The 57671-nt window shown below is 71.0% G+C and carries 52 protein-coding genes and 1 riboswitch (1 of these 53 running past the window's edge); of the genes, 38 read left to right on the forward strand and 14 right to left on the reverse strand.

Features of this window, described 5'->3' with window-relative positions:
- The 16 genes from QN141_07805 to QN141_07880 all read left to right on the forward strand — a co-directional run.
- Positions 1-314 (forward strand): metallopeptidase family protein (locus QN141_07805; GenBank protein ID MDR7558378.1); only part of this gene is annotated, 314 nt, incomplete at its 5' end.
- A 9-nt stretch (positions 315-323) separates the two neighbouring features.
- Positions 324-2027 (forward strand): signal peptide peptidase SppA, encoded by a 1704-nt coding sequence (gene sppA / locus QN141_07810; protein MDR7558379.1) that lies wholly within the window; start codon positions 324-326, stop codon positions 2025-2027.
- 79 nt (positions 2028-2106) lie between these two features.
- Entirely contained in the window at positions 2107-2874 is a 768-nt protein-coding gene (locus tag QN141_07815; protein ID MDR7558380.1) for an MBL fold metallo-hydrolase, read from the forward strand.
- Positions 2862-4238, forward strand: a complete 1377-nt coding sequence (locus QN141_07820) for a glycerate kinase (GenBank protein MDR7558381.1) — start codon at positions 2862-2864, stop codon at positions 4236-4238. The genes QN141_07815 and QN141_07820 overlap by 13 nt, the downstream gene beginning before the upstream one ends.
- Positions 4235-5680: a glycogen synthase GlgA gene (gene glgA, locus QN141_07825; GenBank protein MDR7558382.1), complete on the forward strand. Its 1446-nt coding sequence runs from the start codon at positions 4235-4237 to the stop codon at positions 5678-5680. The genes QN141_07820 and glgA overlap by 4 nt, the downstream gene beginning before the upstream one ends.
- A gap of 66 nt (positions 5681-5746) precedes the next feature.
- Positions 5747-6772, forward strand: coding sequence for a galactose-1-phosphate uridylyltransferase (gene galT / locus QN141_07830; protein ID MDR7558383.1), 1026 nt, complete (start codon positions 5747-5749; stop codon positions 6770-6772).
- Positions 6773-6781: 9 nt separating this feature from the next.
- The gene (locus QN141_07835; protein ID MDR7558384.1) at positions 6782-7501 is read left to right on the forward strand and encodes a (Fe-S)-binding protein; all 720 of its coding nucleotides are present in this window, start codon (positions 6782-6784) and stop codon (positions 7499-7501) included.
- Positions 7498-8907, forward strand: a complete 1410-nt coding sequence (locus QN141_07840) for a LutB/LldF family L-lactate oxidation iron-sulfur protein (protein MDR7558385.1) — start codon at positions 7498-7500, stop codon at positions 8905-8907. Before QN141_07835 ends, QN141_07840 begins: the two co-directional genes overlap by 4 nt.
- Positions 8904-9506 carry an LUD domain-containing protein gene (locus QN141_07845; protein ID MDR7558386.1) on the forward strand — a complete coding sequence of 201 codons (603 nt, stop codon included), beginning with the start codon at positions 8904-8906 and terminating at the stop codon, positions 9504-9506. Before QN141_07840 ends, QN141_07845 begins: the two co-directional genes overlap by 4 nt.
- Positions 9507-9513: 7 nt before the next feature.
- A complete protein-coding gene (locus QN141_07850) occupies positions 9514-10977 on the forward strand; it encodes an FAD-linked oxidase C-terminal domain-containing protein (GenBank protein ID MDR7558387.1) in 1464 nt (487 codons plus the stop codon).
- 4 nt (positions 10978-10981) lie between these two features.
- Complete coding sequence (locus QN141_07855) at positions 10982-12421, forward strand: FAD-linked oxidase C-terminal domain-containing protein (protein ID MDR7558388.1); 1440 nt, start codon at positions 10982-10984, stop codon at positions 12419-12421.
- Positions 12422-12424: 3 nt separating this feature from the next.
- Positions 12425-13780, forward strand: coding sequence for a heterodisulfide reductase-related iron-sulfur binding cluster (locus tag QN141_07860; GenBank protein MDR7558389.1), 1356 nt, complete (start codon positions 12425-12427; stop codon positions 13778-13780).
- Positions 13777-15087: an FAD-binding oxidoreductase gene (locus QN141_07865; GenBank protein ID MDR7558390.1), complete on the forward strand. Its 1311-nt coding sequence runs from the start codon at positions 13777-13779 to the stop codon at positions 15085-15087. The genes QN141_07860 and QN141_07865 overlap by 4 nt, the downstream gene beginning before the upstream one ends.
- Before the next feature lie 31 nt (positions 15088-15118).
- The gene (locus QN141_07870; GenBank protein MDR7558391.1) at positions 15119-17224 is read left to right on the forward strand and encodes a DUF1926 domain-containing protein; all 2106 of its coding nucleotides are present in this window, start codon (positions 15119-15121) and stop codon (positions 17222-17224) included.
- Between the two features lie 41 nt (positions 17225-17265).
- Positions 17266-19944: a GNAT family N-acetyltransferase gene (locus QN141_07875; protein MDR7558392.1), complete on the forward strand. Its 2679-nt coding sequence runs from the start codon at positions 17266-17268 to the stop codon at positions 19942-19944.
- A gap of 45 nt (positions 19945-19989) precedes the next feature.
- Positions 19990-20367 (forward strand): CBS domain-containing protein, encoded by a 378-nt coding sequence (locus QN141_07880; GenBank protein MDR7558393.1) that lies wholly within the window; start codon positions 19990-19992, stop codon positions 20365-20367.
- Between the two features lie 123 nt (positions 20368-20490).
- Here QN141_07880 and QN141_07885 read toward each other — a convergent pair whose 3' ends face one another.
- A complete protein-coding gene (locus tag QN141_07885; GenBank protein MDR7558394.1) occupies positions 20491-21009 on the reverse strand; it encodes a B-box zinc finger protein in 519 nt (172 codons plus the stop codon).
- Between the two features lie 144 nt (positions 21010-21153).
- Positions 21154-21293: riboswitch (cyclic di-AMP (ydaO/yuaA leader) on the forward strand.
- Between the two features lie 95 nt (positions 21294-21388).
- Between QN141_07885 and QN141_07890 the strand changes: the two genes are divergently transcribed.
- Positions 21389-22207: a YihY/virulence factor BrkB family protein gene (locus QN141_07890; GenBank protein ID MDR7558395.1), complete on the forward strand. Its 819-nt coding sequence runs from the start codon at positions 21389-21391 to the stop codon at positions 22205-22207.
- Entirely contained in the window at positions 22200-24506 is a 2307-nt protein-coding gene (locus QN141_07895) for a bifunctional alpha,alpha-trehalose-phosphate synthase (UDP-forming)/trehalose-phosphatase (protein MDR7558396.1), read from the forward strand. Before QN141_07890 ends, QN141_07895 begins: the two co-directional genes overlap by 8 nt.
- Here the strand turns inward: QN141_07895 and QN141_07900 are convergent.
- Genes QN141_07900 through QN141_07935 form a run of 8 tightly spaced genes read right to left on the reverse strand, consistent with a single transcriptional unit; the run spans position 24495 to position 33804 of the window.
- A complete protein-coding gene (locus tag QN141_07900; GenBank protein MDR7558397.1) occupies positions 24495-25715 on the reverse strand; it encodes a glycosyltransferase in 1221 nt (406 codons plus the stop codon). The two genes, QN141_07895 and QN141_07900, sit on opposite strands and share 12 nt — an antisense overlap.
- The gene (locus tag QN141_07905) at positions 25708-26373 is read right to left on the reverse strand and encodes a DUF5752 family protein (protein MDR7558398.1); all 666 of its coding nucleotides are present in this window, start codon (positions 26371-26373) and stop codon (positions 25708-25710) included. The genes QN141_07900 and QN141_07905 overlap by 8 nt, the downstream gene beginning before the upstream one ends.
- Before the next feature lie 26 nt (positions 26374-26399).
- Positions 26400-28754 carry a DUF3536 domain-containing protein gene (locus QN141_07910; protein MDR7558399.1) on the reverse strand — a complete coding sequence of 785 codons (2355 nt, stop codon included), beginning with the start codon at positions 28752-28754 and terminating at the stop codon, positions 26400-26402.
- A 5-nt stretch (positions 28755-28759) separates the two neighbouring features.
- Positions 28760-29968 carry a glucose-1-phosphate adenylyltransferase gene (gene glgC / locus QN141_07915; protein ID MDR7558400.1) on the reverse strand — a complete coding sequence of 403 codons (1209 nt, stop codon included), beginning with the start codon at positions 29966-29968 and terminating at the stop codon, positions 28760-28762.
- A gap of 7 nt (positions 29969-29975) precedes the next feature.
- On the reverse strand, positions 29976-31691 hold the full coding sequence (locus tag QN141_07920; GenBank protein ID MDR7558401.1) for a DUF1957 domain-containing protein: 1716 nt from the start codon (positions 31689-31691) through the stop codon (positions 29976-29978).
- A 57-nt stretch (positions 31692-31748) separates the two neighbouring features.
- Positions 31749-32660: an NAD-dependent epimerase/dehydratase family protein gene (locus QN141_07925; GenBank protein ID MDR7558402.1), complete on the reverse strand. Its 912-nt coding sequence runs from the start codon at positions 32658-32660 to the stop codon at positions 31749-31751.
- Complete coding sequence (locus QN141_07930) at positions 32657-33505, reverse strand: mechanosensitive ion channel family protein (GenBank protein ID MDR7558403.1); 849 nt, start codon at positions 33503-33505, stop codon at positions 32657-32659. The genes QN141_07925 and QN141_07930 overlap by 4 nt, the downstream gene beginning before the upstream one ends.
- A complete protein-coding gene (locus tag QN141_07935) occupies positions 33502-33804 on the reverse strand; it encodes a hypothetical protein (GenBank protein MDR7558404.1) in 303 nt (100 codons plus the stop codon). The genes QN141_07930 and QN141_07935 overlap by 4 nt, the downstream gene beginning before the upstream one ends.
- A gap of 93 nt (positions 33805-33897) precedes the next feature.
- On the opposite strand from QN141_07935, the gene QN141_07940 reads away from it, so the two are divergent.
- Positions 33898-34965 (forward strand): bifunctional phosphoglucose/phosphomannose isomerase, encoded by a 1068-nt coding sequence (locus tag QN141_07940; protein ID MDR7558405.1) that lies wholly within the window; start codon positions 33898-33900, stop codon positions 34963-34965.
- 62 nt (positions 34966-35027) lie between these two features.
- On the forward strand, positions 35028-36128 hold the full coding sequence (ugpC, locus tag QN141_07945; GenBank protein ID MDR7558406.1) for a sn-glycerol-3-phosphate ABC transporter ATP-binding protein UgpC: 1101 nt from the start codon (positions 35028-35030) through the stop codon (positions 36126-36128).
- A 10-nt stretch (positions 36129-36138) separates the two neighbouring features.
- Here the strand turns inward: ugpC and QN141_07950 are convergent, their stop codons facing one another.
- From QN141_07950 to accD, 5 genes are all read right to left on the reverse strand, one after another.
- Positions 36139-37014, reverse strand: coding sequence for an SPFH domain-containing protein (locus QN141_07950; protein MDR7558407.1), 876 nt, complete (start codon positions 37012-37014; stop codon positions 36139-36141).
- Positions 37015-37134: 120 nt separating this feature from the next.
- Positions 37135-38487 carry an acetyl-CoA carboxylase biotin carboxylase subunit gene (accC, locus tag QN141_07955; protein ID MDR7558408.1) on the reverse strand — a complete coding sequence of 451 codons (1353 nt, stop codon included), beginning with the start codon at positions 38485-38487 and terminating at the stop codon, positions 37135-37137.
- Positions 38488-38497: 10 nt separating this feature from the next.
- Positions 38498-38995 (reverse strand): acetyl-CoA carboxylase biotin carboxyl carrier protein, encoded by a 498-nt coding sequence (gene accB / locus QN141_07960; GenBank protein ID MDR7558409.1) that lies wholly within the window; start codon positions 38993-38995, stop codon positions 38498-38500.
- Positions 38992-39975, reverse strand: a complete 984-nt coding sequence (locus QN141_07965) for an acetyl-CoA carboxylase carboxyltransferase subunit alpha (protein MDR7558410.1) — start codon at positions 39973-39975, stop codon at positions 38992-38994. The genes accB and QN141_07965 overlap by 4 nt, the downstream gene beginning before the upstream one ends.
- Positions 39972-40853 (reverse strand): acetyl-CoA carboxylase, carboxyltransferase subunit beta, encoded by an 882-nt coding sequence (gene accD, locus QN141_07970; GenBank protein ID MDR7558411.1) that lies wholly within the window; start codon positions 40851-40853, stop codon positions 39972-39974. The genes QN141_07965 and accD overlap by 4 nt, the downstream gene beginning before the upstream one ends.
- 141 nt (positions 40854-40994) lie before the next feature.
- On the opposite strand from accD, the gene QN141_07975 reads away from it, so the two are divergent.
- The 18 genes from QN141_07975 to QN141_08060 form a co-directional block, all read left to right on the forward strand.
- A complete protein-coding gene (locus QN141_07975) occupies positions 40995-42173 on the forward strand; it encodes a trypsin-like peptidase domain-containing protein (GenBank protein ID MDR7558412.1) in 1179 nt (392 codons plus the stop codon).
- 1 nt (position 42174) lies between these two features.
- Positions 42175-43887: an arginine--tRNA ligase gene (gene argS / locus QN141_07980; protein MDR7558413.1), complete on the forward strand. Its 1713-nt coding sequence runs from the start codon at positions 42175-42177 to the stop codon at positions 43885-43887.
- Positions 43888-44060: 173 nt separating this feature from the next.
- Positions 44061-45335 (forward strand): S-layer homology domain-containing protein, encoded by a 1275-nt coding sequence (locus QN141_07985; protein ID MDR7558414.1) that lies wholly within the window; start codon positions 44061-44063, stop codon positions 45333-45335.
- A gap of 2 nt (positions 45336-45337) precedes the next feature.
- Positions 45338-46009, forward strand: a complete 672-nt coding sequence (gene fsa / locus QN141_07990; GenBank protein ID MDR7558415.1) for a fructose-6-phosphate aldolase — start codon at positions 45338-45340, stop codon at positions 46007-46009.
- A gap of 16 nt (positions 46010-46025) precedes the next feature.
- Entirely contained in the window at positions 46026-47288 is a 1263-nt protein-coding gene (gene rho, locus QN141_07995) for a transcription termination factor Rho (protein ID MDR7558416.1), read from the forward strand.
- A gap of 330 nt (positions 47289-47618) precedes the next feature.
- Positions 47619-48617: a M23 family metallopeptidase gene (locus QN141_08000; GenBank protein MDR7558417.1), complete on the forward strand. Its 999-nt coding sequence runs from the start codon at positions 47619-47621 to the stop codon at positions 48615-48617.
- A gap of 117 nt (positions 48618-48734) precedes the next feature.
- Positions 48735-48941 carry a 50S ribosomal protein L31 gene (gene rpmE, locus QN141_08005; protein ID MDR7558418.1) on the forward strand — a complete coding sequence of 69 codons (207 nt, stop codon included), beginning with the start codon at positions 48735-48737 and terminating at the stop codon, positions 48939-48941.
- Positions 48942-48953: 12 nt separating this feature from the next.
- Positions 48954-50072: a hypothetical protein gene (locus QN141_08010; protein MDR7558419.1), complete on the forward strand. Its 1119-nt coding sequence runs from the start codon at positions 48954-48956 to the stop codon at positions 50070-50072.
- 5 nt (positions 50073-50077) lie between these two features.
- Complete coding sequence (locus QN141_08015) at positions 50078-50695, forward strand: thymidine kinase (GenBank protein ID MDR7558420.1); 618 nt, start codon at positions 50078-50080, stop codon at positions 50693-50695.
- A 6-nt stretch (positions 50696-50701) separates the two neighbouring features.
- A complete protein-coding gene (locus tag QN141_08020) occupies positions 50702-51589 on the forward strand; it encodes a DUF1385 domain-containing protein (GenBank protein MDR7558421.1) in 888 nt (295 codons plus the stop codon).
- 42 nt (positions 51590-51631) lie between these two features.
- The gene (gene prfA / locus QN141_08025; GenBank protein MDR7558422.1) at positions 51632-52702 is read left to right on the forward strand and encodes a peptide chain release factor 1; all 1071 of its coding nucleotides are present in this window, start codon (positions 51632-51634) and stop codon (positions 52700-52702) included.
- 8 nt (positions 52703-52710) lie between these two features.
- Entirely contained in the window at positions 52711-53607 is an 897-nt protein-coding gene (prmC, locus tag QN141_08030; GenBank protein ID MDR7558423.1) for a peptide chain release factor N(5)-glutamine methyltransferase, read from the forward strand.
- Positions 53608-53617: 10 nt separating this feature from the next.
- Complete coding sequence (locus QN141_08035) at positions 53618-54286, forward strand: L-threonylcarbamoyladenylate synthase (GenBank protein MDR7558424.1); 669 nt, start codon at positions 53618-53620, stop codon at positions 54284-54286.
- Positions 54287-54289: 3 nt separating this feature from the next.
- Entirely contained in the window at positions 54290-54766 is a 477-nt protein-coding gene (gene rpiB / locus QN141_08040) for a ribose 5-phosphate isomerase B (GenBank protein MDR7558425.1), read from the forward strand.
- A gap of 32 nt (positions 54767-54798) precedes the next feature.
- Positions 54799-55434 (forward strand): uracil phosphoribosyltransferase, encoded by a 636-nt coding sequence (gene upp / locus QN141_08045; GenBank protein MDR7558426.1) that lies wholly within the window; start codon positions 54799-54801, stop codon positions 55432-55434.
- Positions 55431-55901: a cytidine/deoxycytidylate deaminase family protein gene (locus QN141_08050; protein MDR7558427.1), complete on the forward strand. Its 471-nt coding sequence runs from the start codon at positions 55431-55433 to the stop codon at positions 55899-55901. Before upp ends, QN141_08050 begins: the two co-directional genes overlap by 4 nt.
- 26 nt (positions 55902-55927) lie before the next feature.
- Positions 55928-57169, forward strand: coding sequence for an alkaline phosphatase D family protein (locus tag QN141_08055; GenBank protein MDR7558428.1), 1242 nt, complete (start codon positions 55928-55930; stop codon positions 57167-57169).
- Positions 57170-57267: 98 nt separating this feature from the next.
- Positions 57268-57671, forward strand: the 5' portion of a protein-coding gene (locus QN141_08060) for a 50S ribosomal protein L25 (GenBank protein MDR7558429.1). Its footprint extends 310 nt past the window's final position; only the first 404 of its 714 coding nucleotides appear in the window; it begins with the start codon at positions 57268-57270; the stop codon falls past the right edge of the window.

Consider the following 57671-nt stretch of genomic DNA (forward strand, 5'->3'; position numbering starts at 1 on the left):
AGGAGATCGCGGCGCAGATGCGCAACGTGGACGTCGTGGTGGAGGACTGGCCGAGCGAAGAGCACTACGAGCGGTTGGGGCTGGCCCCCGACGAGTGGCTGTTCGGCCTCTACGAGGGGACGCCGCTTCTGGAACGGGGGATCATCGCCGACCCCCTGCTGCCGGACAAGATCACCATCTTCAAGGGGCCGCTGGAGGCAGCCTGTGAAACCGAGGAAGAGATCGAAGAGGAGATCCGGCGGACCGTCGTCCATGAGGTCGCCCACCACTTCGGGATCGACGAGGACCGTCTGCGGGAACTGGGCTACGACTGAGGCGAGGCCATGAATGTCATCCTGCTGGCCGTCGATCTGCTGGTCAACGCCCTGCGCGCGGCGCGCAACCTGATTGTCCTGCTCCTGCCTCCGGCGGAGTTCGTCGCGTTGACGGCGGCCGGAGTTCTGCCGGAGCGGCGTCCGCCCCCCGCCGGTTTCCTGCGGCGGTTCCTGCCGGATCCCTTTGCCGGCCCGGCGCAGGAAAGTCTGGAGGAGTGGCGGGACCGGCTGCGCCTGCTGGCCGGCGACCCGCGGGTGCGGGGGGTCGTGCTGAAGATCGGCGACCTGCGCGCCGGCGCGGCGGCGGTGGAGAGCCTGCGCGCGGCGCTGGAGCAGTTCCGCGCCTCCGGCAAGCGCCTGGTCGCCTACGCGGCGACGGCCGACCTGCGGGGGTACTGGCTGGCCAGCGTCGCCGAGCGCATCGTCGCCCCGGCCGGCGCCGAGCTCGCCCTGCACGGCCCGCGCACGGAGGCCACCTTCCTGCGGCCGGCCCTGGACCGGGCGGGGATTCTGCCCCAGTTCCACCACATCGCGGAGTACAAGACCGCCGCGCACCGGTTCCTCTATCCGCGCATGACGGAGCCGCAGCGGGAGATGACCCAGGCCCTGGTCGACGGGCTCTACGAGGAAGTCGTCGCGGCGGTGGCCAGGTCGCGGAACCTGCCCCCCGACCAGGTCCGCGCCGCGGTGGACGAGGGCCTGCTGACGGGAGATGCGGCGCTGGCCCGGGGACTCGTCGACGATCTGGCCTTCGAAGACGAACTCCCGCCGCGGCTGGGGGGCCCCGCCCGGCCGGCGCGGATCCTCCCCTGGGCGCAGGCCCGCGCCCGCCTGCGCCTGCCCTACCGCTGGCGGGGGAGGCAGCAACAGGCGATCGGCGTGGTGCAGCTGGAAGGCGGCATCGTCCCCGGCGAGAGTCGGGACCTCCCCCTGCCCATCCCGCTGCTGGGCCGCCGTCTCGCGGGGCACGAAACGGTGGCCCGGGCCTTCCGTGCCGCGGAACGCCATCCGCGGATCAAGGCCGTCGTCTTCCATGTGGACTCCGGCGGGGGGTCGGCCATCGCCTCCGAGATGATCTGGCGCGAGGCGGCCCGGGTGCACGCCCGCAAGCCCGTCGTGGTGTACATGGGAAACGTGGCCGGCTCCGGAGGCTACTACGTGGCCTGCGGCGCGGGCGCCATCGTGGCCAACGCCACGACGATCACGGGCTCGATCGGCGTGGTCAGCGGCAAGTTCAATGTGGCGGACCTGTTTGCCCGCCTGGGTCTGGTGCGGGAGATCGTCGGCCGCGGCGCGACCGCGGCGATGTTTTCTTCCTTCACCGACTTCAGCGAGCGGGAGTGGGCGGCGCTGCGGGGGTGGATGGAGGAGGTCTACGCCCGGTTCATCGCCCGTGTCGCCTCCGCGCGCCGACGGGAGGCGCAGGCCGTCGAGCCCCTCGCCCGCGGGCGTGTCTACACCGGGCGCCAGGCACACGCCCTCGGATTGGTCGATACGCTGGGAGATTTCGAGACCGCGGTGGCGAAAGCCAAAGCGCTGGCCGGCATCCCGGCGGAGGCCGAGGTCCCGGTGATCACCATCCGGCCGCCGAAGGCCCTCCCCGTCCCGACAGGATCGGCGGCGCAGGCCCTGGAGGCGCTCCAGCGTGCCCTGGAGGTGCTCCGGGAGCCGGCGCTGCTGCTCACACCGGTGGATGCCGTCGCTGCGGGATGAACTTCGGTAGGAGGGGGGAAGGGGTGGGATTGAACCCTCCTTGCCGGAGGAGCGCGCCGACCGGCGCCATTGCGCCCCGATGAAGATTCGTGTCCTTCGCAGCGGCAGCAGCGGCAACGCCGTCTGGATCGCCTCCGGAGGGAGCGCCGTCCTCATCGACGCCGGGCTGGCGGCGGAGGCGCTGCTCCGGGTCCTGTCCGAGACGGCGGACGAGACTCCCTTGCAGGCCATCCTGCTCACGCACGAGCACGACGACCACGCGCGCGGCGCCGCCTCCCTGGCCCGCACCCTGGAGATCCCGGTCCTCGCCAACGAGGGGACGATCCGGGCGGCGGGAGCGCTGCTGGCGGGAGCGCAGGTCGAGCGGTTTTCCACGGGCCGGCCGTTCCCGGTGGGCGACCTGACCGTGGAGGCGTTTCCTGTGCCGCACGATGCGGCGGAGCCCGTCGGGTTTGTGATCTCCGGGAATGCCGCGCAGGCCTGCGTGGTGACCGACCTGGGGGAGGCCACGGACGAGGTGCGGGAGCGGGCCGCGGAGGCCGATGCGCTTCTGGTCGAGGCCAACTACGATCTGGCGCTGCTCGGCGTCAGCCCCTACCCGTGGTTCCTGAAGAACCGCATCCTCAGCCCCGTCGGCCACCTCAGCAACGACGCCGCGGCCCGGGTGGCGCTGGCCGCCGCCGCCGGGCGCGCGCGGACCGTCGCGCTGCTGCATCTCAGCGACATCAACAACCTCACCCCCCTGGCCCGCGACACCGTGCAGTGGACCCTGGCCCAGCACGGTCTGACCCACGTGCGCGTCGAAGCCGTCCGGGCCAACGGCACCGGCCCGCTGTGGGTGGTCTGACCCCGCCGGCCAGACTGCGGAGAGATCTCCAGGCGATTCTGTCTGCGGCGGTGGACGCCGTCGACCCCGGAGCCGCGGTGCGGGCGGCGGTCCGCATCAGGCGGGGGCGTCTGTCCATCGGCGACCGCGTCTACGACCTCCGCCGCATCCGGCGGGTGTACGTCGTCGGCGGCGGCAAGGCCGACGCGCCGATGGCCGCGGCACTGGAGGAGATCCTCGGGGACCGCATCACGGCGGGACTGATCAGCGTGAAGTACGGCCATGCCCTGCCCCTGCGGCGCGTCGAGGTCGTCGAAGCCGGGCACCCGCTGCCGGACGAGGCGGGACTGCGGGCGGCGGAGCGCATCCTGGAGCTGGTCCGGGGCGCGGCGCGCGATGACCTGGTGATCTGCCTGATCTCGGGGGGAGGCTCGGCGCTTCTGCCGCTGCCCGAGGCCGGGCTGGATCTGGCGCAGAAAGTCCGGCTCACCGACCTGCTGCTGCGGTCGGGGGCGACGATCGAGGAGATCAACGCCGTGCGCAAGCACCTCTCGCGGATCAAAGGCGGCAGGCTGGCGGAAGTCGCCGCGCCCGCGCAGGTCGCCGTCCTCATCCTCTCCGACGTGTTGGGCAACCCTCCGGATGCGATCGCCAGCGGCCCCGCCGCTCCCGACCCTACGACCTACGCCCAGGCTCTGGAGGTCCTGCGGAAGTATGGGCTGGAGGAGAAGGTTCCCCCAGAGGCGCTGGAGGTGCTGCGGCGCGGGGCGCGGGGCGAACGGCCCGAAACCCCCAAACCCGGCCATCCCGTGTTCCGTCGGGTACACACGGTGATCGTCGGCAGCAACGAGCACGCCGCCCGGGCCGCGGCGGCGGCGGCCCGCCGGAGGGGGTATCGCCCGCTGCTGCTGACCACATTTCTGGAAGGCGAGGCGCGCGAAGCGGCGCGCGTCTTCGCTGCGGTCGCCCGCAGCGTCCAGGAGCAGGGCGTGCCCCTCCGTCCGCCGGCCTGTCTGCTCGCGGGCGGGGAAACGACGGTCACCGTCCGCGGCCCCGGACGCGGAGGCCGCTGCCAGGAGTTCGCCCTGGCCGCGGCGCACGCCATTCGGGGCCGGCCCCGCCTCCTCATCGGCGCCTTTGGCACAGACGGCACCGACGGGCCGACCGACGCCGCCGGCGCCATGGCCGACGGAACGACGGTGGAGCGGGCCCGCCGGGTCGGACTGGATCCGGCTGCGGCCCTGGCCGCCAACGATGCCTACCCGTTCTTCTCCGCCCTCGGAGACCTGATCGTTACGGGCCCGACGCGGACCAATGTCAACGATCTCTATGTCGCGCTGGTCGACGGCCCTGCGGGACGTCGCCGGCGCAGGAGGATCCGATGAGGGTGCTGTTCTGTTCCTCCGAGATCGCGCCGCTGGCCAAGACCGGAGGGCTGGCTGACGTGGCGGGGGCGTTGCCCAAGGCCCTGGCCCGCCGCGGCGTGGAGGTGCGCCTGGCGATGCCGGCTTATCGGGGCGTGCGCCTGCCCGAGGCGCATCCGGCGGGCCGGGTGAGCGTCTCGTTGGGCGGCGAGCGCGTGGAAGGAACGATCGTCGAGGGGCGCATGCCCGACTCCGGCCTGCCCGTCTGGCTCGTCGAGCAGCCCGGCTTCTTCGACCGGGCGGGGCTGTACGGGGAAGGCGGGGCGGACTACCCCGACAACCTGGCGCGCTTCACCTTTTTCTGCCGCGCCGTGCAGCAGTGGGTGGACCGCGGCGGATGGGTACCGGAGGTCGTCCACTGCAACGACTGGCAGACCGCCCTGCTGCCGGTGCTGCTGAAGACGGAAGGCCCCGGCGGAGTAGCCACCGTGCTCACCATTCACAACCTTGCCTACCAGGGGGTGTTTCCCGCCGACCAGTTCCGCCTCACCGGGCTTCCGGCATCGGTGTTCACGATCCGCGGACTCGAGTTCTGGGGGAAGGTGAATCTGCTCAAGGGCGGGCTCTACGCCGCCGACATCCTGAGCACCGTGAGCGAGACCTACGCGCGGGAGATCCAGACCGAGGAGTTTGGGGCCGGGCTGGACGGCGTGCTGCGCGACCGGGCCGGCGACCTGGTGGGCATCCTCAACGGGGTGGACTACGGGGTGTGGGATCCGTCCATAGACCCCTTCCTTCCGGCCCGGTATTCGGCCGACGACCTGAGCGGCAAGGCGGTCTGCAAGCGGGCGCTGCAGGAGGAGCTGGGGCTGCCCGGGGATCCGGACCGTCCGCTGATCGGCATGGTCACCCGACTGGCGGACCAGAAAGGGCTGGACCTGGTGGCCGAGATCATGGAGGAGCTGCTCGACGCCGGGATCCAGTTCGTCCTGCTCGGGACCGGAGAGCCGCGCTACCACCGGTTCTTCGAGGAGCTGCAGGCGCGCCGGCGCCGGCAGGTCGCCGCGGCGCTGAGATTCGACGAGCGGCTGGCCCACCTGATCGAGGCCGGCGCCGATATCTTCCTGATGCCCTCGCGCTACGAGCCCTCGGGGCTGAACCAGCTGTACAGCCTGCGCTATGGGACCGTCCCCGTCGTGCGCAGGACCGGCGGCCTCGCCGACTCCATCGTGGACACGACGCTGCAGACGCTGCTGGCGGGCACGGCCAACGGCTTCGTCTTCGAACCGTACGACGCCGGCGCGCTGGAGCAGGCCGTGCGCCGGGCCCTCGCCGCGTTCCAGGACCGCCCCACCTGGCGGAGGCTCCAGCAGCACGGCATGCGGGCAGATTTCAGTTGGGACCGCTCCGCCGCCCGCTACCTGGAGCTGTATGCCCGCGCCCGGCGGGGCCCGGCCGGGTAGGTGAGAGGAGAGGCGGGGCGGAATAGATGAACTCGCGTTGCACGCTGGTCCTGACGAGGTGATCTGGTGCCGGAACTCCGAAAAGACCCGATCAGCCGGCGCTGGGTGATCATCGCCACCGAGCGGGCGGCCCGGCCCACCGATTTTCCCCACGAGGAGGTGGAGCCCAACGACGCCAGCCGCTGCCCCTTCTGCGAGGGACGCGAAACCCAGACGCCGCCGGAGATCTTTGCCATCCGTCGAGCCGGCACGGCACGGGATGCGCCCGGCTGGCGCGTGCGGGTCGTCCCCAACAAGTTTCCCGCGCTGCGGATCGAGGGCCGGACCGATCGGTCGCCGGTGGGCATCTACACCCGCATGGACGGCGTGGGCGCCCACGAGGTGATCATCGAGACCACGGAGCACCACACGCACCTGGGTCTGCTGCCGGTGGACCAGGTGGCCGATGTGATCCGAGCCTACCTCCACCGCTACCGCGACCTGAAGAACGATCCCCGTTTCGAGTACGCGCTGCTCTTCCGCAACCACGGCCGCACGGCGGGAGCGTCGCTGTCCCATCCCCACTCCCAGCTCATCGCGCTGCCCATCGTCCCGAACCGGGCGGCGCAGGAGGTGGAGGCGGCGGAGCGGTACTTCGGCCGTCACGGCCGGTGCATCTACTGCGCGATGCTGGAGCAGGAGCTGGCCGCGCGCGAGCGCGTGGTGTGGGAGAACGAGCACTTCGCGGCCATCGCGCCCTATGCCTCGCGTTTTCCCTTCGAGACCTGGCTCGTCCCCAAGGCGCACGAGGCGGACTTCGGCGCTTTGCGCCCGGAGCTCGAGGTGCCCCTGGCCGGGGCGCTGCAGGAAGCGCTGCTGCGGCTTCACCGCTGCCTGCAGAATCCGCCCTACAATTTCATCATTCACACCCTGCCCTACCGGGAGGAGACCCGCCACGCCTACCACTGGCATCTGGAGATCACCCCGCGGTTGACCCAGGTGGCCGGCTTCGAGTGGGGCTCAGGCTTCTACATCAATACGGTGGTCCCCGAGGATGCGGCGCGCTACCTGCGGGAGGTCGGCACCAACGTCGCGGTGGTGCGCGCCGGCTGAGGACGCCCGATGAGGGCGGCGCTGTTCGTCACCTGTCTCGTCGACCAGCTCTTCCCCCGGACCGGCCGGGCCGCCGAGGATCTCCTCCGGCATCTGGGAGTGACCGTGGAGTTTCCTCCCGGGCAGACCTGCTGCGGGCAGGTGGCCTTCAACGACGGCTTCTGGAGCGAGGCCCGGCCGCTGGCCCGCAGGCTGCTCGGGGTCTTCGACCACGCCGACGCGGTCGTCGCCCCCAGCGCTTCCTGTGTGGCGATGATCCGGGAGTTCTACCCCATTCTGCTGCGGGACGATCCGGCCCGGGCGGCGCAGGCCCGCGAGGTGGGGCGACGCACCTACGAGCTGACCGAGTTCCTGGTGGACGTGCTGGGTGTCGTTGCGGTGGGGGCGCATTTCCCCCACCGGGTGGCCTACCACCCGGCCTGCCACGGCCTGCGCCTGCTGGGGCTGCGGGAGCAGCCGCTGCGGCTGCTGCGCCACGTCCGGGAACTGGATCTCCGACCCCTTGTCGGGGCCGAGGAGTGCTGCGGATTCGGCGGGATGTTCGCCCTAAAGTTCGCCGAACTCTCCGCGGCGATGCTGGAGACGAAGCTCCGGGCCATCGAGGCCAGCGGCGCGGAGTTCGTCACCGCGACCGACGTCAGCTGTCTCATGCACATCGACGGCGGGCTGCGCCGCCGGCGGAGCGCCGTCGGGACTATCCCCATCGCAGAGATCCTGGCCGCCCGGTGAAGACGCCCCGGGGCGCCGCCCCCGAGCCCGGCCGCCCCATCGATTTTGTCCGCAACGCCCGCCTGGCGCTGGGGGATCCGTTCCTCCGGGCCGCCCTGCGCGCGACGATGGTGCGCTTCCGCGACCGGCAGGCCGCCGTGATCGCCGAGGTGCCGGAGTGGCAGGCCCTGCGCGACTACGCCTGCGCGGTGAAGCGGCACACCCTCGGCCGGCTCGACCAGTATCTGGAGCAGCTCGAAGCCCAGGTCGCCCTGCGGGGCGGGCACGTCCACTGGGCGCGGGACGGGGCCGAGGCGGCCGGGATCATCGCCCGCCTGGCGCGGGGCCGCCGGGTCGTGAAGAGCAAGTCCATGACCTCCGAGGAGATCGGCCTCAACGAGGCGCTGGCCTCCGCGGGCTGCGAGGTGACGGAAACCGACCTGGGGGAGTACCTGCTCCAGCTGGCCGGCGAAGCGCCCTCCCACCTCATCGCGCCCATTGTGCACCGGTCGAAGGAGTTCATCGCCGCGCTGCTCTCCGCGGCCGCCGGGAGGCCGCTGCCCGCGGAGCCCGAACGGCTGACGGCGGTGGCCCGCGAGCTGCTGCGCCGCCGCTTCCTCGAAGCCGAAGTCGGGATCACCGGCGCCAACTTCCTCGTGGCCGAGACCGGCACCGTCGTGCTCGTCGAGAACGAAGGGAACATCCGCCTGACCACGACGATCCCGCGGGTGCACATTGCGCTGGCCGGCGTGGAGAAGGTCATCCCGCGCCTGGCCGATCTGGCGGTCTTCCTCACCCTCCTGCCCCGCGCCGCCACCGGGCAGCGCATGAGCAGCTACGTCTCGCTGCTCACCGGGCCGCGGCGTTCCGGGGAAAGGGACGGTCCGGAGGAGTTCCACCTCGTCCTGGTGGACAACGGGCGGACGGCCGTTCACGGCGACGAGACTATGCGGGAGGTCCTGGCCTGCATCCGCTGCGGGGCCTGCCTGGATGTCTGCCCGGTCTTCGAGCGGGTCGGCGGGCACGCCTACGGCTCGGTGTACTCCGGACCGATCGGCGCGGTCCTCACCCCGCTGCTGCAGGGTCTGACGGTGGCCGGGGACCTCCCCTTCGCCTCGTCGCTGTGCGGGGCCTGCGGGGAGGTCTGCCCGGTGAAGATCGACCTGCCCCGGCTGCTGCTGGAGCTCAGGGCGCGCGTGGTCCGCTCCCGCGGGGCGCCCCTGGGCGAGCGGCTGTTCCTCCGGGCGTGGACGTGGGTGATGGGCTCGGCGGTCCGGCTCACCTTGGCCGGAAGCCTGGTCCGCCTGGCGCGGGGTCTCGTCGGCCCCAGGCCGCGGTGGTTGCCCGCTCCTCTGTCCCGGTGGATCGCCTTCCGCGACCTCCCGCCGGCCGCGCCCGCCGCCTTTCGCCGGGGGCGACGGCGATGAACGCGCGCGACGAGATCCTGGGACGGCTGAGGCGCGCCGGATTCGACGCTCCCCTGCCGGCCGTGCCGGCCCGCCGGGTCGGACCCGGCGGCGCCGACGCCGCCGAGCGCTTTATGGAGCGGGCCCGCGCCGCGGACATCGACGTTGTGCGCGTCCCCGACCTCGGGTCGCTGCCGGAGCAAGTGGGGAGGGTGCTGGCGAGGGCGGGAGCGCGCACGGTGACGATGTGGGACGATCCCCTCCTCCGGCCGGTCGCGGATGCGCTACGGCGGGAGGGTCTGGTGATCACCGACGACCCCGCCCAGGCCGACGCGGGGATCACCACGGTCGATGCGGCGGTGGCCGAGACCGCCACCCTGGCCCTCGGCGCCGGTCCCGGACGCCCCGGGAGCGTTTCGCTCCTTCCGCCGCTGCACCTGGCGGTGCTGCCGGAAGGGCGCATCGTCGCCACCGTGTCCGAGTTGTGGCCGTCTGTGAACGGGCCGCCCTCCGCGCTGTGGCTCATCACCGGTCCCAGCCGTACCGCCGACATCGAGCACACCCCGGTGCGCGGCGCCCATGGTCCGGTGGCGGTGACCGTCTTTCTGGTGGGGATATAATCCGGGTATGACGACGAAGATTGACCGTGGGACGCTCGTTTCGCGCCTGCGGGAAATCGTCGGCCCCGCGCAGGTGCTTGCCCGTCCCGAGGACCTCGTCGTCTACGAGCAGGACGCCTGCCTGGTCGCCCGGGCCGCTCCCGACCTCGCCGTGCTGCCCGACTCCGCCGATCAGGTCGCCGGGATCGTCGCGCTGGCCCGCCGGGCGGGGATACCGCTGGTCCCGCGGGGGGCGGGGACCGGTCTCAACGGCGGGTCCATCCCCGTCGCCGGGGGGGTGATGCTGGTCCTGACACGGATGAACCGCATCCTCGAGCTCAGTCCCCGCGACCGGCTGGCCGTGGTCGAGCCCGGTGTCGTGAACGGAGATCTGACCGTTGCCGCCTCCCGCCACGGGCTCTTCTACGCGCCCGACCCGGGGAGCCAGGGTGCCAGCACCATCGGCGGCAACGTGGGCAACAACGCCGGCGGGCCGCACTGTCTGGCCTACGGAGTGACGGGCAACCATGTCCTCGAGCTGGAGGTGGTGTTGCCGTCGGGGGAGATCGTCGTTGTCGGCAGTCCGGCCGTCGATGCCCCGGGTTACGATCTCGCCGGACTGCTCGTCGGATCCGAGGGCACCCTCGGCATCATCACGCGGATCACGGTGCGGTTGCTGCGATCTGCCGAGGCCGCGGGCACCCTGCTGGCGGCCTTCGACACCATCGAGGACGCCTCCCAGACGGTCTCCGAGATCATCGCCGCCGGCATCGTGCCCACGGCGATGGAGATGATCGACGGGACGGTGATCCGGGCCGTGGAAGCGGCGATCCGCGCCGGCTATCCCGAAGATGCCGGCGCGGTGCTGCTCATCGATGTGGAGGGTCACGTCGAGGTCGTACCCCGAACCCTGGCCCGCATCCGGGAGATCGCCGCACGCCACGCCCCCCGCCAGCTCAGGGCGGCAGAGACGCCTGACGACCGCGAGCGGCTCTGGAAAGGGCGCAAGGAAGGCGTCGGAGCTCTGGGACGATTGGCGCCGGCCTACTATCTCCAGGACGGGGTGGTGCCGCGGACGCGGCTGCCCGAGGTGATGCGGCGCGTCGCGGAGATCGCCCGCGCCTTTGACCTGGTGATCGGCAACATCTTCCACGCCGGAGACGGCAACCTGCATCCCACGATCCTCTTCGACCCGACACGCCCCGGCATGCTGGAGCAGGTCATCGCCGCCGGGGAGGAGATCCTCAAGGCCTGCGTGGCCTGTGGCGGATCCATCACGGGGGAACACGGGGTCGGCATCGAGAAGCGGGACTACATGCGGTGGCTCTTCACCGACGCGGACCTGGAGGCGATGGGCAGGGTCAAGGCCGCGTTTGATCCGGAGGGCCTGCTGAATCCCGAGAAGCTCCTGCCCCCGCCGGCGGCCGCCTCGTCCCCCGGCCGTGCGGCTTCCGAGGCCTCCGGGCGCCCGCAGGCCGCAGGATGGAGCTAGGTCCGTGGACAGGCAGGCGCTGATCGCCGAACTGAGAGGGATCGTCGGCGACGGACACGTCCTCACCGACGACGTCGATCTCATCGTGTACGAGCAGGACGGCTCCGTCCTCCAGGCCGTGCCGGAGATCGTCGTGCTGCCCGCCGACACCCCGCAGGTCGCCGCGGTGATCCGGGCCGCCGCGCGCGCCGGCGTCCCGGTCGTCCCCCGGGGCTCGGGGACGGGGCTGGCAGGCGGCGCAGTGCCCGCCGGGGGAGGCGTCGTGGTCTCCCTCGCCCGCCTGAACCGGGTCCGCGACGTCTCCTACCGCGACCGCACGGTGGAGGTCGAACCCGGCGTCATCAACCTGGACGTGACGAAGGCCGTGGCCAAGGCGGGGTTCTTCTACGCTCCCGACCCCAGCAGCCAGGCGGCCTGCTCCATCGGGGGCAACCTGGCCAACAACTCCGGCGGACCGCACACCCTGGCCTACGGGGTGACCACCAACCACACCCTGGGGATGGAGGTGGTGCGGGGCGACGGCTCGGTGGTGTGGCTGGGCGGCGTTGTGCCCGATACGCCGGGCTACGACCTCTGCGGCCTCTTCGTCGGGTCGGAAGGCACCCTGGGCATCGTCACCCGCGCCGTGGTCCGGTTGATGCGCGTCCGGGAACAGGTGGGGACGCTGCTCGCCGTCTTCGACCGCATGGATGACGCCACGCAGGCGGTCGTGGAGATCACCGCCGCCGGCATCGTTCCCGCGGCGTTGGAGATGATGGACCGCACGACCATCGAGGCGGTGGAGCGGGGAAGTCCCGTCGGTCTGCCGCGCGATGCCGACGCCGTGCTGCTGGTCGAGGTGGAAGGGGTACAGGAGCACACCGAGCGGGTGATGCGCCTGGCGCGGGAGATCTGCCATCGGGCCGGCGCCCGGGCGGTGCGGACGGCGAAGGACGAGCCAGAGCGCGCCGCGCTGTGGAGAGGCCGCAAGGGCGCCTTCGGCGCCCTGGGCACCCTGGCCCCGAACTACTACGTGATGGACGGAGTCGTTCCGCGCAGCCGGCTGCCGGACGCGATGCGGGCCGTGGCCGAAATCAGCCGGCGCTTCGGCGTCCGCGTGGCCAACGTCTTCCACGCCGGGGACGGCAATCTCCATCCCAACATCCTCTTCGACCTCAGGGTGCCGGGCGAGCTGGAGCGCGTCCTCGCCGCCGGGGCAGAGATCCTCAAGGCCTGTGTGGCCATGGGCGGCAGTCTCACCGGCGAGCACGGCATCGGTCTGGAGAAACGGGAGTACATGGGGTGGGTGTTCACGCCGGCAGACCTGGAGGCGATGGCCCGGGTGCGGGCGGCGTTCGATCCGGATCGCAGGTTCAACCCGGGAAAGATCTTCCCCACCCCCGCGGCGTGCGGGGAGGCGACCCGGCGGATGCCGGCCAGGATCCCGGAGGGGGTGTGGGTGTAGACCATGGAAACCGCGGTCGGCGCCACCCACCTCCCCCTGCCCCGTCCGGCGGCGCGGGGACGTTCCCTTCCCGCGCTGCTCATCCCCGAACTGGACCAGTGCGTGCACTGCGGGCTCTGTCTCCCCCAGTGCCCGACCTACCGTGTCACCGCCCTGGAGACGGAATCTCCTCGGGGGCGCATCCACCTGGTGCGCGCCGCCGGCGAGGGGCGGATCGCGCCGGGCGCACGCTTCGCCGAGCACATCTACCTGTGCCTGATGTGCCGGGCCTGCGAAACGGCCTGTCCCTCCGGGGTGAAGTATGGGCGGATCGCCGAGGCGGCGCGGGCCGTGCTGGGTCCGCCCGGTTCGCCCCTCGGTCGGGCGACGGTCTCACTGGTCCTCCGGCAGGTCTTCCCCTTCCCACGGCGCCTGCGGTTGCTGGCCCGCCTGCTGCGCTTCTACCAGCGCTCGGGGCTGCGGGCGCTGGCGCGGCTGTTACCGGGGCGGCTGCGTCAGGCCGAGGCGTTGCTGCCGCCGATTCCCGCGGAGTTCTTCACCCCCGAGGCCGAGGTGCTGCCGGCGTTGGGCCCGCGGCGGGCCCGGATCGGCCTGCTCCAGGGGTGTGTCATGCCCCTGCTGTTCGGCGCGGTGAACGCCGCCACCGTCCGCGTCCTGCGGCGCAACGGCTGCGAGGTCGTCATCCCCGGGGCGCAGGGCTGCTGCGGCGCGCTCAACCTCCACAACGGCGAGACCGTGGCGATGAAGGCGATGGCCCGGCGGAACATCGACGTCTTCCTGAATGCCCGCGTGGACGCGGTCGTCGTCAACGCCGCAGGCTGCGGCGCGGCGATGAAAGAGTACGGTCATCTCCTTCGGGACGATCCCGCGTACGCGGAGAAGGCGGCGCAGTTCTCCCGGCTTGTTCAGGACGCCTCGGAGTTCCTGGCGGACCTGGGCCTGGTCGGGCCGCTCGGGCCGGTGCCCCTGACCGTCACCTATCAGGATCCCTGTCATCTGGCCCACGGCCAGAAGGTCCGGGCGCAGCCGCGGCGGTTGTTGACCGCGATCCCGGGCCTGCGCCTGGTGGAGATGGAGGCCTCCGACCGGTGCTGCGGCAGCGCTGGCATCTACAACGTCACCCACGCCGCGATGTCCGGCGCGCTGCTGGAGGAGAAACTGGTCTCCATCGAGCGCACCGGGGCGGAGGCGGTCGTCGCTCCCAATCCCGGCTGCATGGTGCAGCTGCTCTCCGGTGTGCGGCGCCGAGGCCTGAAGATGCCCGTCTACCACCTCCTGGATCTTCTGGACCGCGCCTATGAAACCGCCGGCGCCGCCGCTGCGGACGGGGCCGGGGGGACGACCGGGAGCGCGCCGTGAGCGCGGCCGCCGGCCGTCTGGTGGAAGCCCTGGAATCCGCCCTCGGCCCGGCGGCGATTGCCACGGACGCCGCCACCTTGCAGGCGCATGCGGTGGACGGGGTGGTGCCGAACGTCGTCTGCCGCCCGGCCGACGCGGAGCAGATTGCGGCGGTGCTGCGGCTCTGCGCGGAAGCCGACGCGGCGGTCGTGCCCTGGGGCGGCGGCACCACGATCGCCCTGGGGAACCTTCCGCGCCGTCTCGACGTCGTGCTGACCACCGGGCGCCTGGCGGCGCTCGGCGAACATGACGATGCCAACCTCACCGCCACGGTGCAGGCCGGGATGACCCTGGGTGCGCTGCAGGCGGCGCTCAGGCCACGCGGGCAGTTCCTGGCTCTGGATCCTCCGTGTCCGGAGCGGGCCACGGTGGGCGGGGTGGTCGCCGCCAACGTCAACGGACCGCGGCGGATGGCCTACGGCGGCGTGCGCGACCTGGTCATCGGGATGAAGATGGTCCTGGCCGACGGAGCACAGATCAAAGCCGGGGGCAAGGTGGTGAAGAACGTCGCCGGCTACGACATGTGCAAGCTGTTCGTCGGCTCGCTGGGCACACTGGGGATCATCACCGAGGTCACCTTCAAGATGACGCCGCTCCCGGAGGAGGCGGCGACGGTGGTGGCCGGCGGCGCGTCGGAGGCGGCCTTCGCCCTGGTGGACGACCTCTTTGCCTCCACGCTGCAGCCCTGTGCGATCGCGGTGATGAACCGGCCGCCGGCGCCGATCCCCCTGCCCGGGGCGGCCGCCGTCGTGGCCGTGGGGGTGGAGGGCTTCACCGAAGCGGTGGCCCGCCACCTGCGGGAGATCACGGCCATGGCCGCCCGGGCCGGTCTGGAAGCGGAGGTCGTCACCGGGAGCGCGCACGCGGCCTGCTGGGCCGCCGTGCGCGACTTCCCACTCCCCGAGGTGTCGCCGCCGGCATACCAGGAGGCGCTGCTGCGGCTCACCGTGCCCCTGGGGTCCGTGGCCGCCGCGGTGGCGGCCCTCTCCGCCCTTGACGGGGGACTCTCCTACGTCGCCCACGCCGGCGTGGGGACGATCTGGATCCGTGCCGAACTCCACCGTGCCGCCGAGGTGTTTTCCGCGGTCGGGACTGTCGCGGCCTCGCACCGCGGGCACGCCGTCCTCGCCGCCGCCCCGGCCGCGGTGAAGCGGGACCTGGATATCTGGGGCCCTCCGCCGCCGGCGCTGGCAATCATGAGGGAGATCAAACAGCGCTTCGATCCCCGGGGTCTGCTCAACCCCGGGCGGTTCGTGGCTTTTCTCTGAGCGGCGCCGACCACTCCGGGAGGAGCGTGACGTGAATTCCCAGGTCGTCTTCGCCCTGGCCATCCACAACCACCAGCCGGTGGGAAACTTTCCCCACGTCTTCGAGGAGGCGTACGCCAGGAGCTACCTGCCCCTCCTGCGGCTGCTGGACCGCCACCCCCGCATCCGCCTGGCCCTCCACTACTCCGGACCGCTCCTGGACTGGCTGCAGGGGGCGCACCCGGAGTTCTTCCCGCTGCTGCGCGGACTCGTCCGGCGCGGCCAGGTGGAGGTGATGACCGGCGGATACTACGAGCCCATTCTGGTCAGCATCCCCGAGCGGGACCAGGTCGGACAGATCCGCAAGATGACGACGGAGTTGGAGCGGCGCTTCGGAGCGCGCCCCCGCGGGTTGTGGCTGGCGGAGCGGGTGTGGGAGCCGCACTTGGCCGGGACGCTGGCCGCCGCCGGTGTCGAGTACACGGTGGTGGACGACACCCACTTCCTCGCCGCCGGCCTCTCCGCCGACGACCTGACCGGCTATTTCGTCACGGAGGAGGGCGGGGCCACGCTCAAGGTCTTCCCCAGCCTCCGCGCGCTGCGCTACCTGATCCCCTGGAAGCCGGTGGCGGAGGTCGTGGCCTTCCTCCGCAGCAAGGCTTCGCCGTCCGGCCCGCTGCTGTTGATGGGCGACGACGGCGAGAAGTTCGGGCTGTGGCCCGGGACCTACGCCCACTGCTGGGAGGCGGGCTGGATGGAGGAGTTCTTCACGGCGCTTGAGGAGGAGGCCGAATGGCTGGCGGTGCTTCCCCCGGGCGAAGCGGCCGACGGCCCCCCCGCCGGCCGGGTGTACCTGCCCACCGCCGCCTATGACGAGATGGAAGAGTGGGCGCTGCCGGCCGAGACCGGGATCGCCTATCGCCAGGCCCGCCGCCGGCTGGAGGAAGAGCGTCATCCCGCCCTGCGGTTCGTGCGCGGGGGATTCTGGCGGCAGTTCCTGGTGAAGTATCCGGAGGTCAACACCCTGCACAAGAAGATGCTCCGCGTCAGCGAGAAGGTGTGGCGGATTCCCCCCGGGAGGAGACGGCGGCGCGCGCTGGAGGAGCTGTGGCAGGCGCAGTGCAACTGCCCCTACTGGCACGGCGTCTTCGGCGGCGTCTATCTGCCCCACATCCGCCGGGCCAACTTCGCCCACCTGATCGCCGCCGAAGCGCTGGCCGACGAGCACCTGGGCGCCGGGCCCAGAGTGCAGGTTGGGGATCTGGACGCGGACGGCGGACCGGAGGTCGAGATCTCCACGCCGTCGATGGTCCTGTGGGTGGATCCGGCCGAGGGAGCGGGGGTGGTGACCTGGGACTGGCGCGCCGCCCGCGTCAACCTGGTCGATGTGCTGGGCCGGCGGCGGGAAGCCTATCACGCGCAGCTGCTCGCCGCCCCGGGAGAGACGGCGGCGCCCGCGGCGGTCGAAACCATCCACACCGAACGGGTCCGCGTCAAGGAGCCCCACCTGGAGCGGCTGCTCGTCTACGACCGCTACCGCCGGGCCGCCTTTCTGGACCACCTGCTACCCGCCGGCGCGACACTGGAGGCCTGGGCCGCGGAGGAGTTTCCCGTTCCCTTCGCCGGACAGCCGTACCTGGCCGACCCTCCGGCCGGACCGTCGGCGGCCGTCTCCTGCCGCCGCGAGGCGACGGTGCGGACGGATGGGGGAACGGCGGCGGCGCGGATCGAGAAGCGGTTCCGGGCCGACGGCGCCGCGGCGCGCCTGCAGGTCCGCTATCGTGTCACAAACGTCGGGACGGCCGCTCTCCGCGCGCTGTTTGGGGTGGAGACCAACTGGGCGGTCTCCGAGGGGTCGACGATCGGCATCGGCGGATCGGCCGCCGGGGTCGCCCAGCGCAGGACGATCCAGGACGCCGATGTCATCGAGGTAACGGATCCGGGTTGGCCCGGACCCGTCCGATGCTCTTTTCCCCCCGCCACGGTCTGGCAGTGGCCCATCGAGACCGTTTCGAACTCGGAAGGAGGCTTCGAGCGCACGTTCCAGGGGCTGACGTGCGTCACCCTGTGGCCTCTTTCCCTCGCCCCCGGCGAGACGCGGGAGATCGCGATCGACGCCACCCTGGGCGACCTCGCCGGTCGGGAGGTTCCGCGCTGACCGGCGCCCCCTATCCCGCCCACCGGGAGGCCGACGTCGTCCTGCGCGACGGTTCGACCGTCCGCGTTCGGCCCATCCGCCCCGAGGACCGGGCGGCCCTGCTGGCGTTGTTCCGGTCCCTGTCGGAGACGTCGCGCGCGCGCCGCTTTTTCGCCGGTGTCTCCGACCGGTTTCTCGACGAGGCGGCGGAGCGGCTGGTCGCTGTGGACTACGTCTCGCGCTTCGGACTGGTGGCCACGGCCGGGCCCGAGCAGCGCCTCATCGGCCACGCCTGCTACATCCAGACCGGTCCCCAGCGCGCCGAAGTGGCCTTCACGGTGGCCGACGACTTTCAGGGCCGGGGCCTGGGGACGATCCTGCTGGGACAACTGGCCGAGATCGGCGCCGCACACGGCATCCGGGAGTTTGAAGCGGACGTCCTCCCGGAGAACCACCCGATGATCGACGTCTTCCGCCAGTCCGGTTTTCCCGTCGAGGTGACGGCCAGCCGGGACGGCATCCACGCCGTCTTCCCGACCGAGCTGGGGGAAGAGGCGCGCCTCCGATTCGAGCAGCGGGAGCGGATCGCCGCGGTCAACGCCCTCCGCCCGTTCTTCGCGCCGCGCGCCGTGGCCGTCATCGGGGCCTCCCGCCGGCGCGGCACCATCGGTGGGGAGGTCTTCCACAACCTCCTGGCCTACGGCTTCTCGGGAGAGATCTACGCCGTGAACCCAGCGGCGGCGGAGGTCCAGGGGCGGCGGGCCTACGCCAGCGTCCTCGACATCCCCGGGCCGGTGGATCTGGCGGTCATCGTCGTCCCCGCCGCGGCGGTGGCGGAGGTCGCCGAGCAGTGCGCGGGCAAGGGCGTCCGCGCCCTGGTCGTCATCTCCTCGGGGTTCGCCGAAGTCGGGCCGGCCGGCCGGGCCCTCCAGGACCGGCTGCTGGAGATCTGCCGGCGGTCGGGCATGCGGCTCATCGGGCCCAACTGCATGGGCATCGTCAGCACCGACCCTGCGGTGCGGCTCAACGCCACCTTCGTCCCCGTCCCGCCCCGCGAAGGCCGCGTGGCGTTCATGTCCCAGAGCGGCGCGCTGGGGCTGGCCATCATGGACTACGCGGCGCAGCTGGGCCTGGGCATCTCCTCCTTCGCCTCGGTGGGGAACAAGGCCGACATCTCCGGCAACGACCTGATCCAGTACTGGGAGGAGGACCCGCGGACGGACCTCATCCTCCTGTACCTGGAGTCCTTCGGGAATCCGCGGAAGTTCTCGCGCATCGCGCGCCGCGTCGCCAGGAGGAAGCCCATCGTCGTGGTAAAGAGCGGGCGCTCGCCCGCCGGCGCCCGGGCCACGACCTCGCACACCGGTGCGCTGCTGGCCGCGTCCGACGTCACGGTGGCCGCCCTGTTCCGACAGGCCGGCGTCATCCGCACCGATACGCTGAAGGAACTCTTCGATGTGGCGGCGCTGCTGGCCCACCAGCCCGCCCCCTCGGGCCGTCGGGTGGCGATCGTCACCAACTCCGGCGGTCCCGGCATCCTCTGCGCCGACACCGCCGAAAGCGAAGGGCTGGAGGTACCGATCCTGTCCGAGACCACACAGGCCGCGTTGCGGCGGTTTCTGCCGCCGGAGGCCAGCGTCGCCAATCCCGTGGATATGATCGCCTCGGCTACCGCGGACCACTACCGCCAGGCGGTCCGGGTGGTGGCCGCGGATCCGGGGGTGGACGCGGTGATCGCCATCTTCATCCCGCCCATGGTGACCCGCGCCGACGAGGTCGCCGCCGCGCTGGTTGCGGCGGCCGCGGAGATCCCCGCCGGGAAACCTCTGCTCACTGTGTTCATGTCGGCGCGGGGCGTCCCCGAAGTGTTGCGCGCCGCCGACGTCCGCATCCCGTCCTTCGCCTTTCCCGAAGACGCCGCGATCGCCCTGGCCCGGGCCGTCTCGTACGGGGAGTGGCGGGCGCGGCCCCCCGCCCCCCCGCCGGTGCTGACCGGGCTGCAGAGGGATCGCGCCGCGGCAGTCGTCGCCTCGGCGCTGCGCCGGGGTGCCGGCTGGCTCGAGCCGGAGGAGGTGGCCGCGCTGCTGACATGCTACGGCGTCCCCGTCCTCGAGCACCAGGTGGTGAGGACACCGCAGGACGCCGCTGCGGCCGCCTCCGCCATCGGCGCACCGGTCGCGCTGAAGGCCGTGGCGCCCGGCGTGGTCCACAAGACCGAGGCCGGCGGTGTGCGGCTGAATTTGACCGCCCCGGAGGTGCACGGGGCCGCCGAGGAGATGGCCCGGGCGTTCGAGCGCGCCGGACACCCCCTGACAGGGTACGTCGTGCAGCGCATGGCCCCGGGCGGCGTCGAGATGATCGTCGGCGTGGTGCACGACCCGCAGTGTGGACCGGTGCTGGCCTGCGGGGCGGGAGGAGTGACCGTGGAGCTCCTCAACGATGTGGCGGTGCGCCTGACCCCCCTGACCGAGCAGGACGCCGCCGAGATGATCCGGGAGCTGCGGACCTATCCGCTGCTCACCGGCTATCGCGGCGCGCCTCCCCTCGACGTCCGCGCCCTGGAGGAGGTTGTGCTCCGCGTCGGCACGATGGTCGAGGATCTCCCCCAGATCGCCGAACTGGACTGCAACCCGGTCCTGGTGCACCGCCGCGGCGCCTCGGTCGTCGACGCCCGGGTCCGCGTGGCGCCGGCGGAGGCCCCGCCGCCGCTGGGGGCCCGGCCCCCGGCACGGCGAAGATGAATCAGTGTCCGGAGGCCGGGTCGGCGCCGGACGAGGAGGAGCGCCATGAAGGCCAGGGAGATCATGACGACGGACGTCGTCACCCTGAAACCGACGCAGTCCGTCGAAGAAGCCACGATGGTCCTGCTGCGGCGCCACATCCACGGCGCGCCGGTGGTGGGCGACGACGGGCGGCTGGCGGGGATGGTCAACTTCATGGACCTGAAGCGCCACGCCGGAGAGGAACGCACGATCGGCGACGTGATGTGGCCGGCCGTCGCGGTGGACGAGGAGGCCTCCGTGCAGGAGGTGGCGGCGAAGATGCTGGAGGAGAAGGTCCGGCGCGTCGTCGTGCTCCGCCAGGGCCGCGTGGCCGGGATCATCAGCGCCACCGACATCGTGCGCCTCTTCCTGGACCTGCACGAGGAGCCGCGGCGGGGCTGATCCTTTCGTGAAGGTGCCGCGGCGGTCCGATCCGGTGTCGGGCCTGGCCGTTTCGAGCCGGGTTCCCGGCGCGCCCGCCGAGGTCCTCACTCCTCGAGAGACATGGCGGGGGTGGAGGCGCCGTCAGCGTGTGCGCCAGAAGGCGGCGGTAACCGCCAGGGCGGCGAACAGAAGGAAGAAGGGGCGGTAGGCCAGGAGGGCCAGGACCGATCCGGGGGAGACCGTACCTCCCGCGGCGAGCGTCACCGCCACCTGGGGACCAAGCAGCACGATCCCCGCGCCGCAGGCGATGGCGGCCGCCGTAGCCATCGTCCGCCCCCGCTTCCACCCCGCCGCCCGGCTGGCCGCTTCGCCGATCAGGCCGCCGACGAACGGGCCGAGGAAGATCGCCAGGACGCCGAGCCGCCAGACGAAGAGAATCCCCCCGGCCAGCATGCCGAGGGCGCCGGCCACCACCACGGCGGCGGCCAGCGCGCCGGGGCCGACCTGATAGATCCTGGGCAGTGGGGCGGTGCCGCAGGTCGGACACTTCATACCCACCGGCGTCTGCACCATGCAGTCGGGACAGATGGGCGTCCCGCAGCTCACGCAGGTAAGGCCCGTCTCGACGTCGGGATGGCGCGCGCACCGCATCAGAATCACCTTTCACCGCTTCGACCGGAATCCTGCGGAGAACCGCTTGGTGCAGAGCGACGAGGACGGCCAGCGGCGGGTCCGGTCACCACGGCGAGCCCCGGTCATGACAGGGGCTCGCTCGCCGCCCGGCGTGGAAGATGGTATAATCCCCGTTGAACTATGCCGAATCCCCTTTCGTGGGGGAGCGGGGGAACCGACGCAGTTGCGGGGCGGATCTCGCGGCGGACGCGAGTAAGGGACTCTCGACCCGAGCCCGACAGCTAACCTCGTAGGCGGACGAGAGAGCCAATCCGGAAGAACTCGACGGCCCGGAGCGCTCTCCGGGTCGTCGTTGTTTCCGGGACGAATGAGGGCCGCGACCGCCGGCAGGGGAAAGGACGCATCCGTGACGCTGCAGCAGGCCAAGCAGACGACCGCCACGGTCTGGCACAGGATGGGTCGCGACAATGTTCTGGTCCTGGCCTCCTCGACGGCGTACGCCGCCGTGCTGTCGGTGTTTCCGCTGCTGGTCGCGGTGATCGCGCTGCTCAGCCTGTTCGTGGAGGGCTCCACGGCGCAGGAAGCGGTGGTCGCGGCGATCCGTCCCTATCTTCCCGAGCAGGCCCTGCTCGTCGTCCGCGACACGCTGCGCAGTGTGGTCCAGACCCGCCAGGCCGCCGGCGCCCTCGGAGCCGCGGGGTTGTTCTGGGGTGCCACGGCCGTGGCCGGCTCGCTGCGCAACTCCTTGGGCCGCGTGCTGGGCGGCCCTCCCCGCGCCTTCTGGCACCGGGCGGCCATCGATCTGGGAATGGCGATCCTGAGCGGGCTGTTCCTGAGCCTGTCGGTGCTGGGATCGGCGGTGCTGGCCGCACCCCCCGTCCGTCCGGCGGCCGCCCTCCTCGACCGGGTGACAGGGGCGCTGGGCGACGTGCTCCCGACGCTGGCGCCCACCGTGCTCTCCGTCGCCGCCTTCTCCGTCGTCTATCGCCTCCTGCCCCGCGTGCGGTTGCGCACCGCCACCGTGATGTGGGGGACGGCCCTGGCCGTGGGGCTCTTCGAACTGCTGAAACTGGGATTTTTCTGGTACCTGCGCACGCTGGCCCGGTATCCCCTGGTCTACGGGCCGCTGGCCGGCATGATCGTCTTCATGGTCTGGGTGTACCTGGTCTCGGTGGTCGTGCTGCTCGGCGCCGAGGTGATGGCCGTGCTGGAGGGCCATGGATAGATCCGCCGTTGTCGCCTCGCTCCGGGACCTGCTCGGCGGACGCCGGCTGGTCATCGTGAGCAATCGGGAGCCCTACGTCCACAGGCGGACGCCGGAGGGCATCGCCGTCGAGCGTCCCACCGGCGGGCTGGTCGCCGCCCTGGATCCCGTGCTGCAGGCCGCCGGCGGCACGTGGGTGGCCTGGGGCAGCGGGGAGGCGGACTTCGAGGTGACCGACGGCGCCGGCCGCGTCCGCGTCCCCCCCGGCGGCGGGTCGTACACCCTGAGGCGGGTGGCGCTGCCAAAGACCGAGGTCGAAGGCTACTACTACGGCTACGCCAACCGGGCCCTGTGGCCGCTCTGCCACATGGCGCTGGCACACGCCCGCTTCCGTCGGCGGGCCTGGAAACTGTACCAGTCGGCGAACCGGCGATTTGCCGAGGCCGTCCTGGCCGAGGCGGAGGTTGACAGCGTCGTCTGGATCCACGACTACCACCTGGCCCTCCTGCCCAGACTGATCCGCCTCCGCCGGCCGGACCAGCTGCTCATCCACTTCTGGCACATCCCCTGGCCGGCCTGGGACATCTTCCGGGCCTGCCCCCAGCGCACGGAGCTGCTGGAAGGGTTGCTGGCCAACGACCTCGTGGCGTTCCAGCACCCGCGTCACGTCGAGCACTTCCTGGAGTGCGTGGAGCGGGAACTCGGCGCCGGCGTGGACCGCGACGAGGGCGTGGTCGAGCACGGCGGAAGCGTGACCCGGGTGGAGGCCTTCCCCATCAGCGTGGACTTTGCCGCCCTCGACGGGCTGGCCCGGTCGCGCCGGGCCGAGCGCTGGATGGCCAGATTGCGCAGGCAACACCGCCTTGAGGGGAAGATCGTGGCCATCGGCGTGGACCGCCTGGACTACACGAAGGGGATTCCCGAACGGCTGCACGCCCTGGAGCGGCTGTTCCAGCGTTTTCCGCAGTATCGCGGGCGGCTGGTCTTCATCCAGAAGTGCGCCCCCAGCCGCACCCGGATCAAGGCCTACCGCGACCTGCAGCGCCGGGTGGAGTCGGAAGTGGCCCGTCTGAACGCGACCTACGGCACCCCGGAGTGGCAGCCCGTGATCTATCTGCCCCGTCCGCTGCCTCCGGCCGGGATGGCGGCGCTGTACCGGCTCGCCGATCTCTGCGTGGTCAGCTCGCTCCAGGACGGGATGAACCTGGTCGCCAAGGAGTTCGTCGCCTGCCAGGTCGACGGGCGCGGGGTCCTCCTGTTGAGCGAGCTGGCCGGCGCCCGCGAGGAACTCTCCTGGGCGCTGCCCATCAACCCCTACGACGCCGGCGGCACGGCGGAGATGATGGCCCGCGCCGCGACGATGCCGGTCGAAGAACGCGCGGAGCGCATGGGCCACCTCCGGACCTTCGTCGCCGAGCACGACATCTACCGCTGGATGCACGACCACCTTCGGGCCGCCGCGCACCTGGCGGCGCGCGCCTCGACACGGTCGCTCCATGAGCGGGGCTACGAGGTGCGCGACCTCCTCCGCGGTCGCCCCGGGGTGGCGCTGCTGATCGATTTCGACGGCACGCTGGCCCCGATCGCTCCCGCCCCCGACCAGGTCGTGCTTCCGGAGGCGTCCCGCTCCGCCCTGGCGCATCTGGCGCGCCTTCCCGGCGTCCTCGTGGCCGTGGTCAGCGGGCGGTCGCTGGTGGACATCCGCCGGCGGGTGGGGGTGACGGGAATCGTCTATGCCGGGAACCACGGGCTGGAGATGGCCGGCGACGACTGGATCTGGACGCATCCGGAGGCGCGGTCGGCGCGCCAGCGGATCGGTGCGGTGTGCGCGCGCCTGCAGGAGCGGTTGCGGGCGGTCCCCGGCGTCATCGTCGAAGACAAGGGTCTCTCCGCCGCCGTCCACTACCGCCTGACCCCCCATCCCTACCTGGAGTCGGTCCGCCGGGCGGTGTACGAGGAGACGGTGCGCACGGACGGCGTCGCGGTCCGGGACGGCAAGAGGGTCTTCGAGCTGCGGCCCCGGATCGACTGGGACAAGGGCACGGCGGTGCGGTGGATCCTGCGCCGCGTCTTCGGCGAGCGCTGGCCCGAGGCGGTCGGCGTGATCTACATCGGCGACGACCGGACGGACGAGGACGCCTTCCTGGCCCTGCCTGCACCGGCGGTCACGGTGCGCGTCGGGCTGGCCCCCACGGCCACGGCGGCCCGCTACGCCCTGCGGGATGCCGGGGATGTGGCGCAGTTTCTGGAGCGGCTCATCGGCTGGCTGGACCCGGTGCCGGTGGGCCCGCCGGACGGCGTCGGCCGCTCAGGGGCCTAAGCCCTCGAGGTGCACGACCATCAGCGCCAGGTGCTCGGCCAGGTCGCGCGTGATGAGGAAGTTCTCCCGCACGTATTCCCGGGCGTTCTCGCCCATCTGTTTGGCCAGGCCCGGGTTGTTGAGCAGGTGCCGGATGCGGAAGGCGCAGCCCTCCACGGAGTTCACCGTATAGCCGGTCACGCCGTAGATGATCTGCACGGTGATCCCCCCGGCGAAGCCGCCGATCACCGGTTTGCCCTTCCACATCCCTTCCGCCACGGTCAGACCGAAGCCCTCCCGCGTAGATTTCTGGATGATGATGTCCGCGGCGCGCTGCAGGGCGTTGATCTCGTGGTGCGCGGTCGGCGGCAGCACCAGGATGTGGATGTCGGGATCGCCCGCGGCGGCCTCGCTGACCTCGGCCAGCACCTGCTCGCCTTCCGGGTCGTCGGTGGCGCCGCCGCCGGCGAGGATCAGCCGGCAGTCGTCGTACTTCTTGACGATGCGGTAGGCGTTGATCACGCCCAACGGATCCTTGAAGCGGTCGAAGCGGCTGACCTGGAGCAGGATCGGTTTGTCCCGCGGAATGCCCAGCCGCGCCAGCACCGCGTCTACCTCCTCGGGCTCCAGGGGGCGGTTCTTCTCCGAGAGGGGGTCGATGCTGGGATAGATCAGGTACTGGGGGATGGGCAGCCGCTGGGCGAACTTGGGCAGGGAGAAGATCGCCGCATCGTAGCGCACCACGAACTGCCGCAGAAACGCCCAGGCCCGCCGCTGGGGATGGCTGACGTCGATGTGGCAGCGCCAGACCCACGGGCCGCGCTTGGGCGCCGTGGCGATGAGGGCGGCGGGCTGGGGGTCGTGGATGATCACCATGTCCGCGTCGAGGTTCAGCGCCCGGGCGTTGTCCCGGTTGGTGTCCAGGTAGGTCTGGAACATGGCGTCGGAAAAGGCCTGCTCGGCGCCCTGCAGCGCGTTGTGCAGGCTCTTCGTGACGCGGAAGAACTCCTCGCCGCCGCGGATCACCTCCCACCGGGAGGGCACGCCCAGCTCTTCGAAGAGGGGCAGGTAGCGGTGCAGCATCTCCGCCACTCCCCCTCCCACCCGCGTCGAGTTGACGTGCACCAGAGACCGTCCCCGGACCCGCTCGGCCAGACGGTGGAGCAGGTCGATCGCCCCCTGGGGGGCGACGGAGCGGTAGGCGTCGAGGGAGACGGTGGTCTTAAGCATGGTCCTCGTGGGCCAGGCGGGCGTCGCAGAGCGCGAGGAGCCGCGCCCGCAGCCCGTCCAGCCCGCTGATGTAGGGGTTGAGTTTGCGGATGCGTTCGGCCAGGTCGACCTCGCCCAGCTCTTCGGCCAGCCAGCGCACGGCCTCCCAGGTGCCCCGGCGGGCCTCGGCCCGGAAGAAGTGGTAGTAGATGGCGCTGAGGTCCACGCGGGCCAGCGCCTCCCGGAACTCCCGCAGCGTGGTGGCCCGGATCCCCGTGGGGACGGCGATGAGCTGGGCCCGCATGAACTCGAAGGGCTCGCCGTACACGATCCGCGGCACCACCTGCAGGTCGGAGAGGTGATCGTCGATGATGGTGATCAGCTCGCCCCGCAGCGCCTCCACATCCTCGTAGTCAAAGGGGTCGACCACGGCCAGGCGCTCGCCCAGCACCCGGTCCCGCACCTGGATCGCCGCCCAGGTGGCGAAGTCGTTGCGGTAGGGCGCCGGGAGGTAGCGGCTGCGCAGAAACGCCGAGTGCGTATGGTAGAAGATGGACGCGGCGGGGACCTCTTCGATACCGTGGAGCAGCTCGCGCTCGTCCCAGGCGCTGCGGCCGAGCATCTCGCGCAGCTCCAGGCAGTCCACGAACTCGAAGGGTCGGGTCGCCGTCCGAGGCATCTTCCGCTCCAGTGTCTACATTACATCTATCCGAGTTTCTCCATCGCGAAGTGCAGCCGCTCGCCCAGGCGCACCAGCGCGCCGTCGCCGGCGGCCCGGGCCAGCCGGGAGAAGGCGTTCTGGGCCTCCCAGAGGTTCAGGGTCAGGCCCGCGGCCTCGGCGAAGTCGAGCACCTCCAGGGCGCGGGCCACGCGGTCGGCGACGTGCCCGGCCCCGGCCAGAGCCTGCTCCAGCCGCCGTCGCAGCAGCGGCTCGAAGCGGTCGGCCCGGATCTCGCGTCCCCAGGAGCGCAGCTCGGCCAGCAGCTCGAAGACCCGGGGACGGAGCGGCACGGCGGCATCCCTGCTCAGTTCCTCCTCCAGGTCGCGGGTCAGGGCCACGACGGCGGCGGTGACCAGCGGGGCAGGCACGTCCACGCCGGCATCGCGCAGGTAGACCATCAGCGGTCGGTTGTCCCGGTACAGCCGGCGGTAGACGTCTTCCAGGTCCTGCAGGGTGCGTTCGGTCAGACGCTGCAGGACCGCGCGGCGATCTTCGAGGGGGAGATCCCTCAGCGAGAAGTAGTGCGGCCCGAAGGCCTGGTCAACGGCGCGGACCACCTCGCTGACCACGTCCTTCCCGGACCGCTCCACCAGCCGGTCCCGCACCGCCCTGTAGCGCGCCTCGTCCCAGTCCGGCGCCACGGCGCAGTGCACCTCGTGGCTGCCGAAGTGGACCAGGGCGTAGACGGTCTCGCGGTCCTCCTCCACCTCCGCGGCGCGCACGCGGACACGGCCGACCAGGAGCCGGTGCGAGGCCGCCGAGACGTCGGCCCGGTCGAGTTCCGTCACCGTGGTGGTGCCGGCCAGGCGGACGGAGGGAGCGCCGACCAGCGCGGTCATCGCGAAGCAGGCCGTGGCCTCGCGGGGGCCCACGACGCGGGGCCGCACCAGCCGCTCGTAGACCGCAGCACCGTCGGGGAAGGCGGCCAGGTTTCCGGGGGCCCGGCGCAGGTGGTCGAGGAAGCCGTCCTCCAGTTCGAGGCCGAAGGCCCGGGCGATCTCCATCGCCCGGGCGGCGTGGGAGAGGATCTGCACCGTCTCGGGGCCGCTGATGTCGTCGAAGAACCAGCCGTCGCTGCTCTGCATGAGGGCTCCGTGGCGCTGCATCGCCAGCAGCCGCAACGCCCTCGCGCGCCGCCCGGGGGACGCGTCCCGGGCGTGCCGGGCCAGGAAGGCCTCCACCGCTCCCGGTCCGGCGTCGATCAGATCCACGGCTTCGTCCCGCGCCGCCCAGACGTCGCGGAAGATCTCTTCCCCGTGGCGCGCGTAGGCGGCCTCAAGCTGCTCCGTCAGCCAGGCGATGCCCTCCCGCAGGGGCCCGCGCCAGCGCTGGTGCCAGCCCCGCCCGGTATTGCAGCCGCAGTCCGACCGCCACCGCTCGACGCCGTGGGCGCAGCTCCAGGAGGTGTTCTCGACGATTTCGACGTCGCAGGCGGGCGGATGCGCGGCGAGAAACGCCGCGGCGTTCACGATGCGCATCGCCCCGGCCGTGGCGATCCGGTGGAGGGCGTAGGCCAGGGCCATGTCGCCGAACCGGTGGTGATGGCCGTAGGTTTCCCCGTCCGCGGCGGCGACGACCAGGCGGGCCTGCTGGTCGTCCGGGGCGGCCGCCACCAGCCGGTCGGCGAATGCCGCCCCGTCGTGGAGCAGTCCTTCGAAGGCGACGGCATGGGAGACGGGAGCGTGATAGAAGAAGATGGCCACCGACCGTCCGCTGGGCAGGCGGCAGCGATAGGGAACCGTGACGTCCAGCGTCTCTGCCGTCACCTCGGTCCAGGCCCCTTCCGCCCGACGGATGCGGCGGGCCTGGTGGGGAGCCAGGAAGGTGAAGGCCACGCCGTGCGCGGCCAGGATCTCCAGCGTCGCGATGTCCACCGCGGTCTCCGGCAGCCACATCCCTTCCGGGCGGCGCCGGAACCGCCGTTCGAAGTCGCGGATCCCCCAGCGCACCTGTGTCACGCGGTCGCGCCCGGTAGCCAGCGGCATGATCAGGTGCGTGTAGACCTGCGCGACCGCGTTCCCATGCCCGTACTGCTCCCGTCTGCTGATCCGATCCGCCTCCAGGATCTGCTCGTAAACGGCCGGGGCGTGGCGCGCCAGCCAGCGCAGCAACGTCGGGCCGACGTCGTAGCTGATCCCGGCGAAGTTGTTGACGATGCGGGTGATCCGGCCGGCGTCGTCCAGCAGACGCGACGCGGCGTTGCGCGCGTAGCACTCCGCGGTGATGCGTTCGTTCCAGTCGTGATAGGGGGCGGCGGCCTCCGCCAGCTCCACCGTGTCCGTCCAGGGGTTCTCGCGGCTCGGCTGGTAGAAGTGGCCGTGGACGCACAGATGGCGCATCCTACCTATCGGGTCTGCCCGCGCGGGAGGACGACGAGTCCTGACGGATCGACGTGGTAGCGTAGGCGGTCGGCCTCCCGGTCCTCGCCGATCCGGGTGCCCGGCGGCACGACGTTGAAGCGGTCGACGATGACCCGACGGAGCACGGCCTCCTCGCCCACCACGGTGCGGTCCATGACCACGGACTCCTCGACCACCGCGCCCCGCATCACCCGCACCCCGCGGCCGAGGATCGACCGGCGCACCACGCCCCCGGCGATCAGGCTGCCCTCGCCGATCAGGGCGTCCCGGGCCTCGCCCTCCAGGATCCGCGCCGAGGGCCCGGGGTAGGGGGCGGTGAGGATCGGCCAGCGCCCGTTGTCCAGGTTCAGGGCGGGGGTGGGGCCGAGCAGATCCATGTGCGCCTGCCAGTAGGCTTCCACCGTCCCCACATCCCGCCAGTACCCGCGCTCCTCGTAGGGCTGCACGCCCGGGACGATGTTCTCCAGGAAGTTGTAGGCGAAGACCCTGCGCTGCTGGGCCAGCTCGGGAATGATCGTCCGGCCGAAGTCGTGGTCGGTGCTGCGCCGCGCATCCTCCACCAGGGCCTCGACCAGGACATCGCGCTGGAAGAGGTAGTTTCCCATCGAGGCGTAGGCGCGCGTCGGATCGCCGGGCATGGGGGTCGGGGACGCCGGTTTCTCCTCGAAATGCGTGATCCGCCCATCCGCCTCCGCGGCGACGACGCCGAAGGCGCCGGCCTGGGCCAGGGGCACGGGGAGCGCGGCCACGGTGACATCGGCGCCGCGATCCCGGTGGAAGGCGATCATCTGCGCGATGTCCATCCGGTAGACGTGGTCCGCACCGAAGATGGCCACGATGTCGGGGGAGAAGTCCCGGATCAGGTTGAGGTTCTGGTACACCGCATCGGCCGTGCCCTGGTACCAGCTCTCGCCCCAGCGCATCTGGGGGGGGACGACGATGACGAAGTGGTCCGGCAGGCCGCCCAGCCGCCAGGCGTTGCGCAGGTGCTCGATCAGCGACTGGGCCTTGTACTGCACCAGGACGTACAGCGCGTAGATGCCCGAATTCACGAAGTTGGAGAGGACGAAGTCCACGATGCGGTACTTGCCGCCGAAGGGGACCGCCGGTTTGCCGCGCTCCCGGGTCAGGGGGTAGAGTCGCTCCCCCTTGCCGCCGGCGAGGATGATGGCCAGGACGCGCGGGCGGTCCACGGGACGGCTAGGCGGCGAGTCCGAGCGTCGCCTGCACATGCCGGACGACGTCGGGGAAGATGAAGTTCTGGATTTCCCGGGCCGCCAGGAACTCCTCGTCGCCCGCCTCCAGGGTGACCCCGGCCAGGGCCCGGCGCAGCGCCTGCAGCAGGCGGGTCACGTTGGCGTAATGTTCGGCGAAGCGCGCCTCGGCATAGTCCCGCGCGGCCCAGGTGGTGATCAGGAACTGCCAGTCGGAGGCCTGCAACAGGAGCAGCTCCCTGGCGGTCTGCGCCAGAACCCGGCGCACGGCCGGGCGCGGATCGTGCGCCGCCTCCCGCGCCGCCGTCCAGAAGTCGTCCTCCACCGCGTAGATGCGCTCCCAGGTCCACTCCGTGTCGCGATTGAGCCAGACCCGGTGGTCGCCGCCTTCCCCCCAGGAGCCTTCCTGGAGGGAGAGGGCTTCGGTCGGCGGATACCGTTCCAGGAAGGCGGCGCAGTCGACCGGTTCGATCCCGCCGGCCCCCAGGCGGGTGAAGACTTCTTCCAGCCAGCGCGGTCCTTCAAACCACCAGTGGCCGAACAGCTCGGTGTCGTAGGGGCTGCAGGCGATGCCCGGCGTGCCCAGTCGCAGGGACTCGCTGCGCAGCACGTGGCCGAGCAGCCCGACGAAGTGCTCGGCGTGGGCCCGCAGGCGTTCCCGGGCCCGCTCCGGCTCGTAGGGGAGTTTGCTGCCGAGATCGCTGCGCGGCGAGGTGACGCGCCAGTAGCGCAGCCCTCCCGGGAAATGCTTCTTGTGGAACTCCATGTACCACTCGTCGCCGGGATAGCCGGCGTCCCGACTCCACACCTGCATCGTGGACTCCGGATCGCGCACGAAGGCCACAGCCTCCCCCCGCCCGCCGCGCGAGGCCACGACGTACGGCCGGTAGGGGCTGCGCTCGCCCGCCACGCCCGGCGGGGGGATTTCCGACAGGGTCCGCAGCGCGGGGTAGTAGTCGCGATAGGCCGAGAGCGGGCTCCCGCCGCGCGCCAGGTGCACGTCGGTGATGAAGAAGGTCAGCCCCAGGTCGGCCAGGAACTCCTCGATCCCCTTCCGCCGGACCCGCATCCGGCCCCGCAGGGGACCGACCGGCGGCGTCCACTCGTACCGCGGCCGGTAGGCGCACTCGGGCAGCCAGACGCCGGTGGGCGCATGGCCGAAGTGGCGCAGGTGCGTGGCCCTGGCCAGGCGCAGCTGCAGATCGATGGACTCCTCCCGCAGCAGCAGCGGGAGGTAGCCGTGGGTGGCGGCGCAGGTGATGAGACGGATGTGGCCGGCGTCGTGCAGCGCGCGGAAGGCGCCGACCAGGTCTCCGTTCAGCCCGTCGAACTGCTCGAGCCGCCGCCGGTAGAACCGCTCCCAGTTGCGGGCGCCTCCCAGCAACTCCTGCCGTCCCTGGCGCTCGAACTCGGCGGCGTTCTCCCGGGCGGCGGCGATCCGGGTGCGCAGGAACTCCTCGATCTCCCGCTTGAAGGCCGGGGCGGCGAACTGCTCCGCCAGCACCGGCGTGATGTTGATCGTGGCGTGAGGGGGAATTCCCGCGGCGGCCAGCCGCCCGAAGACGCCGAGCAGGGGGAGGTAGCAGCCCACGGTGACCTCGCTGAGCCAGTCGCTGCCGTGCGGCCACCGGCCGTGCCCCAGGACGAAGGGCAGATGGGTGTGCAACACCAGCGCAAAGTAGCCGACCGGGGACTGGGCCATAGGAAATCCTCTACCTTCAAGCATACACGAGCCAGCCCGGGCGCGCCCGGCGGCTCCCTAGCGGCGGAACCACTCCACGGTGCGGCGCAGCCCCTCGGGAAGGGACACTTCCGGGCTCCAGCCCAACCACTCGTCGGCCTGGCGGATGTCGAGGGCGATGCGGTAGACGTCCCCCGTGCGGGGCGGCGCGTAGGCCGGCGGCTCGCGGAAGCCCGTCGCCTCGGCCAGCAGGCGGTAGACGTCGTTCACCGTGGTCTCGACGCCGGTGGCGATGTTCGCCAGCCCCGGCTCCTCCGAGGCCGTGGCCAGGAGGTTGGCCCGGGCCACGTCCTCGACGTAGACGAAGTCCCGCGTCTGTGTGCCGTCGCCGAAGATCGTGGGCTGGTTGCCCGCCAGCATCGCGTTCGCGAAGATGGCCACCACGCCGGCCTCGCCGTGCGGATCCTGGCGGGGGCCGTAGACATTCGAGTAGCGCAGGATGGCCCACGACAACCCCAGCCCCCCGAAGAAGCGCACATAGGCTTCGCCGGCCATCTTGCCGATTCCGTAGGGCGAGAGGGGCCGGGTCGGGTGGGACTCGTCGACCGGAATCCGTTCCGGCTCGCCGTAGATCGCCCCGCCCGTGGAGGCGAAGATGAGCCGGCGCGTCCCGTACTCCCGGGCCAGTTCGAGGAGGTTGAGGGTCCCCATGATGTTCACATCGGCGTCATGGCTGGGGTGGGCGACCGAGCCCGGCACCGACGCCTGGGCGGCGTGATGGTTGACCACCTCGGGACGCTCCCGGGCGAAGATCTCGCGCAGCGCCGGGTCGCGGATGTCCATCTCGTAGAAGCGGGCCCGCGGGTTGAGAAACTCGCGCCGGCCGGTGACCAGACTGTCGACGATCACCACGTCGTGGCCCTCGGCCACGTAGGCGTCGACGATGTGGGAGCCGATGAACCCGGCGCCGCCGGTGACCAGGATCTTCACTGCCGGATGCCTTCCGACCGGAGATAGGTGACCCGACGCGGGAAGGGGATCTCGAGGCCCTCGCGGTCGAAGGCTTCCTTGAGGCGCACGCGGAGCTCGCGTTCCGCCTCCCAGTGCGCCATGGGCCGGACCATGACCACCAGGCGGATCTCCACCTGGGACTCGCCGAACCGCATCACGCCCTGGACCTCGGGAGGCTCCAGCACGATCTCCTTCCGCTCCTCGGCCCAGCGCCGTCCCACCTCCTCCATCACGCCCATCGCCCGGCGCAGGTCGGCCTCGTAGGCCACCCCCACGGTGACGATGGCCCGGCTGAAATCGCGATTCAGATTCCCGAAGAGGGTCAGCTCCCCGTTGCGGATGCTCCACAGTTCGCCGTTGTACTTGCGCACCAGCGTGGTGCGGACGTTGATCTGCTCCACGACTCCGGTGTGCTCGCCGACGACAATGACGTCGCCGACCCGGATCAGCCCCTCGGCCAGGATGAAGAACCCCGAGATGAGATCCCGGATGAGCTGCTGGGCGCCGAAGCCCACGGCCAGGCCCACCACGCCCGCGCTGGCCAGGATGGCCGCGATGTCCACCCCCACCTCCCGCAGGACCATGACCAGGGCGATGAAGGCGACGACATAGCGGAGCAGCGACTCCACCAGGGGCCGCAGCGTGCGCGCCCGGGTCTCGTCGAGCAGACGGTCGCCCCGAGGCGCCAGGGCCCGGCGGGCGACGGAGGTGGCCAGGCGCATGACGACGGCGGCCCCGATCAGGATCAGGACGACAGACAGCAACGTCTCGCCCAGGGCCAGGAGCCCGGGGTGCTCGAGGAGGCGACCGGCGATCGGGTTCACGGCGCTCGGCGACTGCGGCGGGGCCGGTCCAGCAGTCGCAGGGCGGCCACCGCCGTGGGCAGCGAGATCGTCCCCAGGCGCCACCGGATGGCCCTGACCAGTTCGCCCCGGGACATCTCCGGCAGAGGAGGAGGAGGGCCGACCCAGGGCCGCGAGCGCTCCAGGAGGTCCAGCAGCTGTCGCTGCCGTCCGGCGGGCAGCCGGAAGGATTCGATTTTGATGCGCTCGCGGAGTTCGAGCAGCCGGCGGAGTTCACTTCCGCTCAGCGGTCTCGCCCGCGCCGGCCCCGTCTGCGGCATCAGGATGTCAACTTCGGCCCGCCCGCGGCTTCGGCCTGCCGGAACGCCGCGGCAGGGTGGCGGTGCCACCCGACGAAAGGAGTGATGAGATCCATGAACCTCGCCGACCCGCGGGAGCGTCGGGCCCGGGATCCCTCCGGGATGCTGGAGCTCATCCTCCGTCTCCCCGAGATGTGCGCCGAGGCGTGGGCGCTGCCGGTCCAGCCGTCCCCTCCGGCCCTGCGGCCGGCCCAGATCATCGCCCTCGGCATGGGCGGCTCGGGCATCGGGGGAGATCTGTTGCGTGCGGTCCTCCACGACGAAGCCTCGATGCCCGTGATGGCGATCAAAGAGTACCGTCCGCCGGCGTTTGTCGGTCCGGAGTGTCTGGTCTTCGCCTGCAGCTATTCGGGGAACACGGAGGAGACACTGGCCGCCTATGACGAGGCCTCGGCCCGGGGCGCGTCCTGCGTCGTCATCACCTCGGGGGGCGAGTTGCTGCGCCGGGCCGAGGCGCGACGGCATCCCGCCGTGGTCGTGCCACCCGGATTGCCGCCGCGCGCCGCGCTGCCCTACCTCTTCCTGCCGATGCTGGCGATCCTGAGCCGGGCCGGGATCGTGCGGTCCTTCGACGCGGAGGTCGGCGAGACCGTGGCGGGACTCCGGAGGATCCTGGGGCGCCTGGGGCCGGAGGGGGCCGATCCCGAAGCCCGCGCCCTGGCCGGGGCCCTGGTCGGTCGGATCCCCGTGGTCTACAGCTCCACCCCCTTCCTGGAGCCCGCGGCCCAGCGCTGGAAAGACCAGTTCAACGAGAACGCGAAGACCTTCGCCGTGTGGAACACCTTCCCCGAACTCAACCACAACGAAACGGTGGGCTGGGGGCTGGATCCCGCGCTGGCCCGGACCCTCTACGTCATCGTCCTCCGTGATCCCTCCGAGCCGGCGCGGCTGGCCCGGCGGGTGGAGATCACCAAGGATCTGGCCTTCCGGAAGGCCGCAGGGGTGGCCGAGGTGGCCGGCGAAGGCGAGGGCAAGCTGTGCCGGCTGATGTCGCCCATCGCCTACGGGGACCTGGTAAGCTGGTATTTGGCCCTGCAGCGCGGGGTCGACCCGACGCCGGTGGCGGTGATCGACGAGTTGAAGCAGCGGCTGGCGGCATCCGCCTCCGGGGGACCGCCGTAGGGTCTCCGCCCGATGCAGGCCGGGCGCAATTCTGGTAGGGAAGAGTCCGGGAGGGGACGGACGTGGCGAAAGTGCAGTTGGAGGGCGTGACCAAGAAATTCGGCGCGGTCACCGCGGTCAACAACGTCTCGCTGGAGATTCCCGACAAGCAGTTCACGGTGCTGGTCGGTCCTTCGGGGTGCGGCAAGACCACGGCGCTCCGGCTGATTGCCGGGCTGGAGGAGGCCACGGCCGGGGACATCTACATCGGCGACCGCCGGGTCAACGACGTGCCGCCCAAGGACCGCGACATCGCCATGGTCTTCCAGAACTACGCCCTTTACCCGCACATGTCGGTCTACGACAACATGGCCTTCGGGCTGCGCCTGCGCAAGTACCCGAAAGCCGAGATCGACCGGCGGGTGAAGGAAGCGGCGGAGATGCTGGGCATCGAGGGGCTGCTGGACCGCAAGCCCAAGCAGCTCAGCGGCGGCCAGCGCCAGCGGGTGGCCCTGGGGCGGGCCATCGTGCGCGAGCCGCAGGTGTTCCTGATGGACGAGCCCCTCAGCAACCTGGACGCCAAGCTGCGGGTGCAGACGCGCGCCGAGATCAAGAAGCTGCACGCCCGGCTGCAGACCACCACGGTCTACGTCACCCACGATCAGGTCGAGGCCATGACCATGGGCGACCGCATCGTGGTGATGAGGGACGGGATCGTCCAGCAGGTGGATACGCCGCTCAACCTCTACGAGAAGCCGGCCAACCTGTTCGTGGCCGGGTTCATCGGCAGTCCGGCGATGAACTTCGTGGAGGCGAAGATCGTGGAGGCCGACGGCGCCCTGCGGGTCCGCGCCGACGGCTTCCAGGTGGAGGTGCCCCGCGACCTGACCGGGGAGGTCCGGCCCTGGGTGGGCAAGCCGGTGATCTTCGGCATCCGGCCGGAAGACATCCAGGATCGGGCCCTGGCCGCCTCGCCCAACCCGGCCTGGACGATCCGGGCGACGGTGGACGTCCACGAACCGCTGGGCTCCGACGTCATCCTCTATCTGACGGCGGGAGCGCACTCCATCGTGGCCCGGGTGGACGCCCACACCCAGGCGAAGATGGGACAGGAGATCGAGGTGGTCCTCGACATGCGGAAGATGCACCTCTTCGATCCCCAGACCCAGCAGGCCATCCTCTAGGGCGCGCCGGCTACTTCTTCTCCCCCCGGTCCCCCAGCAGGCCCGTGAGGGGCTCCAGGAGTTTGGTGAACTCCAGGGGGAAGATGAACTTCGTGCTCTCGCCCTGCCCCAGCGCCTTCAGGGCCTCGAAGTACTGCAGGGTGAGCGTCTTGCTGTCGATGTTCCTGGCCACGGCGAAGATCTTGTCCAACGCCAGGGAGAAGCCCTCGGCGCGCAGGATCGCCGACTGACGGTCGCCCTCGGCCCGCAGGATGGCGGCCTGCTTCTCGCCCTCGGCCACCTTGATCGCCGCCTCCCGCTTGCCGTCGGCCTCGGTGACCACGGCGCGCCGGGTGCGCTCCGCGGACATCTGCCGGGTCATCGCCTCCTGCACCTCGCGCGGGGGCAGGATCTCCCGGATCTCCACGGTGGTCACCTTCACGCCCCAGCGCTCGGTGACCTCGTCCAGCTTGGCCCGCAGCACCTGGTTGATCTGCTCGCGCTTGGCCAGCACATCGTCCAGGCTGATGTCGCCCACCACGGCCCGCAAGGTGGTGGTGGCGATGCCCCGCGCCGCGCCGGCGAAGTCCGCCACCTGGATCACCGAGTACTCGGGGTTGAGGACCTTGAAGTAGATCAGGAAATCGATGTTGATGGGCGCGTTGTCCTTGGTGATACACGTCTGGGAGGGAATCTCCAGGAAGAACTCGCGCAGGTCCACCCAGACCGGACGGTCGACGATGGGGATCAGGAAGACCAGCCCCGGGCCCTTCTTCCCAATGGACTTGCCGAGGCGGAAGACCACCAGCCGCTGGTACTCGCGGACGATCTTGATCGCCGAGGTGAGGATGAAGAGCCCCACGATGATGACGGCGACCACCAACGTCAACAGCGTCACGAAGGACATGCCCCCCACCTCCGGTCGCGCCGGATTCAACTCTGTTGTCAATTCCTTTCGGGCCCGCCGTCGGGATTCCCCCAGGGAGGCCGCAGGGTCGGGCCCGGGGCCTCGGGCGGCTCGTGGCGGTCAGACGGTGGCCAGGTCGATGCGGCGCTGGACGAAGTTGGTGTAGACCTCGCCCCGGCGGAAGAAGGCGTTGTCCAGGACCTGGAGGTGGAAGGGGATCGTTGTGGGCACGCCGGCGATGACGCACTCGGTCAGGGCCCGGCGCATCCGGGCGATGGCTTCGGCCCGGGTCGGCGCCCAGGCGACGATCTTGGCGATCAGGGAGTCGTAGTAGGGCGGGATGGTGTAGCCGCTGTAGACGTGGGTGTCCACGCGGATCCCGGGTCCGCCGGGGGGAATGAACTCGGTGATCGTACCGGGGGCGGGCCGGAAGTCCAGCCGGGGGTCTTCGGCGTTGATCCGGCACTCCAGGGCGTGGCCGTGGAAGGCGATCTCCCCCTGGGAGAAGGGCAGCGGTTCTCCCGCGGCGATGAGGATCTGCTGCTTGACCAGATCGATCCCGGTGACCATTTCGGTCACCGGATGCTCGACCTGGATCCGCGTGTTCATCTCCATGAAGTAGAAGTGACCGTCCCGGTCCACCAGGAACTCGACGGTGCCCGCGCCGGTGTACTCGATGGCGTGGGCGGCCCGCACGGCCGCCTTGCCCAGGGCCCGCAGGAACCGCTCGCGCAGCCCCGGCGGCGGGGTTTCCTCCAGCAGCTTCTGGTGCCGGCGCTGGATGGAACAGTCCCGCGCGCCCAGGTGCACGACGTTCTTGTGGGTGTCGGCAAGGATCTGGACCTCGATGTGCCGCGGTTCTTCCACGTACTTCTCGATGTAGACCTCCCCGCTGCCGAAGGCCGCTTCGGCCTCCGCCTGGGCGGTCTGCAGGGCGCGGCGCAGGTCGTCGCGGGTGTGGACGACGCGCATTCCGCGGCCGCCCCCGCCGGCCGAGGCTTTGACAATCAGCGGGAAACCGATGCGTCTGGCCACCTCCAGGGCCTCGCCCTCGTTGCGCACCGGGCCGTCGCTGCCGGGGATGACGGGCACGCCGGCGGCGCGCATCCGCTGCCGGGCCTGGGATTTGTTCCCCATTGCCGCGATGGCCTGGGGCGAAGGGCCGACGAAGGCGATGTTGACGTCCTGGCAGATCTCGGAGAAGTGGGGGTTTTCGGCCAGGAAGCCGTAGCCGGGGTGGATGGCTTCCACGCCCAGCAGCTCGGCCGTGCTCATGATGTTGGGGATGTTCAGGTACGACTCGGCGGCCGGCGGCGGCCCGATGCAGAACGCCTCGTCGGCCAGCCTCACGTGCAGGGCGTGGCGGTCGGCTTCGGAGTACACCGCGACGGTGCGGATGCCCAGTTCCCGGCAGGCGCGGATGACGCGGACGGCGATCTCGCCCCGGTTGGCGATCAGGAGTTTGCGGAACATCCCCCGCCGGTCACGCGCCGCCGGGCGCCGGTTCGATCAGGAAGAGGGGTTGGCCGTACTCCACGGGGGCGCCGTTCTCCACCAGGACCTTGGCCACGCGCCCCTGGAGTTCGGACTTGATCTCGTTGAAGAGCTTCATGGCCTCGATGATGCACACCGTCTGGCCGGCGTCCACCATGTCCCCCTCGTCCACATAGGGCGGGGCGTCGGGGCTGGGCGCGCGGTAGAAGGTGCCGACCATCGGGGCGGTAATCGGCTGCAGATGGTTGGCCGCGGCGATCGCGGATTCGGGAGGGGCCGCTTCGGCGGGCGGAGTGTCCCGTCCCGTCCCGGAGCCGGCGGCGGGCGCGGTGCCGGGCGCGGCACCGGGGGCGGCGCTCCGCAGAGCCTTCCTGACCAGCACCCGCAGGGTGGGGGACTCCACCTCCAGTTCGGCGATGTCCGCCTCGGCCGCCAGGCGGATCACAGCGCGGATCTGCTCGACGTCGAACGCCTCGTTGTCGCTCATGGACGCGGTCCGGCCGGCGCGCTCTCCTCCAGGACGCCGAGCCGGCGGAACTTCGCATACCTCCGATTCACCAGCTCCTGGGCCGGCACCTGTCGCAGCGCCTGCAGCTGCCGGCGCAGGGCCTCGCGGACCTCGGCGAACACCGCCTCCGGATCGCGCTGGGCCCCGGCGAAGGGTTCCGGGAGGACCTCGTCCACCACGCCGAGATCCCGCAGGTCGGCGGCGGTGAGGCGGAGCGCCGCGGCCGCCTCGGGGGCCCGGCTGGCGTCGTGCCACAGGATCGCCGCGCACCCTTCCGGGGAGATGACGGTGTACACGGCATACTGCAGCATGAGGACCACGTCTCCGACGGCGATGGCCAGGGCCCCGCCGCTGCCCCCTTCGCCCGTGATCACCACGATCACCGGCGTCTGCAGGCGGCTCATCTCCTCGATGTTGCGGGCGATGGCCTCGGCCTGGCCCCGTTCTTCGGCCGCGTCCCCGGGAAAGGCGCCGGGCGTATCGACGAAGGCGATGACCGGCGCATGGAACTTCTCGGCCAGCTTCATGGCCCGCAGCGCCTTGCGGTAGCCCTCCGGATAGGGCATGCCGAAGTTCCGGGCGATATTCTCCTTCGTGTCCTTTCCTTTATGATGACCGACCACAACCACCGGCTGGCCTTCGAACCTGGCCAGGGCGGCAAACATCGCCGGGTCGTCGCGGAACAGGCGGTCGCCGTGCACCTCCAGGACATCGGTGAACAGGGCGGAGACGTAGTCCATCAGGCGGGGGCGCTGGGGGTGCCGGGCCAGTTGCACGATGTGCCAGGGGCTGGGATGGGTGTAGATGTCGCGGCGCAGCGCCTCCGCCCGTTCCTCCAGGACGGCAATCTCGCCGTTCAAGGGGAGGTTCTGTTCGCGGGCCAGACGCCGCAGACGCTCGATCTCCGCCTCCACTTCCCGCAGCTGGCGGTCCAGGTCGGCAGGGGCAGGGTCGGTCATGGCGGTGACGCTCCCTCGGTCGCGGCGGCCGGCTGCGGGAGCTCGCGGCGCGGCCCGCCGAAAAAGGCCAGCAGGGAGGCCAGGGTCCGCCGCATCTCCGCCCGCGGCACCACCATGTCGATCAGGCCTTTCTGCAGACAGAACTCCGCGGTCTGGAAGTCGTCCGGGAGTTTGCGCCGGATCGTCTGCTCGATGACCCGCCGGCCGGCGAACCCGATCATGGCGCCCGGTTCGGCGATGATGATGTCGCCCAGGAAGGCGAAACTGGCCGTCACGCCTCCCGTGGTCGGGTCGCACATCACCGAGACGTAGGGCACGCCGCTGTCGTGGAGGCGGCCCACCGCCGCGGAGGTCTTGGCCAGCTGCATCAGGGACAGGGCGCCCTCCTGCATGCGCGCGCCGCCCGAGGCGGAGAAGATGATGAGGGGCAGCCGGGTCTCCCGGGCATACTCCGCCGCCCGGGCGATCTTTTCGCCGACCGCCGAGCCCATCGAGCCGCCCATGAAATAGAAGTCCAGGGCGGCCACCACGGCGCGCCACCGATCGATCGTCCCCTCCCCCCAGATCACCGCCTCCGGCCGTCCGGTGCGCCGCCGGGCCTCCTCGAGCTTCTCGGCGTAGCCGGCGAACCGGAGCGGGTCGCCGGATCCGAGCCGGGCGTCGAACTCCGTGAAACCGCCCTCGTCCAGCGTGATGGCCAGGCGCTCCTCCGCAGAGAGGCGGTGGTGGTAGCCGCACCTGGGGCACACCCGCAGGTTGCGCTCCAGCTCCTTGCGGTAGATGAGGTTGGCGCACCGCGGGCACTTCGCCCAGATGCCGGCCGGCATCTCGCGGCGCTGCAGGGATCCGTATTTGGGACGCCGGAGCCAGTTGAGCACAGACCGCCTCGCTCGATGCTCCCGTGAAGTCTCTCGATTATAGCGTACCGGCCGCCCGGAGAAACACCTTCACCGACGACGACCGCGTACCTTTCTCCTCCTTCCCGCCATCTGGTATCGTTATTCCGAAGGAGGCGCAGCATGAGGAGTCGCACAACGCCCGGCGCGTTGCTTACCCTGCTGATCATCACCATCGCCGGCTCCATTGTTCTCGGGAACACCGTGGTCCCGCGGTATCTGCCCGGTCTCGCCGACCGCGTGGCCGGCTCGCCGCCGACGGTTCCGGCGCCCCCGGCGGCCCCGCCCGTCACGGCGCAGCCCGCCCCGGCGCAGCCGGCCCCGGCGCAGCCCGCCCCGCCCGCATCTGCGCCCGGCGGCCCGTCCCCGCTGATCGGGGAAGAGGCGGCGATCATCCGGGTCGTGGAACGGGTCCGCCCCGCGGTGGTGAACATCGACACCGTGGCGCAGGTGCAGACCTTCTTCGGTGTCTTCCCGCAGCAGGGGGCCGGTTCAGGGGTGATCGTCAGCCCGAACGGCTACATCCTGACGAACAACCACGTCGTGGAAGGCGCGCAGCAGATCAAGGTGACGCTGCTGTCCGGCCGGACCCTGCAGGGAACGGTCGTCGGCACCGACCGGTTTTCCGACCTGGCCGTGATCAAAGTGGACAGCCCGGAGCCGCTGCCTGCGGCGCAGCTCGGCCGCAGCGGGGGGCTGCGGGTCGGGCAGATGGCCGTCGCCATCGGCAACCCCTTCGGACTCGGCCACACCGTGACCGTGGGCGTGATCAGCGCCTTGAACCGCAGCATTCAAGTCCCCGGACTCCTCGTGGAGAACCTGATTCAGACCGACGCGGCGATCAACCCGGGCAACAGCGGGGGGGCCCTGGCCAACAGCGCCGGCGAGGTGATCGGGATCAACACGGCCATCGTGCAGCAGGCGCAGGGGATCGGCTTCGCCATCCCCATCGATGCGGCCCGGGCGATCATGGACCAGCTGATCAGCCGGGGACGGGTGGTGCGGCCCTTTGTGGGGATCGCCTGGGGAGGCGACGTCGACGCCAGCATCGCCCGACAGTACCGGCTGCCCGTGGATCACGGCATCATCGTCCGCGAGGTGGAACCGGGCAGTCCCGCCGCCCGGGCGGGGATCCGGCCGGGAGACATCATTGTCGCGGTCGGCGGCCGGTCCATCAACAACTGGAACGATTTCATCCGCGAGTTGTTCACAAAGCGACCGGGCGACCGCGTCCGGATCGAGCTGGTGCGCGACGGCCGTCGGCTGACGGTGGACGTGACGCTGGCCGAGCGCACGCAGTAGGATGCCCGCCTACGCTTTCGACGAGGCCGCGGCGCAGGTGACATCGGGCGTCCGCGAGGCGCTGGGCGAGTCCGTGGACGTCCCCGTGGTTCTACCGCCGGCCGGGGTAGAGGCGGACCTGGCCGTGCCCTGTTTCAGCCTGGCCTCGACGCTCCGGCGGTCGCCCGAGGAGATCGCCCGACACCTGGCCGAGCGCATCCCCCCCGGGGGCCTGCTGGAGTCTCTGCAGGGGGAACGCGGCTATCTGAACGTCCGGCTGAAGCGCACCGCCTTCGGCCGGAGGGTCCTGGAGGAGATCGCCCGTCTGGGGGAGCGCTACGGCAGCGGGACGGAAGGCGAAGGCCAGACCGTCGTCCTGGACATCTCCTCGCCGAACGTGGCCCGTCCGATGTCGGTGGGCCATCTCCGCTCCACGATCATCGGCGACGCGCTGCGCCGCCTCTACGCCTTCAGCGGGTATCGGGCCATCGGCGTGAATCACTACGCCGACTGGGGGACGCAGTTCGGCACGCTGCTCTATGGGATGACGCAGTGGCTGGACGGGGAGGCGTACCGCAGCGCCCCGATCCGGGAGCTGCTGCGGCTCTACGTGAAATTCGACGACGAGGCCCGCCGCGAGCCGGGATTGCGCGAGGAGGCGCGCCGGTGGGCGCTGCGCCTGGAGCAGGGCGATCCCGAAGCCCGCCGGATGTGGGAGGAGATCGTCTCGGTCAGCCTGGCCGAGTTCGGCAAGATCTACGACCTGCTGGGGGTGACCTTTGACTCCTGGCGGGGCGAGAGCGCCTACCTGGAACTGGCCCAGGAGGTGGTCGAAGAGGCGCAGCGCAAGGGCGTGGCCGTGGAAGACCAGGGGGCTCTGATCGTCCCCCTCCAGGACGTCGGCATCGAGACGCCCCTCATCCTGCGCAGCCGCGACGGCCGCACCCTGTACCCGACGCGGGACGTCGCCGCGGCCGTCTACCGCATCAGGACCTACCGGCCCAGCCGGCTAATCTACGTCGTCGGGGCGGACCAGCGCCTGCACTTCCGCCAGTTGTTCGCCACGCTGCGGAAGCTCGGGTACACGGGCGTGGACTTCGTCCACGTCGACTTCGGGCTGATCACCCTGCCCGAGGGGCGCATGAGTACGCGTCGCGGGCGCGTGGTCTTCCTGGAAGATGTCCTCCAGGAAGCCATCGCCCGCGCCCGCGCGCTGGTCGAGAAGAACCCGGAGCTCTCCGATGCGGAAAAGGACGAAGTGGCCCGCATCGTCGGCGTGGGGGCCATCAAGTACGCCGACCTCTCCCAGAACCGGGTGAAGAACATCGTCTTCCAGTGGGAGCGGATGCTGTCGCTGGAGGGCGACAGCGCCCCCTATCTGCAGTACACCTATGTGCGCGCCCAGGGGATCAGGCGCCGCGGCGAGGCTCCGCCCCCGCCCGGCGGGATCGACGGCCGGGCCCTGGAGACGGCCGAAGAGTGGACGCTGGTCAAGCAGCTGAGCCGGTTCCCCGTCGCCGTGCGCGAGGCGACCCACAGCCACGCCCCGCACCTGCTGGCGAACTGCCTCTTCGCCCTGGCCCAGGTGTTCCACGCCTTCTACCACCAGGTGCCGGTGCAGCAGGCCGGAGACGAGAGCCTGCGGGCCAGCCGGATGGCCATGGTCGAGGCCACGGCCCAGGTCATGCGGACCGGGCTCGGGCTGCTCGGGATTCGCGTGCCGGAGCGGATGTAGGGTATAATACATCAAGCAGGGATTCCCCCGGGAGGAAGCGAAGCGACCTCCGAATTTGGCCGCACGACCGGACTGTCCAGTGGCCTGAACGTGACGGCACCCCGACTCTCTCCCGGGGTGTTCACCATCGGTACTCGGCGCTCCCAACTGCGAGGCGGGACAAAGGAGACGGCATGAGGAATCCCAAGGGGTTACGATGGATGGCGCGCGCGGTGTTGCTCCTGACCGGGGTGCTGGTCGCGGCGGCGCCGGGGTGGGGGGCCATCTTCACGGACATCCAGGGGCTGCCCATGCAGCGCGCCATCGAGCGGCTGGCGGCCAAGGGGATCTTCCGCGGGACGTCGGGGACGACGTTCAACCCGGGCGGCAGCGTCACCCGGGGGGAGTTCGCCGTGTTGATGGTGCGGGCCCTCGGGCTCGAGACCGGCGCGGCCGTCCTGCCCGCCTTCCGGGACAGCGCGGAGATCCCGCGGGATCAGCAGCCGGCGGTGGCGGCCATGGTCAACCTCGGCAGCATCTCCCCCACCGCGGAGGCCCGGGGGAAGGTCGAGCTGAAGAAGGGGGCCCTGGTCTACACCCTGAGCACCGACAAGGCGGTGTACCAGCCGGGAGATCTCATCGAGATCACCTTCACCGTGCGCAACACGGGACCCGCCGATGTGCAGTTCGAGCACGTGAACTCCCAGCTGTACGACTTCATCATTCGGGCCGCGGACGGCACCGAGGTGGCCAAGTGGTCGCTGGGCCGGCCGTTCCTGCCCATGGACCAGCCCGTGGTCCTGGTCGCCGGCCGGCAGTTCGAGTGGAAGACGCGCTGGAAGCAGCTGGATCAGAGCGACGACCCGGTGGGGCCGGGGCGCTACGAGATCATTGCCGTGCACACGACGAAGTCCGCCCCCACCCAGCTCTCGTTGTTCTTTAACAAAGGGGTCATGGCGCCGTACCCGGACAACACCTTCCGGCCGAAGGAAGAGGTCTCCCGGCTCGAACTGGCCACGGTCGGCGCCCGGGCCGTCGGTCTCGGCGACGCCCCGGCGGAGGCTCTGGCCGCCACGGACGCGGGGACCATTCCGGCCGCCGCCCGCGGGTCGGTGGCGGCGGCCCTGGACCGGCGCCTGGTGAGCCTGGTGGGCAACCGGGAGTTCCGGCCGGCGCAGCGGGCCACCCGGGCCGAGGTGGCGCAGGCGCTGGACGTGGTGATGACGATGCTCAACCGGTACCGATTCAGCAAGGGTATCCTGAAAGACCCGGTCTCCGGCTCCCCGGCGCAACTCACCATCGAGGACGACCGCAAGGCCCTGCGCACCTACCGCGTGGCGCGCCACCACGCCGTCTACCGCAACGACCGGCCGGCGGAGCTGCGCGACCTGCGGCCGGGTGACACCGTGCTGTTCCTGAACATCGGCGACGTGGGCGACGTCGCCTACATCGAAGCGACGGGGCGATGACGATGCAGTTCTTCCTGGACACCGGAAACCTGGACGAGATCCGCACGGCCCAGCGCTGGGGGTTGCTGGACGGCGTGACCACCAATCCCACCCTGGTGAGCAAAGAGGGGATGGATCACCGGACGCTGATCCGGGAGATCGCCGCCATCACCCCGGGCCCCATCTCCGTGGAGACCACTGCGGAGGAGGCGGAGGAGATGGTCGCCCAGGGGCGTGAGTATGCGTCCTGGGCGCCCAACGTCTACGTCAAGGTCCCCTGCACGGCGGAGGGGATCCGGGCGGCCTCGCTCCTGCGTCTCGAGGGTATCAGAGTCAATGTCACCCTGGTGTTCTCCGTGAACCAGGCGTTGCTCGCGGCCAAAGTCGGCGCGGCGTTCGTCAGCCCCTTCGTGGGACGGATGGACGATGTCGGTCAGGACGGGATGGCCGTGGTGCGGGAGATCGTCCAGGTCTATCGCACCCAACGCTTCGCGACGAAGGTGCTGGCGGCCAGCCTCCGTCACCCCCTGCACGTCACCGGGGCGGCGCTGGCCGGAGCGGACATCGCCACGATGCCGTTCCGGGTTATGGAGCAGCTGTTCAGGCACCCGCTGACGGAGATCGGCCAGGAGCGTTTCCTGGCCGACTGGCGCAAGCTCCAGGCCGACCTGGAGCGCAAGAAGACCAAAGTCTAGGAAGGGATCGGTACGCATGGCGGCACTGGCAGAACTCGAAGCCAAAACGATGGATGAGCTCCAGGACATGGCCCGGGAGCTCAACGTCGCCAACTACCGGCGGTTCCGCAAGCAGGAGTTGATCATGCGCATCCTGCAGGCCCAGACCGAACAGTCGGGCCTCATGTTCCGCGCCGGCATCCTGGAGATCATGGCCGAGGGCTACGGCTTCCTGCGCCACGACGGCTATCTCCCGGGCCCGGAGGACATCTACGTCTCCCCCTCGCAGATCAAGCGCTTCGGCCTGCGCGTCGGCGACGAAGTCCTGGGCCAGGTGCGCCCGCCGAAGGACAATGAGAAGTACTACGCGCTGCTGCGCGTGGAGGCGGTGAACGGGCTGGATCCCGAGCAGGCCCGCAACCGGCCCGACTTCGAGCGGCTCACCCCGGTCTTCCCCTACGAGCGGATCAAGCTGGAGTCCAACGGGGATCTCACCGTCCGCATCGTGGACCTGTTCGCGCCCATCGGCAAGGGGCAGCGGGCGATGATCGTCTCGCCGCCGAAGGCGGGCAAGACGACGCTGCTCAAGAAGATCGGTCAGGCCATCGTCAACAACTACCCGGAGATCTACCTCATGGTGCTGCTGCTCGACGAGCGGCCCGAAGAGGTCACCGATATGCGCCGCTCCGTGGAGGCCGAGGTGGTGGCCTCGACCTTCGACCGTCCCCCGGAGGAGCACATCCAGGTCGCCGACCTGGTGCTGGAGCGGGCCAAGCGCCTGGTGGAGGGCGGCCGGGATGTGGTGGTCCTGCTGGACAGCCTGACCCGCTTCTCCCGGGCCAACAACCTGGTCATCCCGCCCTCGGGGCGCACCCTCACCGGCGGGCTGGATCCGGCCTCGCTGCACCGGCCCAAGCGCTTCTTCGGCGCGGCACGGAAGATCGAGGAGGGGGGCAGCCTGACCATCGTCGCCACGGCCCTGATCGACACCGGCAGCCGCATGGACGACGTGATTTACGAGGAGTTCAAGGGCACCGGCAACATGGAGCTGCACCTCAACCGCAAGCTCCAGGAGCGCCGGACCTTCCCGGCCATCGACATCAAGATGAGCGGTACCCGCAGAGAAGAGCTCCTGCTGACCGAGGAGGAGCTGCGCAAGGTCTGGGTCCTCCGCAAGAGCCTGGAGCAGCTGGACACGGTGGCGATGACCGAGCTGATCCTGGACCGCCTGCGCAAGACGCCGAACAATCAGGCGTTCCTCCGCTCGATCGTGAAGAGCTCCGAAGAAGACCTTCAGTAGGGGAACACCGCGCAAAGGTCCGAAGGCACGCGCGACGACGCGCGCGGGCGCGTCCGGAAACTCGAACAGACCTTCGCTGTCTAGGAGTTCCCTCCGGCGGGCAGGACTCCCGTACAGCGAGCCCGAAGTCCAGGCGGGGGATCGCATCCATGCAGCGGCGATTCTCCCCGCGGAGGGCCGGTACTCGGGGGTGCTCCCGGTTCGCTCCGCGCGGGCTGTCCCTTCGGGCAACTTACTCGACCAGGTGGGCGGATGCAGGCAGGCGCGGCGGGCCGCTATGCGTGTGCGTTCCTCACCCTTTGTGTGCTTCTGCTTCAGCCGACCTACCCGGTGCCTTCCGGCGCGGCCTCCGGGCCCGAACCGTTCCTGGATCAGGCCCGCGCTGAGGCGCGCCTGACGCGCCTGTTGGCTCCCGTCCAGCAATTGCCGGTCACCATTTCGGTTTCTTCGATCCTCCCCACCAGTCCGCCCGTCTCCGTCACCCCCGCCCCTGAGGGCGGGCCCGAGCAGCAGGTCACCGTCACCGTGCGGGAGGGCCAGTCGTTGTGGTCCCTGGCCGAAACCTACGGGACCTCCGTCGAGGCGATCATGGAGGCCAACGGGCTGGAGGGAACGCTGCTCCGGACGGGCCAGCGCCTGGTCATTCCGACGGGCGGAACTCTGGTGACCGCTGAGCCGGTGAAGAAGGTCCCGGCACGGAAGACCTCCGCCGCCCTCCGGCCGGGCACCCGCATCGTCACGATCCGGCTGTACCAGGGACAAACCCTCTGGGATGTGGCCCGGGCCTACGGCACCACGGTGGAGGAGATCGCCGATCTCAACGGGCTGGACAGCCCCGATCGGGTACAGGCCGGGCAGCAGCTGCGGATTCCCGCGCGCGGCATGGTCTCCACGCCGCCGCGCCGTACCGCGCAGGCCCTGGCGGAGTCGGCCGCCTCGGTGGCTTCCTCCGCCGTGGCCCTGGCCCAGGGGTTCGTCTGGCCGGCCCGGGGACGGCTGACCTCCCGCTTCGGGTGGCGGCGCTGGCGTCACCACGACGGCATCGACATCGCCGCCCCCTACGGCGCTCCCGTGACCGCGGCGCGCGACGGGATCGTCATCTACGCCGGCTGGTACCACGCCTACGGCAAGGCGGTGATCCTGGACCACGGCTCCGGGCTGCAGACGCTGTACGGCCACACCTCCGCGCTGCTGGTGCGCACCGGGCAGCGCGTGGAGAAGGGGCAGCTGATCGCCCGCGTCGGCTCCACCGGCCGCTCCACCGGCCCGCATCTGCACTTCGAGGTGCGGATCAACGGCCGACCGGTGAACCCCATCAAGTACCTCTGAAGGAAAGGGCGGGCGCCTGCTCAGGGTCGGTTCCGCATCAACGCCGGGGCGGCGGCGCTTTTCTTTGCCGGGGTGCCGTGCTATAATCGCCCGGACCTCTCCCGAGGTGAGCAGGCGATGAAAAAGGGCATTCATCCGGCCTACTACCAGACGACGGTGACCTGCGCGTGCGGGAACACCTTCGTCACCGGTTCGACCAAGCAGAGCATCCGCGTGGAAATCTGCTCCCGGTGCCATCCTTTCTACACCGGGCAGCGCAAGTTCATCGACGCCGAAGGCCGCGTGCAGAAGTTCGCCAGGAAGTACGGGTTAAAGGTTTCCTGACGGTCCGGTGACGTGGGACGCGCAAGGTGGGGGCGGATCGGCCGTCCCCTCTTGTGTTTCAGTGTGCTGCTCATCGTCGGTGCGGCGCCGGTTCCCGCCGCCGCGGCCGAGCCCGTCCCGGGCTGGCGCCTCCACGCCACGGAGCACTTCCTCATCTATGTCGTGGAGGGGACGGCGGGCGCCGTCCACGTGGAGCGGGTCGCGGCGGTGCTGGAGCGCATCTACGGCGACGCCATCGCGCCGCTGCGTCTCCCCCCGGTGCGTCTGGTCTACCCCCTCTATCCGACCGCCGAGCGCTTCCGCTCCGACTGGTGGTATTTCGCCTCTTCGGGAGACGGGGAGACGGTCCACGCCTGGGGGACGGTGTACGCGGGCGACGACCGGGCGCTGACGCCCTACACCATCACCCGGGTCCTGATCGCCGACCGCTTCCCGAGGGCGATCCCGCTGCTGCGCTGGGGGTTGGGCGACGCCCTCGCCGATCGGGTCAGCGGTGTAAATGCCCACAGGCACCTGGCGGCGGTCCGGGCGGCCGGCCTGGCCGTGCCCCGCCTGCAGGAGCTTCTGGCGCCCGCCGACTTCGGCGACCGGCTCCCCGCCAGTTATCCCGCCGCGGTGTCCTTCGTGGCCTACCTGCTGGAGCGCTATGGGCCGGCACGGACCGCGGCGTTCGTCGACCGCGTCGCCTACCGCTACTTCGACTTTCCCGAGTTGTTTGCCCGGCACTTCGGCGAGCCATTGAGCGAGGTGGAGCGGGCCTGGGAGGCGAAGGTGACCGGGGCCGCCCCCCTCCGCCCGATCGAGGGATCCGACTATGTGGCCGCGGCAAGGTTCGTCTACCGGATCCTGCTCGCCGCCAGTCCGGCGCGGCGCATGCTTCTCTCCGAGGGACCGGTTGTGGTGGCGGCGGCGCTGGCCGCCGCCGAGCCGCTGCGCCGCCTCGACCTGGAGGTGGTCCGGGACCATATGGAGACCGCGCGCCGCGCCACCGACCAGGCCCAGCGTGAGGCCCGGCAGACCGAGTGGGGGCTACGGGGGGGCGTCATCGTGCTGGTGCTGACGCCGATCCTCATCGCCGTCGGCTGGCTGGTGTGGCCGGCGATTCGAGGACGGCTGGCCTCCCGGGGGTGAGGGCCGTGGATGAACGGCGGGGCCGGATCGAGGTCATCTGCGGCAGCATGTTCAGCGGGAAGAGCGAAGAGTTGATCCGCCGGGTTCGTCGGGCGATGATCGCCCGCCAGCGGGTGCAGGTCTACAAGCCCGCCCTCGACGACCGCTACGGCCGGCGGCAGGTGGCCTCGCACGACGGCGCCCGGGTGGAGGCGGTGGCGGTGGCCGACAGCACGGAGATCCTGGCGCACCTCGAGCCGGATGTCACCGTGGTGGCGATCGACGAGGCGCAGTTCCTGGACCGGGGGATCGTCGACGTGACGCAGGAGCTCGCCGACCGCGGGATCCGCGTCATCGTCGCCGGGCTGGACCTCGACTTCCGCGGCGAACCCTTCGGGGCGATGCCGGAGCTGTTGGCCCGAGCCGAGCAGGTGGACAAGCTGCAGGCGATCTGCATGGTCTGCGGGGCGCCGGCCAGCCGCACCCAGCGGCTGGTCGACGGCCGGCCGGCGCAGTATACGGATCCCGTCATCCTCATCGGCGCCCAGGAGTCCTACGAGGCCCGCTGCCGCGAGCATCACCTCGTGCCGGGAAGGCCGGAGCCGGAGGGGAGGTCCGCGGAGCCCGGCCGCCGGGCGCGGTAGGCGGCCATGGCGGAGTCCGCGATCCTCATCGGCGGACAGGCCGTCATCGAGGGGGTGATGATGCGCTCCCCGCGGTGGACCTCCACCGCCGTGCGGTTGCCTCACGGGGAGATCACGGCGTTCACCGAACCGGTGCACTCGCTCCTGCTGCGCCACCGGGTCCTCCGGGCCCCGGTGCTCCGCGGCGTGATCGTCCTCTACGAGGCGCTGCGGCTGGGGGTTCGGGCGCTGTTCTGGTCGGCCAACGCCGCCCTGGGCACCGAAGAGGCGATGACCCCGCGGCAGGCCCTGCTGGCCATCGTCACGGGGTTGGGCCTGGCGATCGGTCTGTTCTTCCTCCTGCCGGCGGCGATCGGCCGCGCCCTGGATCCTTACCTGGGCAGCGTCTACACCCTGAACCTCGCCGAGGGCGCCGTCCGCGTCGCCGTGCTCGTCACCTACATCGCCGCGATCGGCCGGCTGCCCGACATCCGCCGTATCTTTGCCTACCACGGCGCCGAGCACAAGGCGGTGAACGCCTATGAGGCCGGCGCGGCCCTGGACGTCGCCTCCGTCCGCGCCTGCAGCCGGTTCCACCCCCGTTGCGGAACGAGTTTTCTGCTCATCGTCATGATCGTGGCCGTGATCGTCTTTTCCTTCCTGGGCCGGCCCCCGCTGCTGCTGCGCCTCCTGAGCCGCGTCGCCTTCATCCCGCTCGTGGCCGGCGTGAGTTACGAGATCATCCGTGCCGGCGCGCGCTCCCGCTGGGTCCGGCCGCTCGTGCTGCCGGGCCTCTGGCTGCAGCGGCTGACGACGCGCGAGCCGGACGACGACGAAATCGAGGTGGCCGTCCGCGCCCTGCGCGAAGTCGTTGACCGGGAACAGGCGACGCGGGCCGCCCCGCCCGTGCTTTGAGCCTTCTATAATAGGACTGCGATGGGACTCGATCATGCCGTGATGCTGGAGCGGCTGGAGGCGATGGCGGCGCGCCACGACGAACTGCTGCGCGCCCTGGCCGACCCGTCCCTGCTGGCCGACCCCGAGCGCTATCAGCGGGTGGCCCGGGAACAGGCCCAGCTCGCCCCGACGGTATCGACCTACCGGGAGTACCTGCGCCTGGTCCGGGAGATGGAGGACGCCGCGGTCCTGGCCCGGGACGAGGCGGATCCCGAGCTGCGGGAAATGGCCCGGGCGGAGGCGGCGCGGCTGCGGGAGGCGAGTGAGGCGCTGGCCCTGCGGCTGCGCGAGGCCTTGACTCCCAAGGACCCCCTGGCCGATCGGAACATCATCGTGGAGATCCGGGCGGGGGCGGGGGGCGAGGAGGCGGCGCTCTTTGCCGGCGACCTGTACCGGATGTATGCGCGCTTCGCCGAACGCAACGGATGGAAGGTGGAGGTGCTGCAGAGCAGTCCTTCCGAGCTCGGCGGGTTCAAGGAGATCGTCTTCAGCATCCAGGGCCGGGGGGCGTACCGCCGCCTGAAGTACGAGAGCGGCGTGCACCGCGTGCAGCGGGTGCCGGCCACGGAGGCCTCCGGGCGGATCCACACCTCCACGGCCACCGTCGCCGTGCTCCCCGAGGCCGAGGAGGTCGAGGTGCAGATCCGGCCCGACGAGCTGGAGATGGAGACCTACCGGGCCGGGGGAGCCGGCGGCCAGAACGTGAACAAGGTGGAAACGGCGGTGCGGATCAGGCACCTGCCCACGGGGCTCGTCGTGGCCTGTCAGGATGAGCGGTCCCAGCATCAGAACCGCGAGAAGGCGATGCGCATCCTGCGCGCGAAGCTGCTGGAAGCCGAGGTGGAGCGCCGGCAGGCGGAGATCGCCCGGCAGCGCCGGGAGCAGGTCGGCGGCGGCGAGCGCAGCGAGAAGATCCGGACCTACAACTTTCCCCAGGACCGGGTCACCGATCACCGCATCGGCCTGACCGTCCACGACCTGCGGGGGGTGCTGGACGGCCGGCTCGAGGAGCTGACCGATGCCCTGGCCGCCGCCGACCTGCGGGCGCTGACCTCGGCCGCGCCCGGTTGACCGCAGCGGTGACGATCAGAGAGGCCTTCCTGTACGGCCGGAGGCATCTGGAGGGCCTGGGCGCGGCGGAACCGGCGCTGGAGGCCGAGGTGCTGCTGCGCTTCCTCCTGGGCTGGGACCGCGCAGGACTGTACGCCCGCTGGGACGAGCCCGTGCCCGAGGAGGTGTTCGCCCGTTACGGCGCGTTGCTCCGGGAGCGGGCGCGGCACCGGCCCCTGCACTACATCGTGGGCGAGCGGGAGTTCATGGGCCTGCGCTTCGCCGTCGATGAGCGCGTCCTGATCCCCCGGCCGGAGACCGAAGTCCTGGTGGAGTACGTGGCGCAGTGGGTGCGCGAACAGCACGCGGCCAGTGTGGCCGACATCGGCACCGGCAGCGGCGCCATCGCCATCAGTCTGGCGCACCTGGTGCCGGAGATCCTCGTCTTTGCCACCGATATCTCGCCCGAGGCGCTGGCGGTCGCGCGCGCCAACGCAGAGCGGCACGGCGTCGCCCCGCGCGTCCACTTCCGCGCAGGCGATCTCTTCCAGGCGCTGCCGGCTCTATGGCGCGGGCGGCTCGATGTCGTGGTCAGCAACCCGCCCTACGTCCCGCAGGACCAGGCCTTTCTCCTCGCCCCGGAGATCCGTGAGTTCGAGCCTCGTCAGGCGATCTTCGTGCCGGGGGACGGGAGCCTGCTGCATCGGCGACTGATCGCCGATGCCGCGACATGGCTGCGGCCGGGCGGCCTGCTGGCGATGGAGGTCGGAGCCGGCCAGGCCGACGCCGTCGCTGGCGCGATTGAGCAGGACGGCCGCTACGGCGATGTGCTCCGGCTGCCGGACGGCGTGGGGATCGAGCGGGCTGTCGCCGCCCGCCGGCGCCACCGTGCGGCGGAGGGAGACCTCCGGAGCGGGCGAAAGTAAGTAGCCGACGATGTCCTACTACGGGCTCACCTTCGCCAACGTCGGCGATCTGACGCCCCGCCCTCTCCCGATCATCCGCGTCGAGCCCCACGAGCGCCGCGCGCCCCGGCGCGCCCTGGAGGTGCTCCGCCGCGGCGGCGTCATCGTCTATCCCACGGACACGGTCTACGGCCTGGGCTGCCGGATCGACGACGAGGGCGCCGTGCGCCGCATCATCTCCCTGAAAGGCCGCGGGCTCGACGATCCGCTGCCGGTGTTGCTGGCCGATCCCGCCCAGCTGGAGGAGTACGGGACGGCGGTGTCCGCGGCGGCGCGCCGGCTGGCGGCGCTGTACTGGCCGGGACCGCTGACCATCGTGGTGCGCCGCTCCGCCCGCATTCCCGCCTTCGTCACCGGCGGCGGAGAGACCGTCGGCCTGCGCGTGCCCGGGCATCCCATGCCGCGCGCGCTGGTGCGCGACCTGGGTGTGCCGATCGTCGGCACCAGCGCCAACACCCACGGCGCGCCGGCCCCGGTGACGGCGCAGGGGGCGGTCTTCGAGCTGGGGGATCGGGTCGATCTGGTCATCGACGGCGGACGCGTCCCGCTGGGTCTGCCGTCCACCGTTGTCGATGCCACGGCGGACCCTCCCCGTCTGATCCGCCAGGGGGCGGTCGTCCTGCGGGACGTGGCCGCGTAGCCGATGCGCGTCGCCCTGGCCAGCGACCACGCCGGCTATCGCCTGAAGGAAGAACTGAAACCCTTCCTGCGGGAGCTGGGACACGAGGTGCGGGATTTCGGGACCCACTCCGAAGATCCCGTGGACTATCCCGACGTCATCGCCCCGGCCGCGGAGGCGGTGGCCCGCGGGGACTGCGAGCGCGGGATCGTCATCGGCGGCTCGGGCAACGGCGAGGCGATGGTGGCCAACAAGGTGCCGGGGGTGCGGTGCGCGCTGTGCCACGACGTGACGACGGCCCGCCTGGCGCGCGCTCACAACGACGCCAACATGCTGGCCCTGGGCCAGCGGATCGTCGGCAGCGAGGTGGCCCGCGACATCGTGGCCACCTGGCTGCTGACGCCCTTCGAGGGCGGCCGGCACGAGCAGCGGGTGCGGAAGATCGAGGCTCTGGAACGCGGGGCGGCCGACACCCCCGGGCGCGGCGGCCACCGGGGGTAGCGGACATCCCATCGGGTCGGGGAGGTGCGAGCGTGAGCAGGGGCAAAGTCTATGTCTTCGATCACCCCCTGATCCTGCACAAGGTGACCATCCTGCGCGACAAGCGCACCGGGCACAAGGAGTTCCGCGAGCTCGTCGAGGAACTGGCGATGCTCATGGCCTATGAGGTGACGCGGTCGCACCCCACGCGCGAGATCGAGGTGGAGACCCCGCTGGCCACGGCCCGAGGGCGCACCATCGCCGGCCAGGAGATCGCCGTCGTCCCCATTCTGCGCGCCGGGCTGGCCATGGAGGCGGGGATCACCCGCCTCATCCCCACGGCGCGTGTCGGCCACCTGGGCATCTACCGCGATCCGGAATCCCTGGAACCCGTGCCCTACTACGCCAAACTGCCGGAGGACATCGCCGAGCGCGAGGTGCTGATCGTCGACCCGATGCTGGCCACGGGCGGGTCGACGGTGTCGGCGATCGACACCCTGAAGCAGCGCGGATGCAAGACGATCCGCGTCCTGGCCATCATCGCCGCGCCCGAAGGCATCGAGAAGGTGCACCGGGCCCACCCGGATGTGGAGATCTACACCGCCGCGATCGACAGCCACCTCAACGACCACGGCTACATCGTGCCCGGCCTGGGCGACGCCGGCGACCGGCTGTACGGGACGCGATGAGCGGCCGCCCGTCGTGGGATCTGTACTTCATGCGCCTGGCCGTCCTGGCCGCCTCCCGCTCCACATGCCTGCGCCGCCACGTGGGCGCGGTCATCGTCAAGGACCGGATGGTGCTGTCCACCGGCTACAACGACACCCCGCGCGGGCTGCCCAACTGCGGGGAGGGCGGCTGCGCCCGGTGCGCCTCGGCCGCCCCCTCCGGCGTCGCCCTGGATACCTGCCTGTGCCTGCACGCCGAGCAGAACAGCATCATCCAGGCCGCCTATCACGGGGTGGCCATCGTCGGCGCGACGATCTACACCACCCACCAGCCCTGCCTGACCTGCGCCAAGATGATCGTGAACGCGGGAATCCGGCGCATCGTCTTCGCCGGGGACTACCCCGATCCGCTGGCCCGGGAGATGCTGGAGCAGGCGGGCGTGACCCTCGACCGGATCAGCTTGGAGTCCGCCCCCGCCGGTCAGTGACGGTCCGCCCCCGTCTTCGGATTCCGGTGGTCGTGCTGACGGCGGCCCTGACCGTCGCGGCGCCGGCCGCGCCGGTCCGGCCGCAGGGCCGCATCGGCTTCCCCGACGGAGCGGCGAGCGGGGACGTCACGGACTCCGCCGCCGTGCTCTGGACCCGCGCCGCCGAACCGGCCGCAGTCCGGTTCGAGTTCGGGACGTCGCCCGCGCTCGGCTCCGTCATCGGGCCGGTGCAGGCGACGGCGGCGACCGACTGCACGGTCAAGGTCGAGCTGACCGGACTGCGGCCCGGCACGCGGTACTACTACCGGCCGGTGGCGGAGGAGGGGGGGCGTGCGGGCGCCGGGCTCGTCGGGTCCTTTGTCACGGCTCCGGAGCCGACGGCCGACGCCGACGTCGTCTTCCTCTGGGGGGCCGATACCAGCGAGCGCTACCAGCCCTTCCGCATCTTCGAGGCGATGCGGACCAGGCAGCCGCAGTTCTTCCTCTTCCTCGGCGACACGGTCTACGCCGACCTGGACGGCTACGCCCGCAGCCTCCAGGAGTACCGCGCCGCCTACCGACGGAACCGCGCCGACGAGGCCTTTCGCCGGCTGCTCCGGGCCACCGCCGTCTATGCGGTCTGGGACGACCACGAGGTGGCCAACAACTTCGACCGCACCCACCACCGGCTGCCCGTCGGCCGCCAGGCCTTCCTCGAGTCCTGGCCTGTTCGCGAAGATCCCGCCGACCGCAGCCGGCTGTACCGCGCCTTCCGTTGGGGCCGGCATCTGGAAGTGTTCATCCTGGACACCCGTCAGTACCGCACGCCGGCCTCCTGGCGCGACGGCCCGGAGAAGACGATGCTCGGCGCGGCGCAGAAGGCGTGGCTGCAGCGCGGGCTGCTGACGTCTCCCGCGACCTTCAAAGTGATCGGTTCGAGCGTGACACTGAAGTACCACGGCCCCGACTCCTGGGAAGGATATGCCGCGGAGCGGGAGGAGCTGCTCGGCTTCATCCGGCAGCACCGGATCCGGGGCGTCGTCTTCGTGGCCGGCGACGTGCACTACGCCGCGGTCCTGCGGCATCCCGGGGGCATTGTGGAGGGCGTGGCCGGGCCGCTGGCCATGCACGTCACCAGGCGGCCGGCGGCGGCGGGAAAGCCGGAGGCGGAGTTTGTCTACAACGGCGGGTCGACCTTCGGGCTGGTGCGGGCCACGACCTCCGGACTGGAGATCGAGCTGTACGACGTCGAGGGCCGGCTGCTGCACCGGACGACGGTCCGGCCGTAGCCGAAACCCTGTGGTGGTGGACACCTCGTCGATGGCCCTGCTATAATACGCGTCGGCTGTGGGCCGGTAGCATCCGGCCCTTTCCTTTGGAGGCGGTCATGGATCGCATCACGCTGGAAGCGAAGCGGCGCGACGCCCTGGGCAAAGGAGCGGTCCGCAGGCTGCGCCTGGCCGGCCAGATCCCGGGAGTCGTCTACGGGCGCGGGATGGAGCCGGTCCCGGTCGCCGTGGAGGCCCGCCAGCTGCGATCCGCGCTGCGAACCCAGGCCGGCATGAACGTCCTGATCGACCTGGCCATCGGCGACGGGGCGTCGGCGAGCCGGACCGTGATGATCAAGGAACTGCAGCGCGACGTCTTCCGCAAGGAAACCATCACCCACGTGGACTTCTACGCCATCGACCTGGCCGAGAAGGTGGAGGCCCACGTGCCCATTGTGTTCAAGGGGCAGGCCCGGGGCGTGGCGGACGAGGGAGGGACCTTCGCCGTGCACCTGCGCGAGGT

The organism is Armatimonadota bacterium, assembly GCA_031459765.1.
GTDB lineage: Bacteria > Sysuimicrobiota > Sysuimicrobiia > Sysuimicrobiales > Kaftiobacteriaceae > Kaftiobacterium > Kaftiobacterium secundum.

What these genes read in the sequence shown, in the direction of transcription:
- accB (MDR7558409.1), bottom strand. Translation starts at nt 38,995, where the DNA reads ATGAGCGACAACGAGGCGTTCGACGTCGAGCAGATCCGCGCTGTGATC.
- QN141_07940 (MDR7558405.1), top strand. Translation starts at nt 33,898, where the DNA reads ATGAACCTCGCCGACCCGCGGGAGCGTCGGGCCCGGGATCCCTCCGGG.
- QN141_07975 (MDR7558412.1), top strand. Translation starts at nt 40,995, where the DNA reads ATGAGGAGTCGCACAACGCCCGGCGCGTTGCTTACCCTGCTGATCATC.
- accC (MDR7558408.1), bottom strand. Translation starts at nt 38,487, where the DNA reads ATGTTCCGCAAACTCCTGATCGCCAACCGGGGCGAGATCGCCGTCCGC.
- rpmE (MDR7558418.1), top strand. Translation starts at nt 48,735, where the DNA reads ATGAAAAAGGGCATTCATCCGGCCTACTACCAGACGACGGTGACCTGC.
- QN141_07965 (MDR7558410.1), bottom strand. Translation starts at nt 39,975, where the DNA reads ATGACCGACCCTGCCCCTGCCGACCTGGACCGCCAGCTGCGGGAAGTG.
- QN141_07900 (MDR7558397.1), bottom strand. Translation starts at nt 25,715, where the DNA reads ATGCTTAAGACCACCGTCTCCCTCGACGCCTACCGCTCCGTCGCCCCC.
- QN141_07880 (MDR7558393.1), top strand. Translation starts at nt 19,990, where the DNA reads ATGAAGGCCAGGGAGATCATGACGACGGACGTCGTCACCCTGAAACCG.
- glgA (MDR7558382.1), top strand. Translation starts at nt 4,235, where the DNA reads ATGAGGGTGCTGTTCTGTTCCTCCGAGATCGCGCCGCTGGCCAAGACC.
- QN141_07835 (MDR7558384.1), top strand. Translation starts at nt 6,782, where the DNA reads ATGAGGGCGGCGCTGTTCGTCACCTGTCTCGTCGACCAGCTCTTCCCC.
- QN141_07845 (MDR7558386.1), top strand. Translation starts at nt 8,904, where the DNA reads ATGAACGCGCGCGACGAGATCCTGGGACGGCTGAGGCGCGCCGGATTC.
- argS (MDR7558413.1), top strand. Translation starts at nt 42,175, where the DNA reads ATGCCCGCCTACGCTTTCGACGAGGCCGCGGCGCAGGTGACATCGGGC.
- QN141_07985 (MDR7558414.1), top strand. Translation starts at nt 44,061, where the DNA reads ATGAGGAATCCCAAGGGGTTACGATGGATGGCGCGCGCGGTGTTGCTC.
- QN141_07910 (MDR7558399.1), bottom strand. Translation starts at nt 28,754, where the DNA reads ATGCGCCATCTGTGCGTCCACGGCCACTTCTACCAGCCGAGCCGCGAG.
- rpiB (MDR7558425.1), top strand. Translation starts at nt 54,290, where the DNA reads ATGCGCGTCGCCCTGGCCAGCGACCACGCCGGCTATCGCCTGAAGGAA.
- QN141_08035 (MDR7558424.1), top strand. Translation starts at nt 53,618, where the DNA reads ATGTCCTACTACGGGCTCACCTTCGCCAACGTCGGCGATCTGACGCCC.
- fsa (MDR7558415.1), top strand. Translation starts at nt 45,338, where the DNA reads ATGCAGTTCTTCCTGGACACCGGAAACCTGGACGAGATCCGCACGGCC.
- QN141_07895 (MDR7558396.1), top strand. Translation starts at nt 22,200, where the DNA reads ATGGATAGATCCGCCGTTGTCGCCTCGCTCCGGGACCTGCTCGGCGGA.
- QN141_07815 (MDR7558380.1), top strand. Translation starts at nt 2,107, where the DNA reads ATGAAGATTCGTGTCCTTCGCAGCGGCAGCAGCGGCAACGCCGTCTGG.
- prfA (MDR7558422.1), top strand. Translation starts at nt 51,632, where the DNA reads ATGCTGGAGCGGCTGGAGGCGATGGCGGCGCGCCACGACGAACTGCTG.
- sppA (MDR7558379.1), top strand. Translation starts at nt 324, where the DNA reads ATGAATGTCATCCTGCTGGCCGTCGATCTGCTGGTCAACGCCCTGCGC.
- QN141_08050 (MDR7558427.1), top strand. Translation starts at nt 55,431, where the DNA reads ATGAGCGGCCGCCCGTCGTGGGATCTGTACTTCATGCGCCTGGCCGTC.
- rho (MDR7558416.1), top strand. Translation starts at nt 46,026, where the DNA reads ATGGCGGCACTGGCAGAACTCGAAGCCAAAACGATGGATGAGCTCCAG.
- QN141_07950 (MDR7558407.1), bottom strand. Translation starts at nt 37,014, where the DNA reads ATGTCCTTCGTGACGCTGTTGACGTTGGTGGTCGCCGTCATCATCGTG.
- QN141_07905 (MDR7558398.1), bottom strand. Translation starts at nt 26,373, where the DNA reads ATGCCTCGGACGGCGACCCGACCCTTCGAGTTCGTGGACTGCCTGGAG.
- QN141_07935 (MDR7558404.1), bottom strand. Translation starts at nt 33,804, where the DNA reads ATGCCGCAGACGGGGCCGGCGCGGGCGAGACCGCTGAGCGGAAGTGAA.
- QN141_07850 (MDR7558387.1), top strand. Translation starts at nt 9,514, where the DNA reads ATGACGACGAAGATTGACCGTGGGACGCTCGTTTCGCGCCTGCGGGAA.
- QN141_08020 (MDR7558421.1), top strand. Translation starts at nt 50,702, where the DNA reads ATGGCGGAGTCCGCGATCCTCATCGGCGGACAGGCCGTCATCGAGGGG.
- QN141_07860 (MDR7558389.1), top strand. Translation starts at nt 12,425, where the DNA reads ATGGAAACCGCGGTCGGCGCCACCCACCTCCCCCTGCCCCGTCCGGCG.
- QN141_07920 (MDR7558401.1), bottom strand. Translation starts at nt 31,691, where the DNA reads ATGGCCCAGTCCCCGGTCGGCTACTTTGCGCTGGTGTTGCACACCCAT.